The organism is Micromonospora sp. WMMD730 (genome assembly GCF_049178955.1).
GTDB lineage: Bacteria > Actinomycetota > Actinomycetes > Mycobacteriales > Micromonosporaceae > Micromonospora > Micromonospora wenchangensis.
On record NZ_JBMHML010000002.1, the window covers coordinates 5,153,680 to 5,211,350 of the forward strand.

General features: G+C 73.2%; 32 protein-coding genes (2 of these 32 only partly in view). 15 read left to right on the plus strand and 17 right to left on the minus strand.

Features of this window, described 5'->3' with window-relative positions; all coding sequences use genetic code 11:
• The 6 genes from ACN265_RS21965 to ACN265_RS21990 all read right to left on the minus strand — a co-directional run.
• Window positions 1–163 carry the 5' portion of an aminotransferase class I/II-fold pyridoxal phosphate-dependent enzyme gene (locus ACN265_RS21965; RefSeq protein WP_421409224.1) on the minus strand. 863 nt of this gene lie to the left of the window's left edge, so only the first 163 of its 1,026 coding nucleotides appear in the window; it begins with the start codon at window positions 161–163; its stop codon lies off the left edge, out of view.
• A 6-nt stretch (window positions 164–169) separates the two neighbouring features.
• The gene (locus ACN265_RS21970; protein WP_421409225.1) at window positions 170–1,441 is read right to left on the minus strand and encodes an FAD-dependent oxidoreductase; all 1,272 of its coding nucleotides are present in this window, start codon (window positions 1,439–1,441) and stop codon (window positions 170–172) included.
• Window positions 1,438–3,138 carry a prenyltransferase/squalene oxidase repeat-containing protein gene (locus ACN265_RS21975; RefSeq protein WP_421409227.1) on the minus strand — a complete coding sequence of 567 codons (1,701 nt, stop codon included), beginning with the start codon at window positions 3,136–3,138 and terminating at the stop codon, window positions 1,438–1,440. Before ACN265_RS21975 ends, ACN265_RS21970 begins: the two co-directional genes overlap by 4 nt.
• Complete coding sequence (locus ACN265_RS21980) at window positions 3,135–4,172, minus strand: UbiA family prenyltransferase (protein WP_420119792.1); 1,038 nt, start codon at window positions 4,170–4,172, stop codon at window positions 3,135–3,137. The genes ACN265_RS21975 and ACN265_RS21980 overlap by 4 nt, the downstream gene beginning before the upstream one ends.
• A complete protein-coding gene (locus ACN265_RS21985) occupies window positions 4,169–5,188 on the minus strand; it encodes a polyprenyl synthetase family protein (RefSeq protein WP_420119793.1) in 1,020 nt (339 codons plus the stop codon). Before ACN265_RS21985 ends, ACN265_RS21980 begins: the two co-directional genes overlap by 4 nt.
• A 230-nt stretch (window positions 5,189–5,418) precedes the next feature.
• Window positions 5,419–6,444, minus strand: coding sequence for a methyltransferase (locus ACN265_RS21990; RefSeq protein ID WP_204928188.1), 1,026 nt, complete (start codon window positions 6,442–6,444; stop codon window positions 5,419–5,421).
• Between the two features lie 167 nt (window positions 6,445–6,611).
• Between ACN265_RS21990 and ACN265_RS21995 the strand changes: the two genes are divergently transcribed.
• Entirely contained in the window at window positions 6,612–7,475 is an 864-nt protein-coding gene (locus ACN265_RS21995; protein WP_204928189.1) for a TauD/TfdA dioxygenase family protein, read from the plus strand.
• 48 nt (window positions 7,476–7,523) lie between these two features.
• Here the strand turns inward: ACN265_RS21995 and ACN265_RS22000 are convergent, their stop codons facing one another.
• Complete coding sequence (locus ACN265_RS22000) at window positions 7,524–8,696, minus strand: cytochrome P450 (protein WP_421409231.1); 1,173 nt, start codon at window positions 8,694–8,696, stop codon at window positions 7,524–7,526.
• Between the two features lie 187 nt (window positions 8,697–8,883).
• Between ACN265_RS22000 and ACN265_RS22005 the strand changes: the two genes are divergently transcribed.
• A complete protein-coding gene (locus tag ACN265_RS22005) occupies window positions 8,884–10,077 on the plus strand; it encodes a nucleotide disphospho-sugar-binding domain-containing protein (protein ID WP_421409233.1) in 1,194 nt (397 codons plus the stop codon).
• A gap of 30 nt (window positions 10,078–10,107) precedes the next feature.
• Window positions 10,108–11,313: a cytochrome P450 gene (locus ACN265_RS22010; protein ID WP_420119797.1), complete on the plus strand. Its 1,206-nt coding sequence runs from the start codon at window positions 10,108–10,110 to the stop codon at window positions 11,311–11,313.
• An 82-nt stretch (window positions 11,314–11,395) separates the two neighbouring features.
• Here ACN265_RS22010 and ACN265_RS22015 read toward each other — a convergent pair whose 3' ends face one another.
• The gene (locus tag ACN265_RS22015) at window positions 11,396–12,793 is read right to left on the minus strand and encodes a condensation domain-containing protein (RefSeq protein ID WP_421409235.1); all 1,398 of its coding nucleotides are present in this window, start codon (window positions 12,791–12,793) and stop codon (window positions 11,396–11,398) included.
• Window positions 12,794–12,883: 90 nt separating this feature from the next.
• On the opposite strand from ACN265_RS22015, the gene ACN265_RS22020 reads away from it, so the two are divergent.
• From ACN265_RS22020 to ACN265_RS22030, 3 genes are all read left to right on the plus strand, one after another.
• A complete protein-coding gene (locus ACN265_RS22020; RefSeq protein WP_421409237.1) occupies window positions 12,884–13,588 on the plus strand; it encodes a 4'-phosphopantetheinyl transferase family protein in 705 nt (234 codons plus the stop codon).
• A gap of 72 nt (window positions 13,589–13,660) precedes the next feature.
• On the plus strand, window positions 13,661–13,942 hold the full coding sequence (locus ACN265_RS22025) for a phosphopantetheine-binding protein (RefSeq protein WP_357933113.1): 282 nt from the start codon (window positions 13,661–13,663) through the stop codon (window positions 13,940–13,942).
• A 44-nt stretch (window positions 13,943–13,986) separates the two neighbouring features.
• Window positions 13,987–15,300: a glycosyltransferase family 2 protein gene (locus tag ACN265_RS22030; protein ID WP_421409238.1), complete on the plus strand. Its 1,314-nt coding sequence runs from the start codon at window positions 13,987–13,989 to the stop codon at window positions 15,298–15,300.
• A gap of 49 nt (window positions 15,301–15,349) precedes the next feature.
• Here the strand turns inward: ACN265_RS22030 and ACN265_RS22035 are convergent, their stop codons facing one another.
• From ACN265_RS22035 to ACN265_RS22045, 3 genes are all read right to left on the minus strand, one after another.
• A complete protein-coding gene (locus tag ACN265_RS22035; RefSeq protein WP_421409240.1) occupies window positions 15,350–16,585 on the minus strand; it encodes a beta-ketoacyl-[acyl-carrier-protein] synthase family protein in 1,236 nt (411 codons plus the stop codon).
• A 70-nt stretch (window positions 16,586–16,655) separates the two neighbouring features.
• A complete protein-coding gene (locus tag ACN265_RS22040) occupies window positions 16,656–16,916 on the minus strand; it encodes an acyl carrier protein (RefSeq protein WP_204928196.1) in 261 nt (86 codons plus the stop codon).
• Window positions 16,917–17,084: 168 nt separating this feature from the next.
• Complete coding sequence (locus ACN265_RS22045; RefSeq protein WP_421409242.1) at window positions 17,085–18,368, minus strand: cytochrome P450; 1,284 nt, start codon at window positions 18,366–18,368, stop codon at window positions 17,085–17,087.
• A gap of 153 nt (window positions 18,369–18,521) precedes the next feature.
• On the opposite strand from ACN265_RS22045, the gene ACN265_RS22050 reads away from it, so the two are divergent.
• The 7 genes from ACN265_RS22050 (at window position 18,522) to ACN265_RS22080 (ending at window position 25,637) form a co-directional block, all read left to right on the plus strand.
• On the plus strand, window positions 18,522–19,067 hold the full coding sequence (locus tag ACN265_RS22050; RefSeq protein WP_420119802.1) for an RNA polymerase sigma factor: 546 nt from the start codon (window positions 18,522–18,524) through the stop codon (window positions 19,065–19,067).
• Window positions 19,064–19,825, plus strand: coding sequence for a hypothetical protein (locus ACN265_RS22055; RefSeq protein ID WP_420119803.1), 762 nt, complete (start codon window positions 19,064–19,066; stop codon window positions 19,823–19,825). Before ACN265_RS22050 ends, ACN265_RS22055 begins: the two co-directional genes overlap by 4 nt.
• Before the next feature lie 121 nt (window positions 19,826–19,946).
• The gene (locus tag ACN265_RS22060) at window positions 19,947–20,423 is read left to right on the plus strand and encodes an iron chaperone (protein WP_421409244.1); all 477 of its coding nucleotides are present in this window, start codon (window positions 19,947–19,949) and stop codon (window positions 20,421–20,423) included.
• Between the two features lie 51 nt (window positions 20,424–20,474).
• Window positions 20,475–20,921: a hypothetical protein gene (locus ACN265_RS22065; RefSeq protein WP_421409246.1), complete on the plus strand. Its 447-nt coding sequence runs from the start codon at window positions 20,475–20,477 to the stop codon at window positions 20,919–20,921.
• Between the two features lie 100 nt (window positions 20,922–21,021).
• Window positions 21,022–23,280, plus strand: a complete 2,259-nt coding sequence (locus ACN265_RS22070) for a catalase (RefSeq protein ID WP_421409247.1) — start codon at window positions 21,022–21,024, stop codon at window positions 23,278–23,280.
• 96 nt (window positions 23,281–23,376) lie between these two features.
• Window positions 23,377–23,817 (plus strand): hypothetical protein, encoded by a 441-nt coding sequence (locus tag ACN265_RS22075; protein WP_208569097.1) that lies wholly within the window; start codon window positions 23,377–23,379, stop codon window positions 23,815–23,817.
• 161 nt (window positions 23,818–23,978) lie between these two features.
• The gene (locus ACN265_RS22080) at window positions 23,979–25,637 is read left to right on the plus strand and encodes a glycoside hydrolase family 27 protein (protein WP_421409249.1); all 1,659 of its coding nucleotides are present in this window, start codon (window positions 23,979–23,981) and stop codon (window positions 25,635–25,637) included.
• 62 nt (window positions 25,638–25,699) lie between these two features.
• On the opposite strand, the gene ACN265_RS22085 is transcribed toward ACN265_RS22080, so the two are convergent.
• The gene (locus ACN265_RS22085) at window positions 25,700–26,545 is read right to left on the minus strand and encodes an alpha/beta fold hydrolase (protein ID WP_204928204.1); all 846 of its coding nucleotides are present in this window, start codon (window positions 26,543–26,545) and stop codon (window positions 25,700–25,702) included.
• A gap of 102 nt (window positions 26,546–26,647) precedes the next feature.
• Between ACN265_RS22085 and ACN265_RS22090 the strand changes: the two genes are divergently transcribed.
• Together ACN265_RS22090 and purU are read left to right on the plus strand one after the other, a co-directional pair.
• Window positions 26,648–27,121, plus strand: a complete 474-nt coding sequence (locus tag ACN265_RS22090) for a MarR family transcriptional regulator (protein WP_420115637.1) — start codon at window positions 26,648–26,650, stop codon at window positions 27,119–27,121.
• A gap of 94 nt (window positions 27,122–27,215) precedes the next feature.
• Window positions 27,216–28,067, plus strand: coding sequence for a formyltetrahydrofolate deformylase (gene purU, locus ACN265_RS22095; protein WP_421409251.1), 852 nt, complete (start codon window positions 27,216–27,218; stop codon window positions 28,065–28,067).
• A gap of 78 nt (window positions 28,068–28,145) precedes the next feature.
• Here the strand turns inward: purU and ACN265_RS22100 are convergent, their stop codons facing one another.
• The 5 genes from ACN265_RS22100 to ACN265_RS22120 form a co-directional block, all read right to left on the minus strand.
• On the minus strand, window positions 28,146–29,789 hold the full coding sequence (locus ACN265_RS22100) for a DHA2 family efflux MFS transporter permease subunit (protein ID WP_421409253.1): 1,644 nt from the start codon (window positions 29,787–29,789) through the stop codon (window positions 28,146–28,148).
• Between the two features lie 62 nt (window positions 29,790–29,851).
• Entirely contained in the window at window positions 29,852–43,870 is a 14,019-nt protein-coding gene (locus tag ACN265_RS22105) for a type I polyketide synthase (RefSeq protein WP_421409255.1), read from the minus strand.
• Between the two features lie 44 nt (window positions 43,871–43,914).
• Window positions 43,915–44,772, minus strand: coding sequence for an alpha/beta fold hydrolase (locus ACN265_RS22110; RefSeq protein ID WP_204928621.1), 858 nt, complete (start codon window positions 44,770–44,772; stop codon window positions 43,915–43,917).
• Window positions 44,773–44,853: 81 nt separating this feature from the next.
• Window positions 44,854–45,891: a ketoacyl-ACP synthase III family protein gene (locus tag ACN265_RS22115; protein ID WP_204928620.1), complete on the minus strand. Its 1,038-nt coding sequence runs from the start codon at window positions 45,889–45,891 to the stop codon at window positions 44,854–44,856.
• A 47-nt stretch (window positions 45,892–45,938) separates the two neighbouring features.
• Window positions 45,939–57,671: the 3' portion of an SDR family NAD(P)-dependent oxidoreductase gene (locus tag ACN265_RS22120; protein WP_421409257.1), read on the minus strand. It continues 2,172 nt past the right edge of the window; only the last 11,733 of its 13,905 coding nucleotides appear in the window; its start codon lies off the right edge, out of view; its stop codon occupies window positions 45,939–45,941.

Sequence of the window (57,671 nt, forward strand, 5' to 3'; positions counted from 1 at the left end):
ACAGCGCGCCCCGCAACGCGGCGGCGGTCCGGTCCGGGTACCGCTGGAGGGCGGCGGCCCCGTCCTCGACGATCCGCCTGATGCTCGGCAGCGGCGGGTACGGCGTCTCGTTCATCGACAGGTCGGCCGGCGGCTGGGTGCCGACGGGGGTGGCAGTGGTCATCGTCGCTCACTTCGTCGCGGGGCCGGCGGAAACAGGTGGCTGGGCGTGCCGGTCGGTGAGCAGCCCGAGCTGGTACATCCGGTCGACCAGGGACAGCGGTCGGACGTTCGTGCCGGACAGGTTGCCGGCGGTGAGCCCGAGCAGCCGGGGGTTGGCCGCGGTGCGCCGCATCATCCGCGCCCCGAGCAGCCGGGGCAGCCCCGACACGCTGGTGATCATGCGGGCGGCGTTGTGGCTGACCGTGGCGACGTGGTCGAGCTGGGGCCGGCGGGCGGCGTCGAAGTCCCGCAGCGCCCGGTCCACGGCCGCATCGTCCAGGCCCCCACCGGCGGCGAGGCCGGACGCGAGGGTCTCGGCGTCGGCGAGGGAGCTGTTCACGCCCTGCGCCGCCATCGGGTGCACCGCGTGGGCGGCCTCCCCGAGCAGGGCCAGCCCGGGCACGGTCAACCGTGCCGCCCGCAGCCGGTAGACGGCGAGGAGCTGCCGCCGGTGCAGGTTCGCCCGCAGGGCCGCACCCAGCGGCCGGATGGCCGGCACCCCGGCGAGCAGCCGGTCGCACCAGTCGGCCAGGTCGGCGGCGCTGCGGCCCCGGAACTCGTCCGGGGTCACCTGGACGTAGACCCGGCACCGCCCGCCGGGCAGCGGGTAGACCAGGCACAGGCCCCGCTCGGTGCGGTAGGCCGACACCTCGTCGGCCACCTGGACCCCGGGCACGTCGAAGGCGACCAGGCCGTGCGGGTACTCCCGCCGCTCGACGTCGATGCCGACGGCCTTGCGCAGCGGCGAGGACATCCCGTCGGCGGCGACCACCAGCGCCGCCCGGATCTCCTGCTCGCCGTCGTCGCCGGTGACCCGGACCCCGGTTACCCGGCCGTCGGCGGCGCGCAGCGGGCCGGTGACCCGCTGCCCCCACCGGATCTCGACGCCGGCGGGCAGCCCGTCGGCGAGCACGGCACGCAGATCGCCGTAGTCGGCGCAGAGGATCTGCCGGTATCCGCCGGGCAGGGTGCCGTAGTCGAGGGCGAGCAGCGGACGGCCCTGCGGGTCACGGATGGCCAGCCGGTCGACCGGGCACGCGCCGGTGGCCCGCAGGGCGTCGAGCACGCCCCAGCCGTCCAGGATGCGTACCGTCTCGGGTTGCAGGATCTCGCCCTTGGCGATCGACGCGGGGGTGCGTTGCCGGTCGAGCACCAGCACCCGCAGCCCCCGCGCGCCGAGCGCGCGGGCGGCGGCGAGACCGCCGGCCCCGGCACCGACCACGACGACGTCGGCGCTCATCGGGCGACCGCACCGGGTGTGACGCCCGCCCGGCCGGCGACGGTACGCCGGTACTCACCGAGCGCCCGCAGCGCCACCGCCTGGGTGATCACCGCGTTGGGGTAGCGCAGGTGGTGGCGGATGTAGTTGCAGACCCGGGTGGCCGGCCAGCCACCGTCGGGCCCGGCGGCGGCGAGCAGCCAGGAGACCCCCCGGTCGACCGCGTCGGCGGCCTCCGGGTCACCGCTTGCCAGCAGCCCCTGCACGGCCCAGCCGGTCTCCTCGACCGACCCGGCGGTGCCGTCGCCCGGCCCCCACGACCCGTCGGGCAGTTGGGTGTCGCGCAGCCAGCGCACCGCCCGCCGGACCACGTCGTGCCGGGCGTGGCCGACCCGGGACAGCGCCGCCACCACCACCGCCGTGCCGGAGGTGTGGTCGCGGTACCAGAGGTTCTCGTAGCTGCCGTCGGGGCGCGCGGCGGTCAGCAGCCAGGCCGCCCCGGCGGCGACCGCCGGGTGGTCGTCGGGGTGCCCCGCGTCGTGCAGGGCGAGCACCGCCTGGCTGGTGATGGCGGGGCAGGGGCCGTCGTTGGCGAGCTTGGTGTCGCGCACCCACAGGCTCCACGAGCCCCGGCTGTCCTGCCGGCCGACGAGCCAGTCCACGCCGCCGCGCAGCACCGGGTCGGTGTCGGCGTCGGGATAGCCGGCGAGCGCCGACAGGATCTCGGCGGACTCCAGCGTCACCGGCCAGCCGCCCACGTTGGAGTAGCTCCACCCGCCCGGTGGCACGTCCAGCACCGTGAACGCGGTCGGCTTCTGGGTGGCGTGGAAGAACTCGCGGGTGGGGCGTAGCCGGGGGTCGGCGGCGTACCCGGCGGCGATCAGCCCGGTCACCGCGTACCCGGAGCGGGTCAGGTCGAGGTTGGCCACCGCGTCCCAGGCGCCGTCGGGACGCACCGCGCGGCGCAGCCAGCCCACCACGGCGGTGGCGATGTCGGGGGCCTCGCCTGCGCGGGCCAGGCCGAGCAGGACCAGGGCGGCGGGCCACGGGTCCTCGCTCAACGCGCCGGTGCGGCCCTCGTGGTCGTAGATCGCGCGCAGCAGCCGCAGCGCCGCCGGACGGGCCCGCCGCAGGGTGGCCCGGCGCAACCGGCCGGTGGGCAGCAGGTCGGCCTGCATCAGGGCCAACCCGATGAACGGCGCGGTACGGAACGACAGGCGCTGGCGGCGGACCCGGTCGAACAGGACGATCTCCAGCGGCAGCCGGCGCAGCGGGCCCGCCTCGGCGGTCAGCCCGGCCATGGTGAGCAGTTGCCGGCAGAGCAGTGAGATGGCCGGGTCGGTGACCGTGTCGACACCCCCCATCGCGGCCAGCCGGGCGCGGCCGGCCGTGATCGCCTCGGCGCTGGCCCCGGGTGCGGTCAGGGCCAGGGCGGCGACCGCGACGGCGGTGGCGACGACCTCGCTGTCGGCCCCCACCACGCCGCCCCAGCCGCCGTCGTCGTGCTGCTGCCGGCGCAGCCACGAGGTGCCGGCGTCGACCAGGTCGGCGCTGCCCACCGGGTCGGCGGCGTGCAGGGCGGCCACCGTACCGGCGGTGCCGAGCACCGAGGCCGGCGGGTCGTCGCCGAAGACCCCGTCGGGACGCTGCCGGCGCAGCAGCGCCTCCGCGCCGCGGGTGATGGCCCGGTCGAGGGCCTCGGTGGGCACAGCGGTCATGACACGTCCTCCATGGCGGCTCGACGGGGGGTGGCCAGCGCCAGCTCGGGTCGTCCGGTGCCGAGTTCGTGCCCGGCGCGCATCATCCGCTGCGCCCACCAGGTCAGGGCGACCATCGGCACCGCCAGCAGCAGTTGCGGGCCGATCCCGAGCCCCAGCCCGACCAGGGCCGAGGCCAGCACCACCCGCTCGACCACCAGGACGGCGTGCGCCCGCAACGCCACCAGCACGGGCATGTCGGCGCGGTGCGCGACGAGCGGGGCCAGGGCGACGCCCCCCAGTGCCACCACGACGGCAAGCGTCGCCAGGTAGCCGGCCCGCCGGGCCGGGTCGGCCAGCAGCCCGGCGACCAGCGCGGCGGTGACGGTGCCGGCGTAGAGGGCCAGCACCGTACGCACCGCGAACGGGGCGCCCCGGCGGACCGGCAGGGTGCGGTAGCCGCCGGCCCGGTCACCGTCCATGTCGCGCAGCGCACCGACCAGGTTGGACATGGTGTCGTGGGCCCAGAACGCGAGCATCGAGGCGAGCAGCACCGGCACCGCCGACGGCCGTTGCGGGGACAGCCCGACGGTCAGCGTGCCGTAGAGCAGCGCGATCGCGCCCAGCGCGCCCCGGACCAGGTTGCCGGCGATGCCGCGCGCCTTGCACCAGCGGCTGTAGGCGACGATGCCGAACGCGGCGAGCACGGCCGCCGAGGTGGTGCCCCAGCCCCCGAGCACCGCCAGCAACGCGAGGACGGCGAAGCAGGCGCAGCCGCACCACAGCGCCGTACGGGCGGCCAGCCGGCCGGACGGGATCGGGCGGTGCGGTTTGCTGCCGGCGTCGAGGTCCCGGTCGAAGTAGTCGCCGAGGTAGTGGCCGCCGAGCCAGCCGGCGGTCGGGGCGGCCCAGGCCGACAGCAGCAGCCACGGGTGGTGCGGCCCGTCGGCCAGGGCCGCACCGGCGAGGCCGACCAGCCCGACGTACCACAGGGTGTAGGGCCGCCAGGTCTCGACGTGGGCCCGCAGCGCCCGTACCGCGCCGGCGGCGCTCACGCCGTCTCGCTCGTCATCCAGTGCGCGATGCCGGCGAGCACGGTGGCGCTGGGGGACGGGGCGAGCCCGGCCAGCTCGGCCAGTGCCCGCTCGGCGTGCTCCACCATCTGCCGGCGGGCGTTGCGTACCGCGTCGACCTCGGCGAGCAGGCCGGCGACCCACTCGACGTCCCCGGGGCCGGCCCCGCGCCGGTGCAGCACCGCCATCAGTTCCACCCGGCCGGCGTCGGTGGCGGCGTCGTAGGCGAGCAGCAGCGGCAGGGTGGGCCGGCCGTTGTTGAGGTCGCTGGTGGCCGGCTTGCCGGTCTGTTCCGGGGTGGCCACGTAGGACAGCAGGTCGTCGCGGATCTGGAAGGCGACGCCGAGGTGCTCGCCGTAGCGGGCCAGTGCGGCGGCGACCTGCGGTTCGGCCCCGCCGAGCAGCGCGCCGACGTGGCACACGGCGCGGAACAGCGCGCCGGTCTTGAGCCGGATCATCTCGGCGTAGCTGCGGGCGCCCTCGTCGAGGTCGCCGACGAGCTGCGTCTCGAGCATCTGCCCCCGGCACAGGTCCCGGCCGGCCTCGGCCAGGGCCGCGACGGCGGCGGCGACGTGCCCGGCCGGCACGGCGGCCCCGGACTCCACAATGGACTGGAAGGCCGTGAAGATGAGGTGGTCGCCCACCACGATGGCGTTGGGGATACCGAAGGCGACAGGCACCGCCGGGCGACCCCGACGCAGCGTGTCGGCGTCGATGATGTCGTCGTGCACGAGCGTCGCGACGTGCAGGTACTCCATCCCCAGCGCGGCCGGCAGGACGTCGGCCGGCGAACCGCCCACCGCCTCCGCCGCGTGCAGCGTCATCATCGGACGGAGCAGTTTGCCCGCCGGCAGAAGGGCGTAGCGGGCGATGCCGACCAACGGGTCGGTCGACTCCGGCCACCGGCGTCCGAGTTCCGCGTGCAGCAGCCGCCCCGATTCGCTGCGGGCAAGGTCGTCGATGAAGGGCGGATATCGCGTGAAACCAGTAACCGTCATAGCGTGTCGACCCTTTCGCAAAGGCTCGGCCCAGCCGGCACGCGAGACGTTACCTGCCGGTCCGTCCATGAACAACCTTCGGAAAACTGCGCTCGCTATGGAGAAACACGAATGTCACGAACCTATTCACCGGCAAATCGGTCGATGCCAGAGAAATCCGCTGAACTGCTTACCGTGCGTCACACGGCACCGCGAAAACAGGTACGAACGTCGGATCACCCGTCGGCGGATCAGGCGTCCACAGCGAACTCCAACAGCGTCAGTCCCCCGGTGCCGCGGTAGGTCCCGACCGGTTTCAGACCCGCCGCCGCCGCGAGCGCCACGTGCTCGGCCACCCCCCGCTCGCGGCCGCCCACCAGCACCAGCATCTGCAGGTCGTACGGCGAGCGGTGCGGCACGTACGGGTCGGTCGGCAGCACCTCCACCACCAGCACCCGACCGGTGCGCCCGGCCGCCTCGGCGCACCGGCGCAGGATCGCCGTCGCGTGCCTGTCGCTCCAGTCGGTCAACGCCCGGGACACCACGTACACGTCGGCCCCGGCCGGCAGCTCGGCGAAGAAGTCCCCGACCACGGCGTCGACCCGGTCGGTCAGCCCGTGCGCGGCGAACGTCGCGGTCGCCGTCGCCACCGGCTCGTCGCGGTCGACCAGGGTGCCCCGCAGGTGCGGGTGGGTCGTCAGCAGCTCCCGCAGCAGCCCGCCGGCACCCCCGGCGACGTCGGTCACGTGGCCCACCCGCTGCCACGGGTAGAGCGCCGCCACCTGCGGCGCGGTGAACCGCTGCTGGCTGAGCATCAGCGCGTCGAAGTAGGCCCGGTAGGACGGGTGCGCGTCGAGGTCGGCCCAGAAGTCCCGCCCGTGCACCGCCTGGTAGCCCGGTCCGCCGGTGCGCACCGCGTGCGGCAGCCCCGTGTAGGCGAGGTCCATCCGCGCCCCGAGACCGTCGAGGTCGAGGTAGCCGCCGTGGCCGCCGCCGTCGCGCTCACAGAGCAGCTCGCCGACGTCGGTCAGCGCGAACACGTCGGGCGCGGTCTCCACGAACACACCCCGGTGGACCAGGTAGCGCAGCAGCCGGCCGAGCGCGTCCGGGTCGGCGTCGCAGGCGGCGGCCAGCTTGTCCAGACCGGTCACGCCGGCCGCGATCCGCTCCGGCACCCGCAGGGTGACCGCCGTGCGTACGGCGAACGGGGTGGCCAGGTCGGTCAGCCGGCCGAGCCGGGCCGCCGGATCGTCATCGGTCGAGGTCTCGATCGTCACCGGGACAGCCCCCCGTCGCGCCGCGCGTCCACGATGGCCGTGGCCTCCGCCGGCCCGAATGCTCCCAGGGACGGCGCGACGGCGTCAATATCAACGGTGGAGATCCCATTCACCGGCGTGGAACAATGCGCCGACGGGCCCGGGTGCCCAGACCGGAGGAAGCACCGATGACCACGTCCCTCGTGCCGCAGGTACGGCTCGTCGCGGGCGCCCTGGGCGCCGAGGTCCACGGCATCGACCTGAACACCCTGACCGACGAGGGATTCGCCCACCTGCACCGGCTGCTGCTCGCGCACCAGGTGGTCTTCGTCGCCGGGCAGACCGCGCTGACGCCGCAGGCGCACATCGCCTTCGGCCGGCGTTTCGGCGAGGTCGAGCTGCACCCGTACCTGCCCCGGCTGGCGGGGCACCCGGAGATCGTCCTGATCGACTCCGAGGACGGCGGCAAGGTGGACGTCTGGCACACCGACATGACCTTCCACCAGAGCCCGCCGATCGCCTCGATCCTGCACCTGGTGCAGCTGCCCGAGACCGGCGGCGACACCATGTGGACCAACCAGTGCAAGGTGTACGAGGCGCTCTCCGCCCCGATGCGGGACCTGCTCGACGGGTTGACCGCCATCCACGTCATCCGGATCGGCACCGAGTTCACCAGCCGGGCCGAACACCCGGTGGTCCGGGTGCACCCCGAGACCGGCCGCCGCTCGCTGTACGTCAACCGGCTGTTCACCTCGCACATCCCGCAGTTGAGCCGCAACGAGAGCGACGCGCTGCTGGAGTACCTGTTCGCCTTCTCCGAGGGCCCCCAGTTCACCTGCCGGTACCGCTGGCGGGTGGGTGACGTCGCGATCTGGGACAACCGGGTCACCCAGCACTACGCGATCAACGACTACGCGGGCGTGCGGCGCGGGCAGCGGATCACCGTGCTCGGCGACCACCCGACCGGCGACGCGCCCCGGTGGGAGCACTACGTCGCCGCGCCCGGCCAGCGCTACTGGCCCGACCGGGTCAACGCGGTGGAGAGCTACTGACCGCCGGCGCCTGCGGGGTGGCCGCGCCGGCCGGTGACCGGGGCGGCCTCACCAGGTGACCGGGAACGACGCGATGCCGCCGTTCATCCGGTCGTGCCGCCAGGGGATCCCGTCGAGCGGCACGGCGGGGGCCAGTCCCGGCAGCCGCCGCAGCAGCTCGCCGATGGACAGCTCCACCTGCATCCGGCCGAGCGCGGTGCCCAGGCAGAAGTGCGGCCCGAAGCCGAAGGTGAGGTGCGGTGCGGCCGGCACCCGGTCGATGTCGAACACGTTGGGGTCGGGGAAGACGCGCGGGTCGCGGTTGCCGGCCCACGGGATCGCCATCACGCAGTCCCCGGCGCGCATCGCCACCCCGCCCAGGGTGAGGTCCTCGCGGACCACCTGGACCCGGAACATGCTGCTCACCGACGTGTACCGGAGGATCTCGTCGGTGGCCGAGGAGAGCTTGGCCGGGTCGGCCCGCAGCTTCGCCAACTGCTCGGGGTGCTGGAACAGCGCGCGCAGCCCGGCGCTCGTGGAGTTGATCTCCAGCCCGCCGAGCAGCACCCCCATCGCCAGCTCCACCAGTTCCGCGTCGTCGAGTTCGTGCGCGTCGCGGCCCAGCACCCAGGCCGAGAGCAGGTCGTCGCCGGGGTTCGCCCGCTTGCCCGCCAGCTGCCCGGCCAGGTACGCCCGCAGCTCCGCCTGCGCGGCGGCGGCGTCGGCGGACCCGTACGCGGTGACCGAGTTCAGGCCCTCGATCCAGCCGTAGAACCGGGGCCGGTCGGCCACCGGCACCCCCAGCACGTCGCAGACCACGTGGACCGGCAGCGGCGCCACCAGCGCGGCGACCAGGTCGGCGGGGCGGGGACCGGCCAGCAGGTCGTCGATCAACGCGTCGACCAGCCGGCGTACCCGGGGGCGGAAGGTGTCGATGCGGCGGGCGGTGAAGGCCCGGCTGGCCACCCGGCGGACGACCGCGTGCGCCGGACCGTCCATGTTCAACTCGCGGGGTCCGCCGCCGTCGGGGGTCCCGGTCGCGCCCAGCGGCAGCCGGGAGAACCGGGGGTCGGCCAGTACCGTGCAGCAGTCGTGGTAGCCGAGCACCAGCCAGGCGGGCCGCCCGTCGGGCAGCCGCACCCGGCTGACCGGCTCGGCCACCACCATGTCCAGCAGTTCGGTGGGCAGGTCGCCGGTGAACGGCGCGAAGGGGTAGTCCCGCAGCTCCGAGACGACGGTCATGGCGAGCTACCCACCTGTCGGTCGGCGGTCCACATCGGGCACCGGTAAGACTCGGTCATCGGTACGGCCGGCGTCAATATCCATTGGTCGCCGCGACGATCTTCCGGGTGCGGACACCCATCGCCTAGCATCGGTGCACCAGGACTGCCGGGTGGTACGCGCGGATGGGTCGGACTTGACTGCGGCTTTGCGGATTCTGTTGTCGACGTGGGGCTGGCGGTCGCATTTCTACGGCCTGGTGCCGCTCGGTTGGGCCCTGCAGGCCGCCGGCCACGAGGTGCGGGTGGCCAGCCATCCGGCGCTGGTGCCGGCGATCACCTCGGCCGGGCTGGCGGCGGTGCCGTTGGGTGCGGACGTCGACTTCGCCACCGCGTTCGCGGGCCGGATCGGCGCGGTGGGCGCCCTGGACCGGGCCACCGACGAGCCGGACGACACCCCCGACGACACGGTCGAACCGGCGATCACCGCCGACGGCGGCGTGGTCCGGTTCGCCGACGCCCTCCTCGACGACCTGGTCGGTTTCGGCCGCTCCTGGCGGCCGGACCTGATGGTCTGGGAGCCGTTCAACCTCGCCGCCGCGGTGGCCGCCGCCGCGCTGGGCGTGCCCGGTGTGCGGCACCTGTGGGGGCCGGACTCCTCGGTCACCCTCCGGCTCGACCCGGAGCCGGTGCTCGGCCCGCTGGCCGGCCGGTTCGGGCTGGCCGCCGCCGACGTGGACCTGGCCGGGGCGCTGACCCTCGACCCGGTGCCGCCCCCGATGCAGGTGCCGGCGACCGGCCCGACCCGGCCGGTCCGGTACGTGCCGTACAACGGCCCGGCCGTGCTGCCGCCCTGGCTGCACCGCCCGGCGGACCGGCCCCGGGTCTGCGTGACGGCGGGCACCATGATGGCCGGCGCCGGGCTCGACGACCGGCTGGACCTCCCCCGGGTCGTGCGGGCGGTGGCCGGGCTGGACGTGGAGGTCGTCGTGCTGGTCGAGCCGGCCCAGCAGGCGGCGCTGCACCCGCTGCCGGGCAACGTCCGGCTGGTCGACAGCCCGCTGGCCCTGCGGCTGGTGTTGCCGACCTGCGCCGCGCTGGTGCAGCAGGGCGGCGCGGGGACCACGATGACGGCGCTCGGCCTCGGGGTGCCGCAGCTCGTCCTGCCGCAGGTCAGCGATCAGCACTTCAACGCCGAGCGGCTGGCCGTCACCGGGGCCGGCACCTGGTTGCCCGGCGGCCGGGCCGACGACGACACGCTGCGCGGGCTGGTCGGCGAGCTGATCGCCGACGGCCCCTGGCGCGCCGCCGCCGCGCTGATGCGCGACCGGGTCCACGCGATGCCCGCCCCCGCCGAGGTGGTGCCGGCGCTGGTGGCCCTCGCCGCGGGCACCCGGAGCTGATCCACCGTCAGACCACCCTAGGAGTCGCAGATGACGCAAGAGCCCATTCCGTACCCGCTCGCTCCGGCTCCGACGATCTACCACCCGTCACCTGACTACACCCGGCTGCGGGAGACCTGCCCGGTGGCGCCGATCGCGCTGCCCGACGGCGGCAGGGCCTACCTGGCCACCCGGCACGCGGACGTCCGCCGGGTCTTCACCGACCAGCGGTTCAGCCGGGCCGCCGCGGCCGGGCCGGACCGGCCGACCCGGGAGCTGGGTTCGCTGGCCGAGGACTCGCTGATCGGAATGGACCCGCCCCGGCACACCACGATGCGCCGGGCGGTGTCGCACGCGTTCACCGTCCGCCGGGTGGAGGCGCTGCGCCCGACGGTGGCCGGGCTCGTCGACCGGATGATCGACGACCTGGTGGCGGCGGGCCCACCGGCGGACCTGATCCCCCACCTGTCCGCGCCGCTGCCGATCTACGTGATCAGCAAGCTGTTCGGCATCGCGGAGCAGGACCAGGACCGGGTACGCGAGTGGTCCGACGCGCTCGTCGGCGACTGGGACGCCGACCCGGCGGCCCCGCAGGCCGCCCTCGACGCGTTCGGCGAGATGATCGTCGCGCGTCGCCGCGAGCCGGGCGACGACCTGATGAGCGCCCTGATCAAGGCCTGGGACGAGCACGACGACCTCACCGAACGGGAACTCGTCTCGGTGACCGCCGGCATCTTCGTCGGCGGCCACGAGACCACCACCAACCAGCTCAACCTGTTCCTGCTCGTGCTGGCCCGGCACCCCGAGCAGCTCGCCGGCCTGCGCGGTGACGATCCGGTCGCGGTGGCCCGCGCGGTGGAGGAGCTGTCCCGCTTCATCCAGCTCGGCGACAACGGGGTGCTGCTGCCCCGGGTCACCACCGAGGAGGTGGAACTGGGCGGGGTGTGCCTGCCGGCGGGCACCCCGGTGCTGCCGGCGATCGCCTCGGCCAACCGGGACGCGTCGGTGTTCGCCGGGGCGGACACCCTCGACCTGACCCGGGCCGACAATCCGCACCTGGCGTTCGGGGCCGGCCCGCACCACTGCCTCGGCGCGGCGCTGGCCCGGATGGAGTTGCAGGAGGCCCTCGGTGCGCTGCTGCGCCGGCTGCCCGGCCTGCGGCTGGCCGTGCCCGAGGAGGAGCTGCGGTTCAAGCCCGGCCTGGTGGTACGCAGCCTGGAGGCCCTGCCGGTGACCTGGGACCGGGTCGAGCGGTGACCCTCCCCCGGGCCGTGGACCGGTGACCGTCGCGGCGGCGGTCACCGGGTGGTACGACGCCCGGTGACCGTCACGCAACGGGTCAGCCGGCGACCCGGGTCGGTGCCGTCGGGTCGAACGCCGCCTCGACGGCCACCTCCTCCACCCCGCGCAGCAGCGCCTCGGCCTGGGCCTCGGTGAAGCAGCCCAGGTCGAAGATCACCTGGAGGAAGATCGTGTCCGGCTGGTCCTCCACGGTGATGAACGCCTGCTCGGGCAGGTGGTCGAGGGTGCCGTCCCAGACCAGGAACGTCTCGCCCGCCCGGCGGCGGATCTGCTCCGGGGTCACCTCGGCGGCGCGGGCCGCGTCCTCCGCTGCCTGCCGGGTCACCACCCGCCGGTCGTTGATCCGGAGGGTCACCCGGGCCGGGTAGCCGCGCTCCTCGTCGAGCCGGGCGCCGGCCTCGGCGAGCTGCACCGGGTCGTAGTAGGCGTACATGCCGGCGGCGACGGAGGCGCGACGGGCCCGGGTCACCACCTCGTCCACCGTGGTGTCGGTGGCGTCGACGGTGAGCACCCCGTTCTGACTCAGCGGGGCGATCGCCTCGGCGAACCCCGGCCGGAACCGGTTGCCGACGATGAGTTTGGCGGTCAACGGGCTGACCCCGGTGGCCCGGCCCACCGCCACGGCGATCACCGCCAGCAGCACCCGGGAGGTGTCCGTCCGGGTGCGTCGGGCGATGGCCTGCACCGCCAGGAAGGCCGCCGGTGAGCTGAACCGGCCGTGCCAGAACCGCCGGCCGTGCCGCCCGGCCGGGTTGGTGACCTCGCCGAAGGTCGAGGGCGGCAGGTCGCGCAGGTGTGCCTCCCAGTGGCGGACCGCCCGGTCGCTCACCCGGCGCAGCGGCGGGGTGCGCTCGCGCCGGCCGAGGTCGAGTAGCTGCACCGTACGCGGGTCGGGCGCGCGCCGGGCCGTCAGGTCGACCAGCCCGAGGTCGGCCATCACCAGGGCGGTCGCGGTGCCGTCGACGACCAGGTGGTCGAGGGTCAGCACCCGGTGCACCAGCGCGCCCCGGTGCCGGATCACCGCCATCCGCACCGACCAGTCCCGGTAGAGGTCGTAGGGGGCCAGCAGCCGGGCGTGGCCCAGCTCGTAGGCGAACTTCGCCACGTCGGCCGGGTCGGCGTCGTCGGGGACGTCCAGCACGTCCAGGGCGATCTCCCCGTCGGCGGAGACCACCTGGCAGGGCTCGCCGCGGTCGTCGGTGCCCAACCGCATCCGCAGCGCCGGGTGCCGGCTCATCAGGTCACCGAGCTGCGCCGCGACCTGCTCCACGGTGACCCCGGCCGGCACCGGGTGCGCGCCGCTGACGTTGTGCGTCCACCCGGTCTCCCGCATGTCCTGCATGATCGCCAGTTGACCCCAGGTCAGCGGCGCGGTCCCGGCCCCCGGGCCGGCGAACGGGACGAGCACCTGCGCCTCGGCGGTCTGCGCGAACATCGGTCAATCAGAGCAACGGAGATCGGCACGTGTCAACGCCGCGGATCGTGCCGCCCGCCGGGCGGTGCCGGCAGGGCTAGGGTACGGCCCATGCGGGACACCGTCCGGATCTGGATCCTGCCGGCCCGACCCGGTCCGGCCGAGCTGGCCCGGTACGACGCGGTGCTCACCGCCGACGAACGCAGCCGGGCGGCGGCGCTCGGCCCGGCCGCCGCCCGGGACCGGTTCACCGTGGCGCACGGGGCGCTGCGTCTGCTGGTGGGCGCGGCCCTGGGCGTCGCACCCGGACGGCTCACCTGGCAGCGGGGCCGGTACGGCAAGCCGACGTTGACCGAGCCCCGGGGCGGGCCGCAGACCAGCCTGTCGTACTCCGCCGACCTGGTCGCGGTGGCGGTGGGCGGCGGGCGGCCGGTGGGGGTCGACATCCAGCACGTGACGCCGCAACGGGATCCGGTCGCGCTGGCCGCCCGGTTCTTCACCACCGGGGAGGCCCGGCACGTCGCCTCGGGGTCGGACGTCGCCGGCCGGGCCGAGCGGTTCGCCCGGCTGTGGGCCCGCAAGGAGGCGGTGGTCAAGGCGGCCGGGGAACGGCTCTGGCCGCACCTGGCGCTGCCGGTGCACCGGGGGGACGTGGTGGCGTGCGGCGACCCGCCGGGCGTACACCGGGTCACCGACGTCGCGACCCCGGCCGGCTACCGGGTCGCGGTGGCCCTGACCGGCGAGGCGCCCTACGACACGGCGTCGTTCCACGGCCTCGACGGGCCGTCCGGAGCGGTTCCGCGACCGGTCGGCTGAAGATCGCGACAGCCGTTGACACCCGCCGATCACGTTTGCTCTGATGGGCTCCATGTTGGAGCGTGGGGTCCAGTGACAGAGCCCGACACGACCACCGCGCCGCAGCTGCGCGCGCAGGTCGTCGACACGATGGTCGCGCTGCTGACCCGGATGCTCCGACCGGAGGCCCCGGTCACCGTCGGCACGCAGCTGATGGACGAGCTGGGCCTCAGCTCCTCCCTCGCGCTGGAGCTGCTGCTCGAGATCGAGGACGAGCTGGAGATCCAGATCGACGTCGAGGATCTCGACGAGGACCGGATGACCACGGTCGGCGACCTGGCCGACTACATCACCCAGCACTGCACCCCCCGCTGACGGCCCGCGACGGGGGCCCGGCCGGTATCTTCCGAAGGAGTTCCATGGACCGGCCCCGCCTGAGCGTGGTGATCCCCGCCCACAACAACGCCGTCGCGCTCGACACGACTGTCGCGTCGCTGACCCGGCAGACCCTCCCGGCGCAGGAGTTCGAGGTCATCGTCGGCGACGACGGGTCGGCCGTCCCGTTGACCCCGGTCGTCGAACGCTACGCCGACCGGCTGCGGATCACCTGCGTGCGCAGCGAGACCAACCGGGGCCGCAGCGCCAACCGCAACGCGGCGGCGGCCCGTGCCCAGGCCGACGTCCTGCTGTTCCTGGACGCCGACACGGTCGCCCACCCCACCCTGCTCGCCCGGCACCGCGATCATCACGACGCGCGCGGTGGTCGGCCCGGGGTCCTGCTCGGTCAGCGCTACGACCTCGACTGGGCCGGTGCGGACGCGGTGCGCCGGGGCGAACCCGTCGACCCGGAGCTGCTGGACGCCGAGCGCGGCGACCCACGGCTGGAGGACATCGCCCATCCGCAGCGCATCCGCGACTTCCCCAGCGCGCCCTGGGTGCTCGGCCTGACCCACAACGCCTCGGTCGACCGGGAGTCGTTCCTGCGGGTGGCCGGCTTCGACGAGGCGATGGTCAAGTGGGGGTTCGAGGACCTGGAGTTCTTCTACCGGATCTTCCACCTGCACGGGGGCCGGCCCGACGTGTTCGAGCTGGACGTCGAGGCGACGTCCTACCACCTGCCGCACTTCCGCAAGACGTCCAACGGGCTCGCCTCGATGGACAACATGAAGTACCTGCTGCGCAAGCACCTGCGCTACGACGTCGAGGTGCTGTACGCGATCAACACGTTCGGCCGGCACCTGGGCCGCATCCGCCTCTACGGTCAGGCCATCGAGGCGTACCGGCGGGCGGGGCTGGGGCGGCCGGAGGCGCTGCCCGACACGTTGCGCACGGAACTGGCCACCCGCACCGCGTTGGTGATCGGCAACGGGGTGTCCACCCTGGAGCTGGGCCCCGACTCGCAGACGTTCGACCACGACGCGCCGGCCGGGCCGACCAACGCGCACCTGCTCGGCACGGTGCTCCAGCAGTTCAAGGCCGGCGCGCTCGACGTGATCGTCAACGTCGACCTGTGGCGGTTCCTGCTGCCCGAGGACCTGCCGGCGTTCCTGACCCGGGGGCTGCTCAAGGCCGACCGGATCGAGCTGGTCTGCACCCACGCCCCGGTCGACCAGCGGGCGATGCTGCCGGTGCCCCTCGTGGCCGACCTCGACTACGTGACCGACATGCTGGACCAGCACTTCGCCGTCACCGTCGCCCGGCACGACGGGGCGACCCTGCTCACCGTCCGCTGAGCACGCCCCGGCCCCGGCCGGCCGGGCGCAGCCGCGACCGGGGTGCCGGTCAGCCGCCGGGCGGGCCGAACAGCAGGCTGACGTTGTGGCCGCCGAAGCCGAACGAGTTGGACATCACCGTGGTCACGGCGGCCTCGCGCGGCTGCTTGCGGATGTGGTCGAGATCGTCACCCGGGTCGGGGTCGTCGAGGTTGTGGGTCGGCGGGAGCAGGCCGCGACGCAGCGCCTCGACGCCGATCGCCGCCTCGATCACCCCGGAGACGCCGAGCACGTGCCCGGTGACCCCCTTGGTGGAGCTGACCGGCGGACCCGCCGCGCCGAAGACGTCCCGCAGGGCGGCCACCTCGGCCGCGTCACCGGCCTTGGTGCTGGTGCCGTGGGCGTTGAGGTAGTCGACGTCGTCGGGGCCCAGGCCGGCGTCGCGCAGCGCCGTACGCATGCAGTGCGCCGCACCGGACCCGTCGGGGCGGGGGGTGGTCGGGTGGTAGGCGTCGTTGTTCGCGCCCCACCCGAGCAGGTCGGCGTACCGCCGGGCGCCGCGCGCCACCGCGTGCGCGGTGCGTTCCAGGACGAACACCCCGGCCCCCTCGCCGAGGACGAGGCCGTTGCGCCTCCTGTCGAACGGGCGGCTCGCCTCCGTCGGGTCCGACCAGCCGTGGGCGAGCGCGCGGGCGTTGCCGAACGCGTCGGCGAAGGTCGGGAAGAGCGGCGCCTCGCTGGACCCGCAGAGCACCAGGTCGGCCTCGTCGGCGCGCAGGATGCGCAGCGCCTCCCCGATCGACTGGGCCCCGGACGCGCAGGCGGTGCCGATCGACGAGGTGTAGCCCCGGATGCCGTGCCTGATGGCGATCCGCGCCGCGCCCATGTTGGGCAGGGTGCCGGGCAGCATGTACGGGCTGACCCCGAACCGGCCCCGCTCGGCCCGCGCGAGGACCTGGCTCGCCAGGGTGGACAGGCCACCGACGCCGGAGACGATCACGGCCACCCGGTACGGGTCGACGTCCCGGCCCACCTCGACTCCGGCGTCGGTCAACGCGTCACCGGCCGCCCGCAGCGCCATCACGACCGCGCGGTCCACCACCCGGGACTCGGGGCCGGGCAGCACGCTGGCCGGGTCGATGTCCGGGCTGAACGCGGCGACGTCGACGACGCCGTGCACCGGGTGTCCCTCGGGGGGCCGGGTCAGGCCGGACCGGCCCGCGCAGACCGCGTCGAACACCTCGGCGGCGGTACTGCCGACCGGGCTGACCAGCCCGATCCCGGTCACCGTCACGCCGGCACGCATGCGCGTCCCCCCTCGCGCCGCTGCCCCGAACGCTTCACAGACCGCCTCCGGGGCGGCGCGGCGGGCACGGTCAGTGTGCCGAGGCGGGCTCGACGCGGGCGGCCACCGTGCGGCAGAACTCGCCGACGGTCATCATCGCCAGCGCCTCGGCCTCGTCGTCGTCGAAGGTCACCCCGAACCGGTCCTCCACCCGTACGGCCAGTTCGGCGAGGCCGAGCGAGTCGACGTCGAGACCGGCCGGACCGAACACCGTGTCGTCGTCGGCGCCCTCGATGTCGTACTTCATCTCGGTCAACGCGGCGAAGAGGAACGCGCGGATCTCGTCGGTCATGGTCGTGGTTTCCTTTCCGGAGGTCGGCGTCGGCGGACCCGGCCGCCGGTGGGACACGGGAGGCGTGGCAGTGGCCGGGGACGCGGCCGGGACCAGGTGCGACGTCGGCGGGGCCGTCGCCGCGCTGGTCACCGGAGCAGCCGCTCCGTTTTGATCGACCTTACTCAATCAAGCCCGTTGCGCAAGGTCCACCCGGGCGGTGCCGTCCGGCCGATCGGCCGCCGGCTCGCCGACCCGCACCGCGAGTTGGTCGTGCCCCCGCAACATGAGCTGCCGTGGCTCGCCGGGGGTCGCGGCGAGCGCCAGCGCCGGGAACCGGTCGAGTAGCCGGGGCAGCGCGATCCGCCCCTCCGTCCGACCCAGCGCCGCACCGACGCAGTAGTGCGGCCCGGCGCTGAACGCCAGGTGCCGGTTGTCCGCCCGGGACGGGTCGAACGTGTCCGGATCGGGAAACCGTCGCGGGTCCCGGTTGGCCGCACCGGTCAGCACCAGCGCCGTCCGTCCACGGGGGACGTCGACCCCGGCGACCTCGGTGTCCTCGGCGGCGTAGCGCACCGCGAAGTGCACCGGCGGCTCGTACCGCAGGATCTCCTCGACGTACGCCGGGGCGAGGGACGGGTCGGCGCGCAACGCGGCCAGCGCGGCGGGCCGCGCCAGGAGCAGGATCAGCCCGCTGCCGAACAGGTTGGCGGTGGTCCGGAACCCCGCGTTGTACGTGACGATCAGGTTGGCCAGCAGCTCGGCCTCCGAGAGCTGGTCGGGGCGGTCGGCGCGCAGGCTGGCCAACGCCGAGACGAGGTCGTCGCGGGGTTCGGCCCGACGGGCGGCGAGCAGCGTGGTGAAGTACCCGGTCAGCTCCTCGGCGGCCCGGTTGGCGGCCCGGATCTCCCGGAACGAACGCGGCCCGATCTCCAGCACCGCGTCGAACGCCCGCACCCGCGACGGGAACCAGGCCCGGTCGGAGGGCGGCACCCCGAGCAGCTCGCCGACGACGGCGCTGGGCAGCGGCAGGGCGAACGCCGCCATGAAGTCCACCGGACGGCCGTCCGCGCCCGCCTCGGCGAGCCCGTCGAGCAGGTCGTCGGTGATCCGCGCGATCGCCGGTTCCAGGGCGGCGACCCGGCGGGCGGTCAACGCCTGGCCGAACAGGTGACGCACCCGCGCGTGGTCCTCGGCCGGGGCGTTGAACATGCTGGCCTGCAGGGTCCGCAGCACCGCGTGGTCGCGCCAGCGGACGCCGGCGCGGTCCAGGTACCGCGCGTCGAGCACCCGGAAGACCGGATCACGCAGCACCCGCTGGGCGGCGGCGTACCCGTGGACCACCACGGCGTGCGGTGCCGTCGGGGCGAGTGCGACCGCCTCCCCCAGCTCGTGCAGCCGGGCGTAGTACGGGTAGGGGTCGCGTCGTACCTCGTCGCCGAGCAGCTCGTCGAGGGATACCGGGAAACCCATGGCGCTCCTCGTCGGGGTGCACGGGCGGAGGATGCCGTGACCTTAGACGCATCGACGGCGGCCTGTCCACGGCCGGTTCGGTGCCGGACCGGGTGTGACAGTGGGGGTGCCGCCGGACAGGTAGGGGGTGCAACGACCGACCGAAAGGCGCACATGAGCAGTGCTGATGACGGCGTACGGGAGCGACGCTTCCGCTCCCTGCACGCCGCGACGTACCCGGACCTGCTGCGGTTCGTGCAGCGGCGGGTCCCGCCCAGCGAGGCGGAGGACGTCGTCTCGACGGTCTTCCTCACCGCCTGGCGACGATTCGACGACCTCCCCGACGACGCCCGTCCGTGGCTGTTCGCGGTGGCCCGCCGCACGATGGCGAACCACACCCGGGGCTGGCTGCGCCGACGGGCCCTGGACGTCCGGCTGGTGGCGGCGGACGGGCCGGCGTACGGGGACGACATGGTCGACGCCGCCGCCCGGATCGACCTCGACCGGGCCTGGCGCGGCCTGCGACCGGCCGACCGGGAGGTGCTGGCGCTGGTGGCGTTCGACGGGCTGACCGCCGCACAGGCCGCCACCGTGCTGGGCTGCCGCCGGTCGACGTTCGCCATGCGGTTGGGCCGGGCCCGGGAACGCCTCCGGGCCGCGCTGGAACCGCCCGCCGCCCGCCCACACACCCTCACCGTCTTCAAGGAGCAGCAGTCATGACGGATCTGGAACGCCTCTCCGTGTTGGACCCGGCACGTGGGGTGCAGCCGACCCCGGCCGAGTGGGAACGGGCCACCTCGGTCGTCGACCGGATCGTCGCGGACCGGGCAGCCGACCGCCCCGCGCCGGCACGACGCAGGGTGACCAGGCGTGGGGTGGTCGGTCTGGTCGCCGCCGGGGCGGTCGCGGTGGTGGGCGCGGTCACCGTGCCCGCGCTGCTGCCGGGGCCGATGGACCGGGCCTTCGCCTCGTGGACCCCGGTGCCCGGCGCGCTCACCGGCGAGCAGGTCCTGCCGCAGGCCCGCCGGTGCGCCGGGAGCGGGGTGGGCAGCGAGCCGGCGGCACCGGTCGGCCCCTCCGACGTGCTCCTGGCCGAGCGGCGGGGGGTGGCCACCCTGCTCATCCAGCGGCGCGGCTCGGGCGTGATCGAGTGCATGAGCGTGGACGACGGCCAGCCGACCGCGATGACGTTGGCGGACGGCCCTCTGCCGCCCCCCGCCGCCGGCACCGTCAACCTCGAGACGCGCAGTTCGGTCGGTTCCGGCCACGACCAGTACTCCAACGCCGTGGGTCTGGTCGGCCCGTCGGTCACCGGCGTCGACCTGGTGCTCGCCGACGGCAGGACCATCCGGACCAGCACCGGGGGCGGATGGTGGGCGGCGTGGTGGCCGGGGCCGGAGGGCGGCGAGATCGGCAGCATCACGGTGGTCGTGCACCGCCCCGACGGCTCCACCACCCACCGGATCGAGGACCTGTGACCGGTGGCCCCGCCGGGCCCGACCGGTCAGGAATCGAGAAGCCGGCGACCCGGCGGGGCCATAGCCTTTACCCAGGTGGCCGGCAGGATGCCGCGCCCGAACGGCGAGAGAGGGAGCCCGCGTGTCCACGAAGAAAGCGACCACCGCGTCCGACGGCGACACCACCGGGGAGGCCGGCGACGGTTTCACCGCCGAGGAGCGCGCCGCCATGCGGGAACGCGCCGCCGAGTTGCGGGCCGAGGGGCGCAAGGGCGCCAAGAAGGCTGACGGCATGCAGGCGGTGCTGGACCGGATCGCCCAGATGGCCCCGGCGGACCGGACGCTCGCCGAACGGGTGCACCTGACGGTCACCACGGCGGCCCCGCAGCTGTCGCCGAAGACCTGGTACGGGATGCCGGCGTACGCGAACGAGGACGGCAAGATCGTCGTGTTCTTCCAGGACGCCGGCAAGTTCAACTACCGGTACTGCACCCTCGGCTTCCAGGAGTCGGCCAACCTCGACGACGGTGACCTGTGGCCGGTGTCGTACGCCCTGCGGACGTGGACCCCGGAGGTGGAGAAGCGGATCCGGGACCTGGTGACCACGGCGGTTTCCTGACGGTCACCGGTCGGTGGGTGTCAGCGTCCCGCAGGCGGGTAGGCGGGGCGGATGACGCCCACCAGCAGAGCCCTGATCGCCGGTGCGGCCGGCGCGTCCGCCCTCAACGCCGTCACCTACCTCGACATGGCGCTGCGGGCCCGGCCGGCCAGCAGCGCCGCCGAGGACAGCGCCGGCCGGCTGGCCGATCTGGCCCACGTCGACCTCGGTGACCAGCGCACGGCCGCCAACCGCCGGTCCGGGCTCGGGCCGCTGCTCGGCTATGCCACCTCGGTGGCCGCCGCGGCGGGTTACGCGGCGGCGGGTGGCCGCCGGCTGCCGCTGGGCGTGTCCGTCCTGGCGCTGACCGGTCTGGCGATGATCGGCTCCAACGGCCCGCTGACCGTGCTGCGGCTCACCGATCCCCGGACCTGGTCGGCCACCGACTGGATCACCGACGTGGTGCCGCACCTGGCGTACGGCGCGGTCACCGCCGTCACCCTGCGCACGCTGCGTTGAACCGTCGCGGGCGACCGACCGACATCGGTGTGTTTTGCGGAGGGATGCCCGGGTAGGGGAGGAACACCCGTTCCCCGCTCCACGAAGAGGTGCCGCCCAGATGGAATCCCGCAAGCCGACCGAGGTCGTCAAGGACGTGGTGGACGCCGCGGCCGAGAAGGTGTCGCACCTGATGACCCCCGAGGTCCCCGGAGCGCCGGGCAGCGCCCCGCCGACCGTCGAGGAACCCACCAACCCGCACGATCCGCTGCCACCCAAGAAGGAGCAGGGCGCGCCGGAGACCCGTACCCCGACCGGCGCGGCCACCGGCGCGCCGGCCGTCGCCAACGGCCAGCAGGGCGCGTTCCTCACCACCGCGCAGGGGGCCCGGCTGCGCGACACCGACCACTCCCTGAAGGCCGGCCCGCGCGGCCCGACGCTGCTCCAGGACCACCACCTCCGCGAGAAGATCACCCACTTCGACCACGAACGCATCCCCGAGCGGGTGGTGCACGCCCGGGGCGCCGGCGCGCACGGCGTCTTCACCGGGTACGGCGCGCAGGAGGTGACCCGGGCCGGCTTCCTGAGCAAGGGTAAGGAGACGCCGGTCTTCGTCCGGTTCTCCACCGTCCTGGGGTCCCGGGGCTCGGCCGACACGGTGCGGGACACCCGGGGGTTCGCGACCAAGTTCTACACCGACGAGGGCACCTTCGACCTGGTCGGCAACAACATGCCGGTCTTCTTCATCCAGGACGCGATCAAGTTCCCGGACATCATCCACGCCGGCAAGCCGCACCCGGACCGGGAGATCCCGCAGGCGCAGAGCGCCCACGACACCTTCTGGGACTTCGTCTCGCTGCACACCGAGGCGCAGCACCACACCATGTGGAACATGTCCGACCGGGGTATCCCGCGCTCGTACCGGACCATGGAGGGCTTCGGGGTGCACACGTTCCGGCTGGTCAACTCCGCCGGGGCGACGGTGCTGGCGAAGTTCCACTGGAAGCCGAAGCTGGGCGTGCACTCGCTGGACTGGGAGGAGGCGCAGCTGCTCAGCGGCATCGACCCCGACTTCCACCGGCGTGACCTCTACGACGCCATCGAGGCCGGCGCGTACCCGGAGTGGGAACTCGGCCTCCAGGTGTTCCCGGACACCCCGGAGGAGACCTTCGCCGGCATCGACCTGCTCGACCCCACCAAGATCGTGCCGGAGGAGCTGGCGCCGGTGCAGCCGGTCGGGAAGCTGGTGCTCAACCGGACGCCGACGAACTTCTTCGCCGAGACCGAGCAGGTCGCCTTCCACCTCGGCCACCTGGTGCCGGGCATCGACGTCACCAACGACCCGCTGTTGCAGGGCCGGCTCTTCTCGTACGTCGACACGCAGCTCACCCGGCTGGGCGGGCCGAACTTCTCGCAGATCCCGATCAACCGGCCGCACGCGCCGGTGAACGACATGCTCCGCGACGGGTTCCACCAGCACGCCGTGCACGCCGGGGTCGCGCCGTACCGGCCGAACTCGCTCGACGGGGGCAACCCGTTCCCGGCCGGGGACGCCGAGAACGCGTTCGTCGACGTGCCGGTGACCGTGGCCGAGGCCCCGAAGGTCCGGGCCAACCCGGCCTCCTTCGACGACCACTTCAGCCAGGCCCGGCTGTTCTGGCTGAGCATGTCGCCGGTGGAGCGGGAGCACATCGTCCGGGCGTACACCTTCGAGTTGGGCAAGTGCTACCACCAGGCGATCCGGGAACGGCAGCTGCAGTGCCTGGCCAACATCGACCCGGTGCTCTGCGCGCAGGTGGCCACCGGTCTGGGCCTGCCGACGCCGGAGCCGACCGTGCCGCTGGCCGACGTCGCGCCCAGCCCGGCGCTGTCCCAGCTCGGCCGCACCTGGCCGGCCGACGGCCGTACGGTCGGCATCGTGGTCGACGCCGACGCCGGCACCGACGACGTCGAGCAGGTACGCCGGGAGGTGTTCGCCGCCGGCATGGTGCCGCTGGTGATCGCCGCGCACGGCGGCACGGTGGGCGACCTGACGGTGCAGCGGACCTTCGCCACCGGCCGCTCGGTCGAGTTGGACGCGCTGCTGCTGGCCGGAGCCCCAGCGCCGGCCCCCGACGCGCTGCCGGCCCGCGACGCCAAGGCGGGTGCGGCGGACGCCAGCGTCGTCGATCCCCGGGTGCTGCTGCTGGTGCAGGAGTGCTGGCGGCACGCCAAGGTGATCGGCGGCTGGGGCGCGGGCGTGCGGGTGCTGGAGCTGGCCGGGGTGGCCGGCGCGGCGGGCGTGGTGGCCGGTGACTCGCCGAGCGGCGTGCTCGCCGACGCGCAGGCCCTGCTGGCCGCGCACCGGGTCTGGGAACGCTTCCCCGCCTCGATCTCCTGACGAGGGCTGTCGACGGGTGTCCGCCGTGGTGCACGGTGGACACCCGTCGCGACCGGGCCGGCTGGCACCTTGCCGCCGGCCCGTACCGTCGGTGCGGTGGCCGCCGAGAAAGACCTCTCCGACCGGGGTTTCGTCATCGCCATCGTCGGCATCGGTGTGCTGCTCTGCTGTGGCACGCCCATCGCCGGCTTCTACCTGTCCCACAAGGACGCGAGGGAGGAGCCCGGCATCCGCGCCGCCGCCGACGCCTACCTGTCCGCCGTGGTCAGGCATGACGACAACGGCGCGTACGACATGTTGTGTGCGGCCGACCGACGCCGCGAGTCGCGGGCGGACTGGCTGGACCGTCCTGCGGGCGGGTACGGGGTGACCGGGTTCCGGATCACCGACGTGACGGTCGAGCGCCTGAGCGAGGGACCGACCCTGCGGTGGGTGACCGCCGAGGTCACCTATTCGGATCAAGCACCCCGGACGGTGGGGCTGAACGTCGAGCGGCAGGACGGCGACTGGAAGGTGTGCAGCCCGGACGTCCGGTGACCGGACCCCGGACGGCGGGCGGTGCGGCCCGGCGAGGGCGTCGCAGGCCGGCCCCGGGTACGGCGGGCGGGCGCGTATTGACGGCACATGTCAGACGAATTACGTTGGCGAGCGTCGATGTATTACGAATCGTGGCCTGCACCCCGGCAAGGAGCGTGCGCATGTTCAGACGACGAGTCGCCCTGCTGTCCCCCGTACTGTTGGCGGCGACCCTGGGCACGGCGGTGGTCACCGGCGCGGCGGTGCTCGGCAGCGCCCCGCCCGCGCAGGCGCTGGAGAACGGCCTGGCCCGCACCCCGCAGATGGGCTGGAACGACTGGAACTCCTTCGGGTGCAACGTCAACGAGACGCTCATCCGGCAGACCGCCGACACGCTGGTCTCAAGCGGCATGGCGGCGGCCGGCTACGAGTACGTCAACATCGACGACTGCTGGTCGACCAAACAGCGCAACACCAGCGGCGACCTGGTCGCCGACCCGGCGAAGTTCCCCAGCGGCATGAAGGCGCTCGCCGACTACGTCCACGGCAAGGGGCTGAAGCTCGGCATCTACTCCTCGGCCGGGACGACCACCTGCGCCGGCTACCCGGCGAGCATCAACTACGAGCAGCGCGACGCCAACCTCTGGGCGTCCTGGGGCGTCGACTACCTCAAGTACGACAACTGCGGCGACCATCTCGGTCGCAGTGGGCAGCAGCGCTACACCGCGATGCGGGACGCGCTGGCGGCCACCGGCCGGAAGATCCTCTACAGCCTGTGCAACTGGGGCCAGGAGAGCGTCTGGACCTGGGGCGCGTCGGTGGGCAACTCCTGGCGCAACACCGGCGACATCGGCGGCAACTGGAACTCCATCATGGGCATCCTCGACCAGCAGGTCGGCAAGGACTCCTACGCCCGGCCCGGCGCGTGGAACGACCCGGACATGCTGGAGGTCGGCAACGGCCCCACCGACACCGAGTCACGGGCGCACTTCAGCCTCTGGGCGCTGCTGAACGCGCCGCTGCTGGCCGGCAACGACCTGCGCTCCATGTCGGCGGCCACCCGGACCATCCTGACCAACACCGAGGTCATCGCGGTCGACCAGGACTGGGGCGGCCGGCAGGGCTACAAGATCAGCGACAGTGGCGACCTGGAGGTCTGGCGCAAGCCGATGTCCACCGGAGCGGTGGCCACGGTGCTGCTCAACCGGGGTGGCAGCACGGCCACGGTCACCACCACGGCCAGCGCGCTGGGTCTCGGCAGCGCCTCGTCGTACACGGTGCGGGACCTCTGGGCGCACAGCAGCTCGACGTCGGGCGGCACGATCAGCGCCTCGGTGCCGGCACACGGCGCGGCGATGTTCCTGGTGACCGGCGGCGGCACTCCCCCGCCCACCACGCCGCCGCCGACCACCCCGCCCCCGACCACTCCCCCGCCGACGACACCTCCGCCGGGCACGACGTCCGCCGTCCGCAGCGTCTCCGCCGGCCGGTGCCTGGACGTCAACGGCGCGGCGCAGACCAACGGGGCCACCACCATCGTCTGGGACTGTCACGGCCAGACCAACCAGGCGTGGACCTCGACCGGCAGCCAGGAGCTGCGGGTCTACGGCACCAAGTGCCTGGACGTCAACAACGCCGGCACCGCCAACGGCACGTCGGTGATCATCTGGGACTGCAACGGCCAGTCGAACCAGAAGTGGCGCTTCAACGCCGACGGCACCGTCACGGCGGTCGGCTCGGGCCGGTGCCTGGACCTGGTGGGCAACGGCACGGCCAACGGCACCCGTACCCAGATCTGGGACTGCAACGGCGCGACCAGCCAGCGGTGGAGTCGCGGCTGAGCCGGTAGCCGGGCACCGGTCGACGACGCGCCGCCGCGGGCACCGCCCCGCGCGGCGCGTGGTCATTCCCGCGCGGCGAGGACCTCGCGCAGCGTGGCAGCGTACCCCCGGGGGTGGGTGGTGTTGCCGTTGTGCCCGCCGGGAAAGACCACCGGCGTGGTCCCGAGCAGCTCGGCCAGCCGGTCTGCGCACCGGCGGTCGAAGACCTCCGGCGCGGTGCGGGCGCCGACCGCCGGGACGATCCGGGTGCCGCAGCCGGGCAGGTCCTCCGGGCGCAGGTCGTCGCCGACGATCGCGGTGAAGTCCCGGCGGATGAACGTGTCGAAGTTGGCGATGCGGCGCGGCGTCATCGGCTGCGGGGTGAGGTCGGGCTCGGCCTCCTGGCAGGTCGGGTCGATGCCGAGCACCCGGGCGATCTCCCGCATCGCCTCGGTCAGCCCCCGGGCCGCGTAGCGTCGCTGGACGTCGAGTAGTTCGCGTTCGTGGCGGGCCCGCTCGGCGGCGGGCAATAGCCGGGGTGAGACCGGCTCGTGGGCGACGAGGGTGTGCAGCAGACCGGGGTGGCGGACGGCCAGCCGCAGTCCGATCGAGGCGCCGAGGCTGCACCCGAGCATCGCGGCCGGTCGGTCGGTGAGGCTGGTCAGCAGGAGGTGGACGTCGTCCGCGTGGTCGGCCAGGGTCACCGGCCGGTCGGGGTCGGTGAGCGCGCTGCGGGACAGCCCGCGCCGGTCGTAGGTCACCACGGTGTACGCGTCGGCGAGCTGCGCGACCAGGTCGGTGGTCCGGCGGGCGTCACCCTCCCCGCTCTGGCCGATCAGCAGGAGCGGGCCGCTGCCCCGGACCTCGTGGTAGAGCCGGGCGCCGGGAACGGCGAGCGTGCCGGTCCGGAGGGTGTCGGTGACGGACATCTGCATCTCCATGCGCTGGACGGGCGGGTGGGCCCCGCCGACAAAAAGCATCGTATCAGATGCATCTCGAATGATGGATCGTTTCTGATGTACCCTGAACGGGTGAACGGCATCGAGTTGTTCCTCCTGGGGCGCACCCTCATGAAGCTCGGCGAGGAGGCGATCCCCACCGAGGGGGTCGACTCCCACCCGGCGCTGCACCGCTCCGTGCTCATCGTCGCCAGCGACATCCGGGCCCACCCGGGCACCTCGGTCAGCGAGATCGCCGACCGGACGGGCTTCCCGCAGAGCAAGGTGTCGGTCTGCGCCGCCCGCCTGCGCAAGGCCGGCGCCATCGAGGCCACCCCCGACCCCGACGACCGGCGACGGCTGCTGCTGCACACCGCGCAGCAGGTCTCCGACCGGGTCGTCCAGATCAGGTCCGCCTCGGTCGACGGCGCGCTCGCCGCCGCCCTCGGCACCGACGACCCGGCCCGGATCGCCGAGATCACCGCCGCCCTGGAGACCCTCGCCCGCAGCCTCACCCCGCAGACGCTGCTGCGGCTCCGCGGCGGCACCGAGCCGACCGACGAGTGAACGGCGCGACGCAGGATCGGCGTTAGACCGCGTCGGCAGACTCGGCGTCGGGGTGCCACCGTCCAGGGTGCCCCGGAATCGTCGAGGAGAGCGGATGTCGGTCGACACCCTTCGTCTAGTCGTGTCCAGCCCCGACCGGCCGGGCATCATCGCCGCCGTGGCCCAGTTCCTGCACGAGCGGGGAGCCAGCATCGTGGAGCTGGACCAGTACACCAGCGAACCCAGCGGCGGCCAGTTCTACCTGCGTACCGAGTTCACCATCGCGCCCGCGCGGCGGGCCGGCCTGGCCGGTGAGTTCGCGACCGCCATCGGCGAGCCGTTCGGCATGCACTGGCGGTTCACCGACGCCCGGCAGGTCAAACGGATCGCCATCCTGGCCTCGCGGGCCGACCACTGCCTGGTGGACCTGCTCTGGCGGTGGCGACGCGGAGAGTTGGCCGCGGACATCACCCTGGTCGCCTCGAACCACCCCGTCCTGCGCGACACGGTGACCGGATTCGACGTGCCCTTCCACGAGGTGCCGGTCCGGCCCGGTGCCCGCGACGCCGCCGAGGGCACCCTCGCCGACCTGCTGGCCGGGCAGTGCGACCTGATCGTGCTGGCCCGCTACATGCAGATCCTCAGCGGGGGGTTCCTGGACAAGGTCGGCGTCCCGGTGATCAACATCCACCACTCGTTCCTGCCCGCGTTCCCCGGCGCCGGCCCGTACGAGCGGGCCCGGCAGCGCGGGGTGAAGCTGATCGGCGCCACCGCGCACTACGTCACCGCCGCGCTCGACGAGGGGCCGATCATCGAACAGGACGTGATCCGCACCTCGCACCGGGACACCACCGCGACCCTGGTCCGGCTCGGCGCGGACGTGGAACGCACCGTCCTGGCCCGGGCCGTCGCATGGCACTGCGCCGACCGGCTGCTCCAGTACGACAACCGGGTGCTGGTCTTCTGAGCACCGCCCGACGCGAACGAGGTGTCCCCGGCCCGCGACTGCGGACCGGGGACACCTCGTTCGCGGGTGTCAGCCGTCCTACGAACGGCTTCCCTCGGTCGAGGCCGCCACCGCGGCGGCTGCGGCCGGTGCCGGCGCCGGCACCGCGGTGCCCGGCGGGGTCGGGGCCGGGGCCGGGGGACGCCGCCTGACGAACGTGGTGAGCACCGCCGCGACCACGACGATGGCGATCGGGAACAGGAAGTTGGTCTTCAACATGGACAGGAAGGCGTGGTCGTACACGTTGGTGAAGACCGTCGCGATCTGCGCCCGGAGCTGGTCCGGCAGGTCACCCGGCAGGTGACCGAAGATGCCACCGGGCCCGCCGGCCCCGGCCTGCACCCCGGCGTCGACGAACCGGTCGCGCACGTCCGCCGGCAACTGCCCGGCCTGCGCGGTCGCCTCCTCCCGGACCGTGGTGGCGAGCCGGCTCTGGATCAGCGCACCGACGATCGCCAGGCCGAGCACCGAACCGAGCTGACGCACCGTGTTGTTGAGCCCGGACGCCGCCCCGGCCAGGCGCGGGTTGACCCCGCGCATCGCCTCGGTCGCCATCGGCGCGAGCAGCGACCCGGTGCCGAGGCCGGCGACGAGCAGACCGGGCACGAAGGTGTACCACTTGCTGTCCAACTGGGCCAGGCTGACCAGGATCACCATGCCGATGGCGTACATGGTGAGGCCGAACAGCAGGACGAACTTGCCGCCGATGCGGTCCGACAGCCGCCCCGCGAACGGGGACACGATGATCGCGACCAGCGGCGAGGGCGCCAGCGTGAGACCGGCGTGCAGCGCGTCCATCCCCAGGACCTGCTGGAGGTAGAGGTTCATCGGCAGGACCAGCCCGAGCATCGCCATCGAGACGACGGCCGCGTTGATGCTCATGATCGTGTAGTTGCGGTCCCGGAACAACGCGAACGGCACCAGCGGCTCGTCGTCCTGCTTGGTGCGCTGGTGGGCGATGAAGACGCCGATCAGCACCACGCCGGCGGCGAGCAACGCCCAGATCTGCACGCTCCAGTCGTAGCGCTCGCCCTCGTTGAGGGCGAACACCACGCAGAACAGTGCCGCGGTGGCGATCAGCACGCCGACGACGTCGAAGCTGTGCCTGCGGTCCGGCTTCATGTTGGGGATGAGCAGCGGGGTCAGCACCAGCACGGCGATGCCCAGCGGCACGTTGACGAAGAAGATCGACCGCCAGCCGAAGGTCGACACCAGCAGGCCGCCGAGGGTCGGGCCGGAGATGGTGGCGACACCGGCGACGGCACCCCACACGCCCATGGCCGTGCCCCGCCGCTGCGGCGGGAAGATGCCGATGATCATCGCGAGGGTCTGCGGCACCATCATCGCCGCGCCGATGCCCTGCACGGCCCGCGCGCCGATGAGCTGGCCGGGGCTCTGCGCCGCGCCGCAGACGATGCTCGCCACGGTGAAGACCGCCGTGCCGGTGAGGAACAGCAGCCGTGGCCCCTTGAGGTCACCGAGCCGCCCGGTCGTGATCAACAGGACGGCGAGGACCAGCGAGTACGCGCTGATCACCCAGAGCACCTGGTTGAACGAGGCGCCCAGGTCGGACATCACGTCCGGAATGGCGATGTTGACGATGGTGAGGTCCAACAGGGTCATGAAGAAACCGATCGACAGTGTCGCCAGCACCGCCCACGGGTTCCCGCGCAGCCTACTCAAGATATTTCCCTTCCATGCCGAATGATGCCGATCCAGGTGCTGACCACACGGTCCCGTGCAGGTCAGGAGAGCCGATCCGGTTGCGGACCGCTGAGCTCTCGGTCGAGGGTGTGGAACAGGTCGTCGTCGTCGATCGCGTCGAGTTCGTCGGCGCCCCCGGCGGCTTCGTCGCCGCCCTGCCGGCCCTGCCAGCTCCACAGCAGATTCCTCAGTCGCTCACCGATGTCGTCCTCCTCCCCGTCGGGGATGTCGCGGGTGGCCAGCAGAGCGTCCAACCGGTCCAGCACGGCCAGCACCGCTCCGGCGGGTTCACCGGTCTCCGGCACCAGACGGGTGCCGATCTGCTCCGACAGCGCCGCTGCGGTCGGAAAGTCGAAGACGAGCGTGGTCGGCAACCGCAGCCCCGTGGCGCTGTTGAGCCGGTTACGCAACTCCACCGCCGTCAGTGAGTCGAAGCCCATGTCGCGCAGGCTGCGGGCGTCCTCCACGACCTCCGCGTCGGAGTAGCCCAGGACGCCGCGGATCTCCGTACGCACCAGGTCCAGCAGCCGTTCGCCGCGCTGCTGCGCCGGCAGGGCGGCCAGGCTGTCGGCGAGCCCCTCCGGCCCGCCGCCGGGGGCGACGCCGGCGGCCACCGACCGGCGGGCCGGCACGGGCGTCACCGGGGCCAGCGCGGTGAGGACGTCCGGCAGCCCGCCGACGCCGGCCGCCGCCCGCAGCGCCGCCGGCGCGAACGCCGCCGCGACCACGACCGGCGGGAGGTACCCGCCGGCACCGGCCACGGCGGACCCCGGGTACGCGAGCGCCTCGTCGAGCAGTCCCAACGCGTCCGGCGCGGCCATCGGGGTGATGCCGATCCGGGCCAGCCGAGCCCGGTCCGCCGCGCCCAGCTCGCCGGCCATGCCGCCGGTGCCCCACAGTCCCCAGCCGACGGCCAGGCCGGGCAGCCCCTCGGCACGACGCTGCCCGGCCAGCGCCTCCAGGAAGCCGTTGGCCGCCGCGTAGTTGGCCTGCCCGGCGGTCCCGACGGTGGCCGCCACCGACGAGAACAGCACGAACGCGGACAGGCGTCGGCCCCGGGTGAGTTCGTGCAGGTTCCACGCACCCTGGGCCTTCGGGCGGAGCACGGCGGCACAGCGCTGCGCGGTCAGCCCGGTCAGCACCCCGTCGTCGAGCACACCGGCGGCGTGGAAGACCGCACCCGGCCGGTACGTGTCGAGCACCTCGGCCAGCCGCTGCCGGTCGGCGACGTCGCAGGCGACGACGGTGGCGGTGGCTCCGGCGGCGGTCAGGTCGGCGAGCAGTTCCTCCGCGCCGGGAGCCGCGGCCCCCCGCCGGGCGGTCAGCACCAGCCGGCGGACGCCCCGTGCGACGAGGTGGCGGGCGAGCACGCCGCCCACCGCGCCCGTCGCGCCCGTGATCAGCACGGGGCCGTCCGCGTCGAGCCGGTCGCCCGTGGTGGTTCCCGGGTCCGGCGGGCTAACGGCGGGGTCCACCCCGTCCGGCGCGGTCCGCGACGGACGGGGAAGCGGGGTGAGCCGGGGCGCGAGGGCGACGCCGTCGCGCAGGGCCAGCCGGGGGTCCCGGGCGGCCAGTGCCATCGGCAGGGCGGTGATCGAGGCCGGCGTGCCGTCCACGTCGATCACCGTGATCCGGCCGGGGTTCTCGCTCTGCGCGCTGCCGAGCATCGCCCACACCGCGGCCATGGCCGGGTCGGGCGTCTCTCCCGGCCGCGCGGCGACCGCCAGCTCGGTGAGCACGACCAGACCAACGTCGGCCAGCAGGTCGTCGGCCAACCACTGCTGCAACAGCTCCAGCGTGTCGGCGACCGCCCGCTCGGCGGCCACCGGCGGCGGCAGCTCGGCCATCGCCCGGCTCGTGGCGATCGAGGAGACGGCGTCGACCACGATCACCGACGGCGGCGGGGTCCCGGTCGACACCGCCTCGTGCACGGCCGTCATGTCGACGAAGAGGGCGGCCGGGCCGAGCAGCTCCGCCGCCGAATCGGCCAGCACCCGGCCGTCGTCGAGCACCGCCCACCGGGGGTGCGGGCTCGGGTCGACCGCCGGCAGCGTCACCGGGTGCCAGTCGACCCGGTACAGGTCACCGGCCGGCCCGTCCTCCGGCAGGTACGGCCGCAGGGCCAGCTCCGCGATGTCGGCGATCGGCGCACCCGCCGGATCGACCAACGACACGGAGACGGTGCCGGCCTCGGGCCCCGGGGCGAGCCGCACCCGGGCGCTGGTCGCGCCGCTGGCGTGCAGGGCGAAACCGGCGACGGTGAACGGCAGGTGCAGCCGGTCGGTCGTGGGGACGCCGAACGCGACGGCGCGCAGCGCCGCGTCGAGCAGCGCCGGGTGCAGACCGAAGCCGGCCGCGTCGGACGGCACCGGGTCGGGCAGGGTCACCTCGGCGTAGTGGACGTCACCGACCCGCCAGAGCGCCCGTACGCCGTCGAAGGCCGGACCGATCGCCAGGCCGGCGGCGGCCAGGTCGACGTGCAGAGCGGCCGGATCCACCGGTGACGCCCCGCGCGGCGGCCACGGCTCGCCCCCGGGCCAGCCAGCGGGCACCGACACCTCGGCGCTGAGCAGGCCGTCGGCGTTGAGCCGCCACGGCAGCGACCGGTCCTGCGGCTGGGTGTGCACGGTGAAGGCGCGGCGACCCGACCCGTCGGCCGGCCGGACGGTGACCTGGAGCCGGACGGCCTCCTGCGCCGCCAGCACGATCGGCGCCCGGAAGGTGAGTTCGTCGACCCGTCCGCAGCCGACCTGGTCACCCGCGCGCACGGCCAGATCGGCGATCGCCGCGCCGGGCAGCGTGACCACCCCGCCGACCGCGTGGTCGGCCAGCCACGGCTGGTCGGCCACCGAGAGTCGACCGGTGAGCAGCTCCCCCGCGCCGTCGGCCAACTCGACCACGGCACCGAGCAGGGGGTGGCCCGCCGCGTCCTGGCCGGCGGCGCGGGTGTCCCCGGCCGGGGCGGGGGCGTCGAGCCAGTGCCGGGTGGCCTGGAACGGGTAGGTGGGCAGGGCGACCAGCCGGCCGGCCGGGTTGCGGGCGGCCAGCACCGCCGCCGGGTCGGGGTGCTCGGCGTTGGCCAGCACGGTCGCCACGGTCGTCGCGAAGGTGTCCTGCTCCGGCTGGCCGGTCCGCAACGCGGCCACCGTCACCGGTGCCGGTTCCGCGCCGCCGATGCTGCCCTGCACCATGGCGGCGAGCACCGGGTCCGGTCCCAGCTCGACGAAGAGCCGGACCCCGTCGGCGTGCAGGGTACGGACCCCCTCGTGGAACCGGACCGTGCCCCGCAGGTGACGCGCCCAGTAGTCGGGGGAGGTCAGTTCCTCGGTGGTGGCCGTCCGACCGGTGACGTTGGAGACGATCGGGATCTCCGGCTCGTGGAAGGTCAACGCGCCGGCGAGGTCCACGAACTCCGCCAGCACACCGTCCATGTGCGCTGAGTGGAAGGCGTGGCTGACGCGCAGCCGCCGGGTGCCGATCCCGTCGGCCCGGCACCGCTCGACGACCCGCTGCGCCGCGTCGGCGTCACCGGAGACGACCACCGACTCCGGGCCGTTGATCCCGGCGATGCTCAACCGGTCGGCGTCCGGCCCGAGCAGGGCGGTCACGGTGGGTTCGTCGGCCCGGATCGAGACCATCGCCCCACCCTCGGGGGCCGACTCCATCAGCCGGCCACGGGCGGCCACCAGCCGGCAGGCGTCGGCCAGGGTGAGCACCCCGGCCACGTGCGCGGCGACGACCTCGCCGATCGAGTGGCCGATCAGCCGGTCGGCGACGACGCCGGCCCGCTCGACCAGCCGGTAGAGCGCGGTCTGCACGGCGAACAGGGCGGCCTGGGTGTAGCGGGTCCGGTCGAGCAGCGTGGCGTCGGCCGAGCCGGGCGCGGCGAAGACGACCTCCCGCAGGGGACGGTCCAGGTGCGGGTCCAGGTGGGCGCAGACCTCGTCGAAGGCCGCCGCGAAGACGGGTTCGGTGGCGTACAGCTCGGCACCCATGCCGGGACGCTGGCTGCCCTGCCCGGTGAACATCAGGGCCAGCCCGCCGGGCGCGCCGCGCCCGGTGACGACGCCACCGGCCACGCCCCCGTCGGCGAGCGCCGACAGGCCGGCCAGCAGGCCGTCGCGGTCCCGGCAGACCAGCACCGCGCGGTGCGCGAACACCGCCCGCCGACCCAGGGTGTACGCCGTGTCGGCGAGCGCCCGCCGGCCGTCCGGGCCGGTCTCCCCGGCCGGCGGTCCGGCCAGGGCGTCGGCGAGTCGGCGGGCCTGCCCGCGCAGCGCCTCGACGGTACGCGCCGAGAGGGGGACGACGACCGGGGTGGCCCCGGCGACGCCGTCGTCCGTACCCGGGTCGCCGCCGGAACGCCCCTGCGCCGGGTCGGGGGACGACGGGGTGCCCGGGTCGTCGCCGCCGGGGCGTCCGGCCGGGGCGGGAGCTTCGACGATGACGTGGGCGTTGGTGCCGCTGATGCCGAACGACGAGACGCCCGCCCGGCGGGGACGGTCGGCCGCCCCGACCCATTCCCGGGCCTCGTCGAGCAGGCGGACCGCACCGGCCGACCAGTCGACGTGCGGCGTCGGCTCCTGCACGTGCAGGGTGCGCGGGAGGATGCCGTGGCGCATCGCGAGCACCATCTTGATCACACCGCCCACCCCGGCGGCGGCCTGCGCGTGGCCGATGTTGGACTTCAGCGAGCCGAGCCACAGCGGGGTCTGCGGGGAGCGTCCGGCGCCGTAGGTGGCGATGAGGGCCTCGGCCTCGATCGGGTCGCCGAGCCGGGTGCCGGTGCCGTGGGCCTCCACCGCGTCGACGTCGACGCCGGTGAGCCCGGCCGAGGCGAGCGCCTGCCTGATCACCGCGCGCTGGGCCGTCCCGTTCGGCGCGGTCATCCCGTTGCTGGCCCCGTCCTGGTTGACGGCGGAACCGCTGAGCACCGCGAGCACCTCGTGCCCGTTGCGTTCGGCGTCGGAGAGCCGTTCGAGCAGCAGCAGACCGACCCCCTCGGCCCAGCCGGTGCCCGTCGCCGACGACGAGAAGGCCCGGCACCGGCCGTCGGCGGAGAGCGCGCCCTGCCTGCTGAACTCGATGAACGTCTTCGGGGTGGCCATCACGGTGACGCCACCGGCGAGGGCCATCGTGCACTCGCCCCGGCGCAGGGCCTGCGCGGCCAGGTGCACCGACACCAGCGACGAGGAGCAGGCCGTGTCGACGGTGACCGCCGGTCCCTCCAGCCCGAAGGTGTACGCGATGCGTCCGGAGGCGACACTGCCGGCGCTGCCGTTGTAGAGGTAGCCCTCGGCGGATTCGGGGGCGGCGGCCAGCCGGGCACCGTAGTCGCCGTACATCACCCCGACGAACACGCCGGTACGGCTGCCACGCAGGGTGGCCGACGGCAGGCCGGCCCGTTCGAACGTCTCCCAGGCGGTCTGGAGCAGCAGCCGTTGCTGGGGGTCCATCGCGGCGGCCTCGCGGGGGTTGATGCCGAAGAAGTCGGCGTCGAACCGGTCGGCGTCGTAGAGGAAGCCGCCCTGGTCGGCGTGGCTGGTGCCGGGCCCGTCCGAGCCGGTGTCGACCAGGCCGGACATGTCCCAGCCCCGGTTGCGGGGGAACCCGCCCACCGCGTCCACGCCGTCGGCGACGAGCCGCCACAACTGCTCCGGGGACTCGACACCGCCCGGGTAGCGGCAGCCCATCGCCACGATCGCGATCGGTTCGTCGGCCGGCCCGACCGTCGGGGCGGCCGGCGTCGGGGCGGGACCGGTGCCGCCGGAGACCCGCTGCTCGAGGTGCTCGGCGAGGGCGGCCGGGGTGGGGTGGTCGAAGACGAGGGTGACCGGCAGGGTGATCCCGGTGGCGGCCCCGATCCGGTTGCGCAGCTCGACCGCGCTCAGCGAGTCGAAGCCGAAGTCCTTGAAGGTACGGTCGGCCTCCATCGCCCCGGCCGGGTCGTGCCCGAGGACGGTGAGGACCGCGCCGCGCAGGAGTTCGGTGACCGCCTCCCGACGCCGGGCCGCGGGGAGCGCCGCCATCCGCCGCTCCCAGGACTGCCCGGTGTCGACGCCGGCAGTCGCCCGCACCCGACGTGGGGCGACCCGGACCAGGTCCCCGAACAGGGCGGGCAACAGCCCGGCGGTGGCCTTCGCGCGGAGCGCGGCCTTATCCAGCAGGGCCGCGACCACCGTCGCCGGGCGCGGCTGCGCTGCGGTGGGGTCGTCGGCCCGGACCGCCTCGAACAGCGCCAGGCCGGCCGCCTCGTCCAGCGCGCCGATCCCGTCGCGGCCCAGCCGGCTCAGGTCGGCCCGGCTGAGGTGGGCGGTCATGCCGGACGCCGTGGCCCACAGGCCCCAGGCGATGCTGGTGGCGGGCAGGCCGTGGGCGCGTCGGTGCGCGGCCAGACCGTCCAGGAAGCCGTTGGCCGCGGTGTAGTTGGCCTGCCCGGCGTTGCCCAGCGTGGCGGTCACCGACGAGAAGAGCACGAACTCGGCCAGGTCGAGGTCGCGGGTCAACTCGTGCAGGTGCCACGCCGCGGTCTTCGGCCGCAGGACGGCGTCGAGCTGCTCGGGGCGCAGCGAGGTGAACAGGCCGTCGTCGAGCACCCCGGCGGCGTGCAGCACGGCGGTGAGCGGGTGCGCGGCGGGAATCGCGTCAAGCAGCCGGGCGAGCTGCGACCTGTCGATCACGTCGCAGGCCGCCACCTCCACCCGGGCGTCGAGGTCGCCCAGCGCGGCGGTCAGTTCGGCCATCCCGGGCGCGTCGGCACCGCGCCGGGCGACGAGCAGCAGCCGCTGGGTGGGATACCGGGCGGCCAGGTGGCGGGCGAAGACCCCGCCGAGCACCCCGGAGGCGCCGGTGATCAGAACGGTGCCGTCGGTGCGCGTCGCCACGGTCGGCGTCGTGCCGCCGGGCGGGGCGACCGGGGTCAGCCGGGGCCGGTGGTCGACGCCCGCCCGGATGGCGACCTGCGGCTCGGTGCCGCGCGTCGCGACGTCGACGGCGGCCCGGGAGCGCCCGTCGTCGTCCAGGTCGATCAGCACGATCCGGTCCGGGTGCTCGAGCTGGGCGGTACGCAGCAGTCCCCACACGGCGGCGGCGGCCGGGTCGACGTCCTCGCCGGGCCGGACCGCAACCCCGCCCCGGGTCAGCACGACCAGCTTCGACGGGTGGGTCCGGTCCGGCGACCCGCCGGCGTCGGCCCCGGTCAGCCAGTGGGTGACCTCGGCGTGGACCCCGTGCACGACCGACCGGGTGGCCTCGGCGACGTCACCGTCGGTGGGGTCGACGCCCCGGCCGGTCAGGTCCAGCACCTGCTGGTCGGACGCGTCCGCCGGGTCTGCATCGGCGACGCCCCGCCCGCCCGCGGGGGACCAGGTGATGGCGTACAGGCCGCCGTCGGTGGCGGGGCCGCGCAGGTCGCCGGAGAGGGGCCGCATCGCGAGGCTGTCCACGGTGGCCAGTGCGGCGCCGGTCGGGTCGGTGACGACCAGGTGCAGGACACCGGGCGCGGTCCGGGTGAGCTGGACCCGGGCCGACGTGGCAGCCGTCCGGTGCAACGCGACGCCGGACCAGGCGAAGGGCAGTTCGACGGGTGCGTCGGGGGCCTGCGGGTCGGTCAGGCCGGCGTGCAGGGCGGCGTCGAGCAGTGCCGGGTGGATGGCGAAGGCGGTGACCCCGGCGTGCTGGTCGGCAGCGAGCGCCACCTCGGCGAAGACCTGGTTCCCCCGACGCCAGGCGGCCTGCACGCCCTGGAAGGCCGGGCCGTAGTGGTAGCCCCGCGCGGCCAGGTCGGGGTAGAGGTCGGCGCAGTCGATGGGCTCCGCGTCGGCCGGCGGCCAGGTGTCGGCCAGGCCCTCGGCCGGCGCGCGGTCGGCGCTGTCGGAGAGGACACCGACGGCGCAGGTCGTCCAGGCCGTCCCGGCGGGGCCGCTGCGGGCGAAGAGGGAGACGGGCCGGCGACCGGCGTCGTCCGCGGCGTCGACCACGGCACGCAGTTGCGTGGACCCGGTGGTCAGGACGAGCGGCTGGTGCAGGGTCAGCTCGTCGACGTGGTCGCAGCCGACCTCGTCGCCGGCGCGCAGCGCCATGTCGAGGAAGGCCGTGCCGGGCAGGACGACCGTGTCGCCGACGGCGTGGTCACGCAGCCACGGCTGGCCGGTCAGGGACACCCGGCCGGTCAGCACCACCCCGCCCGAGCCGGGCAGCTCCGTCGCGGCGTCCAGCAGCGCGTGGCCGGTGCGGGTCGCGTCGTCGCCGGTGTTGCGGGGTGCCTCCAACCAGTACCGCTCCCCCTGGAACGCATACGTCGGCACCTCCACCAACCGACCCGCACCCACCACCCCACGCCAATCAACCCCCACCCCCGACACAAACGCCTCACCCAACGACAACAACACCCGACCCACACCACCCTCACCCCGACGCAACGTCGGCACCACCACACCACCCGAACCCAACACCTCCAACGACTCCCGCAAACCCACCGACAACACCGGATGCGGAGAACACTCCACAAACCGCGAAAACCCATCACCCACCAACACCCCCACCACCTCCTCAAACCGCACCGCCGACCGCAAATTCTCAAACCAATAACCACCCCCCAACTCCACACCCGACACCACACCACCCCGCACCGACGAATACACCACCACATCCCCCACCCCACCAACCACATCCCCCACCAAACCCAACAACTCCTCCCGCACCACATCCACCACCGGATGATGCGACGCATAATCCACCGGCACCCACCGACACCACACCCCCACCCCCTCCAACAACCCCACCAAATCACCCAACAAACCCACCGGACCCGCCACCACACACGACCCCGGCCCATTCACCACACCCACAACCAGGTCACCACCAAAACCCACCAACCACGACTCCACCTCCCCCACCGACAACCCCACCGACACCATCCCCCCCAACCCCGCCAACCGCTCCCCCACCAACCGCGAACGACCCACCACCACCCGCAACGCATCCTCCAACGACAACACCCCCGCCACACACGCCGCCGCCACCTCACCCTGCGAATGACCCACCACCGCATCCGGCACCACACCCGCAGCCCGCCACACCTCCGCCAAACACACCATCAACACAAACAACGCCGGCTGCACCACATCAACCCGCCCCAACCACTCCTCCCCACCCTCCAACAACACCCCACGAACATCCCAATCCACCAACCCACCCAACACCCCAACACACTCCTCAAACCGCCCCCGAAAAACAGCATCACACCCCCACAACTCCCGACCCATACCCCACCACTGCGACCCCTGACCCGGAAACACAAACACCGTCCCACCCGACACCACCCCACCCGACACCACACCCGAACAAACCGACGACGAAACAGACGAAGACGAAACAAGCGGCGACGAAACAGCCGAAGAAACCGACGGCGGAACAGCCGAGGAAACCGACGGCGGAACATAATCCGAACCCGAACCCAACGCCGTCAAACCCGCCACCAACTCCGCCCGCGAACCACCCACCACCACCGCACGATGACCAAAAACCGCACGACCCGCCAACGTCCACGCCACATCCGACAACGACACCCCACCACCACCCACAAACCCCGCCAACCGCAACGCCTGCGCCCGCAACGACCCCACCGACCGTGCCGACAGCACCAACGACACCGGACCATCCGGCTCACCGTCCACCGACGGTTCCACCGTCAGCTCCGGCTCGAATTCCGGTGCCGACTCCAGGACGACATGCGCGTTGGTGCCGCTGATCCCGAAGGACGACACCCCCGCCCGACGCGGCCCCACACCACCCCACGGCCGCGCCTCGGTCAGCAACTCCACCGTGCCCGACGACCAATCCACATGCGACGTCGGCTCCACCACATGCAACGTCTTCGGCATCACCCCAGCACGCATCGCCAACACCATCTTGATCACACCAGCAACACCCGCCGCCGCCATCGTATGACCAATATTCGACTTCAACGAACCCAGATACAACGGACGCTCCACCGAATGCTCACGACCATACGTCGCCAACAACGCCCCCGCCTCAACCGGATCACCCAACCGCGTCCCCGTACCATGCGCCTCCACCACATCCACATCACCCGCCGACAAACCACCACTCGCCAACGCCTGACGAATCACCCGCTCCTGCGACGGACCATGCGGCGCCGTCAACCCATTCGACGCACCATCCTGATTAACCGCACTACCCCGCACCACCGCCAACACCCGATGACCATTACGCCGCGCATCCGACAACCGCTCCAACACCACCACACCCACACCCTCACCCCACCCCGTACCATCCGCCGACGACGAGAACGCCTTACACCGACCATCAGCAGACAACCCACCCTGACGCGCAAACTCCACAAACATCCCCGGCGAACCCATCACCGCCACCCCACCCGCCACCGCCAACGACACCTCACCCGACCGCAACGCCCCCACCGCCTGATGCAACGCCACCAACGACGACGAACACGCCGTATCCACCGACACCGCCGGACCACCCAAACCCAACACATACGCCACCCGACCCGACACCACACTCCCCGCCGAACCCGTCAACACATACCCACCAACACCCTCCCCCGCCTCACACAACCGCGGCCCATACTCCAAACCCATCACCCCCAAAAACACCCCCACACCCACACCACCAACACCACCAACAACCCCACCCAAACCCGCACCCTCCAACGCCTCCCACACCACCTCCAACACCACCCGCTGCTGCGGATCCATCACCACAGCCTCACGCGGAGAAACACCAAAAAACTCCGCATCAAAAACCCCCGCACCCTCCAAAAACCCACCAAACCCCGGCACCCCACCACCCACCAAACCCTCCACATCCCACCCACGATCCACCGGCCACCCACCCACCACATCAACCCCACCCGACACCACATCCCACAAATCCCCCGGCGAACCCACCCCACCACCAAAACGACAACCCATCCCCACAATCGCCACCGCCTCACCCACACCCACACCCGAAACACCCACACCCACAACCGAACCCGACACCAAACCCACCAACCGCTCCGCCACCAACACCGGACTCGGAAAGTCGAAGACCATGGAGGAGGAGAACGACTGGCCGGTTTCGGCGGTCACCAGGTTGCGCAGTTCCACCGCGGTGAGCGACGAGATGCCGAGTTCCTTGAAGGTGAGCGCACCGTCCACCTCTGCCGGGTCGGCGTACCCGAGCGTCTCGGCGACCAGGCGACGGACGAGCAGCTCGGCGGCGGGCCGGCGCTTGTCCTCGGGCATCGCCAGCAGACGCCCCGCCCAGCTCGCCGGGTCGACGTCCGCCGTCCCGGTCGCGGTGTCCTGCGGGGCGGCCGGTACCGACGCACGGGCGTACCCGGCGGCGGTGTCGGTGGCCGTGGCGGTGTCGATCCAGTACGGCCGCCGCTGGAACGCGTATGTCGGCAGGTCGGTACGGTCGGCGGCCGGCCACAGTGGTGACCAGTCCACCGGTACGCCGTGGGTGTGCAGCCGGGCCAGCGCGGTCAACGCCGTCGTCGGCTCGTCGCGGTCCCGGCGTAGCAGGGCGGCGTACGCCGAGTCCTCGGCGTCGTGCTCCGCCTCGGCGAGCCCGGTCAGCACCGGGTCCGGCCCGAGTTCCAGGAACCCGGTGACCCCGGCGGACCGCAGCGTGCGGAGGCCGTCGAGGAAGCGCACCGGTCGACGGATCTGCGCCGCCCAGTACGCCGGGTCGGTGTAGTCGGCCCGTACCAGCTCCCCGGACACGTTCGACACCACCGGCACCAGGGGCGTCCGGGTGGGCACGCCGGCGACGATGCGGGTGAACTCGTCGAGCGCCGGGTCCATGTGGGCGGAGTGGAACGCGTGGCTGACCCGCAGCCGTCGGGTCTTGACGTCGAGCTGGTCGAAGTGGGCGGCGAGGTCGGTGACGGCGTCGGCGTCACCGGAGACGACGACGGCGTTGCGCCCGTTCACGGCGGCCAGGTCCAGCCGCCCGGCGACGTCGGCGAGGTGGGCGGACACGACCTCCTCCGGTGCGGCGATCGCCAGCATCGCGCCCCCGGCCGGGGCGGCCTGCATGAGCCGGCCACGGGCGGCGACGAGCAGGCAGGCGTCGGGCAGGGACCAGACCCCGGCGGCGTACGCGGCGGACAGTTCACCGATCGAGTGGCCGAGCAGGTGGTCGGGGCGTACGCCGAAGGAGACGGTGAGCCGGAACAGTGCCGTCTGGAGGGCGAAGAGCGCGGGCTGCGTGTAGCCGGTCTGGTCGAGCGTGTCCGGGTCGTCCCAGACGACCTCGCGCAGCGGCCGGTCCAGGTGCCTGTCGAGTTCCGCGCAGACCTCGTCGAACGCGTCGGCGAAGACCGGCGAGGCGGCGTACAGGTCACGTCCCATCCCGGGGCGCTGCGCGCCCTGGCCGGTGAACAGGAAGGCCAGCCCGCCGCCGCCGGCCCGGCCGGTGACCAGCCCGGCCCGGCGACGACCGTCGGCGACGGCGGCCAGGCCGGCGAGCAGGTCGTCGCGGTCCCGGCCGACGATCGCGGCCCGGTGGTCGAAGCCGCTGCGGGCGGCCAGCGAACGGCCGACGTCGCCGACCGGCACCGTGGGCCGGTCGACGAGGTGGTCGTGCAGACGCTGCGCCTGGGCGCGCAGCGCCGCCGGGGTACGACCGGACAGCGGCCAGACGACGCGGTCAACGGCGGGTACGGCGGCCGGGGTGCCGGACGGTTCGGTGGCGGGCGGTTCCGGGGCGGGCAATGCGGTGGCGGGCAATGCGGTGGCGGGCAATGCGGCGGCGGGCGGTGCGGGCCAGGGGCCGAGGACCAGGTGGCAGTTGGTGCCGCCCATGCCGAAGGAGGAGACGCCGGCCAGGGGCCGGGTGGCGGGCCACGCGGCGAGGGTGGTCTGCACGGTCAGCCTGGTGGCCGCGAAGTCGATCGCCGGGTTGGGCGTCTCGTGGTGCAGGGAGGCGGGGACCAGCCCGTGCCGCAGGGCGAGCACCGTCTTGATCAGCCCCACCACCCCGGCGGCGCCCTCCAGGTGACCGACGTTGGTCTTGGCCGAGCCGACCAGCAGCCGGTCACCGGCGGGCAGGGCCGCGCCGACCACCGCGCCGAGCGCGGCGGCCTCGATCGGATCGCCCACCGGGGTTCCGGTGCCGTGCAGCTCCACGTACCCGGTGGCGGCCGGGTCGGTGCCGGCGCGGGTGTGCGCGAGCCGGACCACCTGTTCCTGGCCGGCCCGGCTGGGGGTGGTGAGGCCGTCGCCGCCCCCGTCGTTGTTGACGGCGCCGCCGTGGACGACACAGACGATCCGGTCGCCGTCGGCGACGGCGTCGGCGAGCCGCTTCAGGACGACCAGGCCACCGCCCTCGCCCCGGACGTAACCGTCGGCGCGCGCGTCGAACAGGTGGGTACGCCCGGTGGGCGACAGGCCGCCGAAACCGCGTACGGCGTCGGTGCTCTCCCCGGTGAGGATCAGGTTGACGCCACCGGCGAGCACCATCGTGCACTCGCCGGCGTGCAGCGACTCGATCGCCCGGTGCACCGCCACCAGGGCCGACGACTGGCCGGTGTCGACCACCATGCTCGGCCCGGCCAGGCCCAGCCGGTAGGAGACCCGGTTGGCGATGACGCTGCGGTGCAGCCCGGTGAGGGTGTGCGGGCCGGGGTCGCCACCACCGCGACGGGTCAGGGTGGCGTAGTCGTCCTGGATCGTGCCGATGAACACCCCGGTCGACGAGCCGCGCAGCGGCGTCGGGTCGGCACCGGCATTCTCCAGCGCCTCCCAGGCCAGTTCCAGCATCAGCCGCTGCTGCGGGTCCATCGCGGCGGCCTCGCGGGGCGACACCCCGAAGAACGGGGCGTCGAAGCCGGCCACGTCGTCGAGGAAACCGCCGCGACGGACCGTACCCGGGTCACCGGACCAGCGGTCGGCCGGTGCCTCGCGGATCGCCTCCTCCCCGCGTACCAACAGGTCCCAGAACTCCGCCGGGGAGGCTGCGCCGGGGAACCGGCAGGACATTCCGATGACCGCGATGGCGTCCTGGTACGCGGGGGCGATGCTTCCCATGGGTGGCCGTCCCTGTTCGGTGGTGGGATGTCGGAGCGCGGAACTCAGGCGACGGCGGCGAGCACCTGGTGCAGGCGCGCCGAGAAGGCGCGGGGGTGCGTGGTGTGGCCGTTGCGGCCACCGGGGAACTCCACCACCGCCGTACCGAGTTCGTCGGCGAGCGCCTCCGCGCAGACGTACGCCCAGATGTCCTGCGAGATGCAGCCGCCGGCCGGGACCACCCGGATCCCGGTCTGCTTGAGCCGGGCGATGTCGTCGGCGTCGAGCTGGCAGTTGCGGAAGGCCGGGCCGTCGTACTTGACGAAGAACTCGATGTTCGCGGCCCGGTCGACCGTCATCGGCTGGAAGTCGACGCCCGGTTCCATCTCCAGGGTGGTCAGGTCGATGCCGCTGAGCGCCGCCATCTGTTTCATGGCGGGGCCCCAGCCGTCGTTGTGGTAGGCCCGTTCGGCCGCGGCCACGCCCCGCACGACCCGTTCCCGGGTGGCCGCCGGCAGCAGCCGCAGGGTGGGCGCCTCGTGCGCGACCAGGGTGCGGACCTGCTGCGGGTGCCGCAGCGAGAGGTAGAGCCCGATCGCCGCACCGTAGCCGGAGCCGAGCACGTGGGCGGGCTGGTCGGTGAGGTGGGTGAGCAGGGCACTCGCGTCGTCGGCGTGGGTCTCCATGGTGAGCGGACCGGGTGGCCCGTCGAGCTTGCTGCGGGACAGGCCACGCCGGTCGTAGGTCACCACCGTGTACCGGTCGGCGAGTTGCTGTACGAGGTAGCTGGTCCGTCCGGCGTCACCCTCACCGGCCTGCAGGACCAGCAGCACCGGTCCCTGCCCCTGGACCTCGTAATAGAGGCGTGCTCCGGGTACGCCAAAGGTCCCGGTATCGACATCGTCGGCCACGATCGCGTCCACTGAATCCCCTCCGTTGCGCACTCGGAACGTGTGACGGTTCGACGCTAGACAGAGGGCCTAGAACGCATCTAAAACGGCAGTTCACTCCAGCCAGGACGGCCTTTCCCGCAGGGTGAGCACGGCCGCGGAGCAGAGCCAGCCCGGCCCCTGGGAGACCAGCAGGAGGTGGTCGCCGGGCTGGACCTGCCCGGTGACGAGCAGGTGTTCCAGCGAGATGACCAGGTCGGCCGCCCCGACGTGCCCGACCGAGCGGCCGTAGTCCCAGACCGACCGGGACAGGTCGACGCCGAGCGGGCCGAGGGTGGTGAACTCGGTCATCCGGGCGTCCTCGTTGATGGTGATCACCCGGGCCAGGTCGGCGACGTTGAGATCCGCGTCGACCAGGGCCCGCCGGATGATGCCGACGTCGAACTCGCTGAGGCTCTCCACGGCCCGCGCCAGCGGCATCTCGTCGTCGGTGAAGGCGGCCGCCCGGGCGGCCATCGACACCGGTTCGACGGTCTGTCCGGCCGGTGGGGTCAGCGGGCCGTCGCCGCGGTGCCACCGTTCCAGCTCGGGCAGGGTGCCGGAGCAGATCGACCGCACCTCGGCGAATCCCGGTTCGGTGGTGACGACGGCCGCCGCGGCGCCGTCGGCGAGGATGTACGAGTCACCGAAGCCGTGCCACCTGTCGATCAGCGGCGTCTCGAAGTTCTGGGCGGTGGTCAGCAGGGCCACGGCGAGTTCCGCCACGCCGGTGAGCTGCCCGACGGCGATCTCCAGGGCGGCGAGCAGCCCGTTGCACCCCTGCCGGATCTCCAGGGAGCCGACGCCGGTCACCCCCAGCTCGCGCAGGACGTACCCGGGTGGGTAGGAGCCCTCGGGGCCCTGGTGGTAGACGCTGGCGTGGATGTGTGACTCGACGTCGGCGGTCGCCACCGAGGACCGCTCCAGCGCGGCCCGGGCGGCCAGCACCGCCATGTCGAGGGCGGGTAGTTTCGTCGAGACGTGCGTGCCGGTCAGGCCGCTGGCCTCGAAGACCTCCGCCCGGTACCGGCCGTCCGCGACCGCGTCCTCGGCGCTGACCCAGTCGGGCAGGTACTGGCCGATCCCGTCGAGATAGACACCATCGACTCGCACGGGGTCCCTCCATTCTTCAGCTGTGTCCGCCGCGGGCCGGCGGGTCGTCAGTAGCCGAGCAGTTCCTGCCTGAGGTGACGCACCAGGGCGTCGGGCGTGGAGTGGTCGAAGACCACCGTGGGCGCGAGCCGCAGGTCGGTCTCCGTGCTGATCAGGTTGCGGACCGTCAGGGCGGACAGCGAGTCGAACCCGGCGTCCCGGAACCGTCGGTCCCGTTCGACGGTCTCCGCCGACGCCAGGCCGAGCACCGCCGCGACGTTGCGGCGTACCAGTTCCAGCAGGATCTGGTCCCGGTCGCCCTCGGGCGCGAGCACCAGTCGTTGCTTGAGGCCGGCCGGAGCGTCGACGGCGGCCCGTACGGTGCGGCGGGTGGCGGCCGGGGCCAGCGACCGCAGCAGCGCCGGGGCCTCGGGGGAACGGGACCAGGTGCCGGCTCCGGCCGCGACGACCAGCGACCCACCGAGGCGGCAGGCCGCCTCGACGAGGGCGAGTTCGTCAGGCGACGGCTCACCGGCGGGCCGTTCCCGCAGCAGCGTGACGGTCGGGGTGGCGCTGTCGGTGACCGCCGCCGCGTCGGGGGCGTCCACCCGGACGACGGTGGTGGCGGCGTCGTCCCCGCTGCCGTCGCCGGCCTCGATCCCGCATCCGCGCAGGAAGGCCACGGTCGCTCCGCGCGCCGCCGACGCGCCGCCGGTGACCAGCACCGGGCCGGCGACGTCGAGCGGCGTCGCGTCGTGCACCGGGACGGCGACCCGGGTCAGCCGGGGCGTCAGCACGGTGCCCCGACGCACGACCAGGTGCGGTTCGGCCAGGGTGAGCGCCGTCGCCAGGGCCCGCCAGGACGCCTTGGCACCGTCGACCACGACGGTGTCGCCGGGTGCGGGCGGCGCGGCGGCCGGCACCGCAGGGGCCGGGACCGGGTCGGCTGTGGTGCCGCCCGCCCGGCCACGGCGGCGCACGGCGGTGGCGGTCGGGTCCCGGTGCAGGGTGACGAGGCGGCTGGTCTCCCAGGGGCTGCCGCCTGCCGGGGCGGGGTCGGTGTCGCTGAGCAGGATGACGTCCGGGCGGGACGCACCGGCTTCGACCGCGGCGGTGAGCGCGGCCAGGTCGGGGTACGCCTCGGCGTAGGTGTCCGCCGACATCAGCCCGGCGCGCGCCCGCAGCGGGTCGGCACCGACGACGACCAGGGTCGGCGGCGACGGCGGGACGGGCGTCGGCACCGCGACCCACTCCACCCGGAACAGGCCGTCCTGGGCGGCGGCGCTCGCGGTCCGGGCCTCGCCGGCCGGGCAGGGGCGGGTGGTGACGGCGGCGATCGTGGCCACCGGGGAGCCGGTCGCGTCGGCGACGGTCACCTGGCCCGATCCGGCGCGGTGCACGCGCAGCACGGTCGCGCCCACGGCCCGCAGGGTGACGCCGTGCATCCCGACCAGCCGGGACGGTGTGCCGGCCGGATCGCCGACGGCCCGCAACGCGGCGTCGAGCAGGGCCGGGTGCAGTCCGAAGTGGTCCGCCTCGGCGTGCTGCCGGTCGGGCAGCCGGACCTCGGCGAAGACCTCGTCGCCCCGCCGCCACCGCGCGACACCGTCGGCGGTGGGCTCGGCGGTCGCGTCGGGCGCCGGCCAGACCGTCAGGTCCGCCCCGGGCAGCGGTACGCCGACGGCGAGCGTGCCTGCGGCGTGGCACCGCCACGGGGCGCCGGCCGGGGTGTCGGCCCGTCGGGAGTGGATGCTCAGCGCCCGGCGGGCGTCGTCACCCGGTGCGCCGATCTCCACCCGCAGGTGGACGGCGGTCCGGGCCGGCACGGTCAGCGGCTCGTGCAGGGTGAGGACGTCGACGTGGTCGAGCCCGACGTCGTCGCCGGCCTTCAGCGCCAGGTCGAGCAGTGCGGTGCCGGGCAGCACGACGGTGTCGCCGACGGTGTGGCCGGCCAGCCAGGGCAGGCCGGCCTGGGACACGGTGCCGGTCAGCACCATCCCGCCCGAGCCGGGGAGTTCCACCGCGGCACCGAGCAGCGCGTGGTCGCCCCGGTCGTTGGTGCCGGTGGACGGGGCGTACCTGAGCCAGTAGTGCTCGTGTTGGAAGGGGTAGGTGGGTAGGTCGACCCGGGCAGCCTCCGGCACCACCCGCTCCCAATCCACCCCCACCCCCGACACAAACGCCTCACCCAACGACAACAACACCCGACCCACACCACCCTCACCCCGACGCAACGTCGGCACCACCACACCACCCGAACCCAACACCTCCAACGACTCCCGCAAACCCACCGACAACACCGGATGCGGAGAACACTCCACAAACCGCGAAAACCCATCACCCACCAACACCCCCACCACCTCCTCAAACCGCACCGCCGACCGCAAATTCTCAAACCAATAACCACCCCCCAACTCCACACCCGACACCACACCACCCCGCACCGACGAATACACCACCACATCCCCCACCCCACCAACCACATCCCCCACCAAACCCAACAACTCCTCCCGCACCACATCCACCACCGGATGATGCGACGCATAATCCACCGGCACCCACCGACACCACACCCCCACCCCCTCCAACAACCCCACCAAATCACCCAACAAACCCACCGGACCCGCCACCACACACGACCCCGGCCCATTCACCACACCCACAACCAGGTCACCACCAAAACCCACCAACCACGACTCCACCTCCCCCACCGACAACCCCACCGACACCATCCCCCCCAACCCCGCCAACCGCTCCCCCACCAACCGCGAACGACCCACCACCACCCGCAACGCATCCTCCAACGACAACACCCCCGCCACACACGCCGCCGCCACCTCACCCTGCGAATGACCCACCACCGCATCCGGCACCACACCCGCAGCCCGCCACACCTCCGCCAAACACACCATCAACACAAACAACGCCGGCTGCACCACATCAACCCGCCCCAACCACTCCTCCCCACCCTCCAACAACACCCCACGAACATCCCAATCCACCAACCCACCCAACACCCCAACACACTCCTCAAACCGCCCCCGAAAAACAGCATCACACCCCCACAACTCCCGACCCATACCCCACCACTGCGACCCCTGACCCGGAAACACAAACACCGTCCCACCCGACACCACCCGACCGGAGGCGGAATTGCCGTCGGCGGCGACCGCGGCGTCGGAACCCGATCCGAGTGCCGCCAGGCCGGAGACCAGTTCGGCGCGTGAACTGCCGACGACCACGGCCCGGTGATCCCACCGGGAACGGTCGCGGATGAGGCCGGAAGCAATTCCGACGAGCGATTCTCCGCTTTCCACGACCCCGGCCAACCGCACCGCCTGGGCCCGCAGGGCCTCCGCCGACCGGGCCGACAGCACCAGCGGCACCGGCCCGGCGGCGTCGGCCGGCGACTCCCCGGCCGGCTCCGGCCCGGGTGCCGACTCCAGGACGACGTGCGCGTTGGTGCCGCTGATCCCGAACGACGACACCCCCGCCCGACGCGGTCCGTCACCGTCCCAGACCCGTGCCTCGGTGAGCAGCTCCACCGTGCCGGACGACCAGTCCACGTGCGTGGTCGGCTCGTCCACGTGCAACGTCTTCGGCATCACCCCGGCGCGCATCGCCAGGACGGTCTTGATGACGCCGGTGATCCCCGCCGCCGCCATCGTGTGGCCGATGTTCGACTTCAGTGAGCCGAGGAACAACGGACGCTCCGCCGAGTGCTCACGACCGTACGTCGCCAACAACGCCTGCGCCTCGATCGGATCACCCAACCGCGTCCCCGTACCATGCGCCTCCACCACATCCACATCACCCGCCGACAAACCACCACTCGCCAACGCCTGACGAATCACCCGCTCCTGCGACGGACCATGCGGCGCCGTCAACCCATTCGACGCACCATCCTGATTAACCGCACTACCCCGCACCACCGCCAACACCCGATGACCATTACGCCGCGCATCCGACAACCGCTCCAAAATGATCACGCCGACGCCCTCACCCCAGCCCGTACCGTCGGCAGAGGACGAGAACGCCTTGCACCGGCCGTCGGGGGACAGGCCCCGTTGGCGGGAGAACTCGACGAACATGCCGGGCGTCGCCATCACCGACACCCCGCCCGCCAGTGCCAGCGACACCTCACCCGCGCGCAGCGCCCCCACCGCCTGGTGCAACGCCACGAGCGACGACGAGCACGCCGTGTCCACCGTCACCGCCGGGCCCTGCAACCCCAGCGCGTAGGCCACCCGACCGGAGATGACGCTGGTGGAGCGGCCGGTGAGCCGCAGCCCGTCCAGCCCCTCGGACACCTGGTGCAACGGGGAGCCGTAGTCCTGGGCGAGCGCGCCGACGAAGACGCCCGTCGCCGATCCGTTCAGTGCCGCCGGCACGATGCCGGCCCGCTCCAGCGCCTCCCACGAGGTCTCCAGCAGCAGCCGCTGCTGCGGGTCCATCGCCAGCGCCTCGCGGGGGGAGATGCCGAAGAATCCGGCGTCGAACTCCCCCGCCTCGTGCAGGAACCCGCCGTCGAGCACGTAGCTCTTGCCGGGCCGGTCCGGGTCGGGGTCGAAGAGGTCGGCGAGGTCCCAGCCACGGTCGTTGGGGGGTTCGCCGATCGCGTCGCCGTCGGTGGTCAGCAACTCCCACAGCTCGTCCGGTGAGCCGACGCCGCCGGGCAGCCGGCAGGCCATGCCGACGATCGCGATGTGGTCGTCGTCGGTCGCGGTCCGCGTGGGTGGCGGGGCGTCCGTCACCGCCGGCCGGGCACCGAGCAGTTCGTCCCTGAGGTACGCCGCCACGGCGGTCGGTGTGGGGTGGTCGAACACCATCGTGGCGGAGAGCCGGACACCGGTCGCCGCGTTCAGCCGGTTGCGCAGCTCCACCGAGGACAGCGAGTCGAAGCCGAGATCCTTGAACTTCGCCTGGGCCGGGACCTGGGCGGCCGAGGTGTGGCCGAGCACCGCGGCGGCGGTCTGCCGGACCAGCTCGATCAGCAGCTGGTCGCCTTCCGCGGCCGGCAGCGCGACGAGTTGCTCGGCCAGGGCGTTGCCGGTGACGCGGGCCGCCGCGACCCGGCGCTCGCGCCGGCCCACCAGAGCGGTGAGCAGCTCCGGGACGGCACCGGCCGCCGGCGAGCGCAGGGCGTCGAGGGCGAGCCGGGCCGGGACGGTCATCGGCCGGTCGGCGGTGATCGCGGCGTCGAACAGGGCGAGGCCGTCCTCGACGGTCAGCGGGGCCAGCCCGAGCCGGCCGATCCGGGCGACGTCGACGTCACTGAGCTGACCGGTCATCTCACTGCGCTGGTCCCAGAAGCCCCAGGCCAGGGCGGTCGCCGGTAGTCCCTCGGCGCGCCGGGCGTGGGCCAGTTCGTCCAGGAACACGTTCGCCGCCGCGTAGTTGGCCTGGCTGGCGTTCCCGAGCAGACCCATGATCGAGGAGAAGAGGACGAAGCCGGCCAGGTCGCGGTGGCGGGTGGACTCGTGCAGGTGCCACGCGGCGTCGGCCTTGGCCCGCAGCACCGTCTCGACGCGCGCGTCGGTCAGCGCGGGCAGCAGCGCGTCGTCGAGGACCCCGGCGGTGTGCACCACGGCCGTCAGCGGGTGCGCCGTCGGGACGCCGTCCAGCAGGGCGTCCAGGGCGGCCCGGTCGGCGACGTCGACGGCGGCGACCTCGACCGTCGCGCCGAGGCCGGTCAGTTCGCCGACCAACTCGGGTACGCCGGGGGCCGCCGGCCCCCGCCGGCTGGCCAGCAGCAGGTGCCGCATCCCGTGCCGGGTGACCAGGTGCCGGGCGAGCAGGCCGCCGAGCGTGCCGGTGCCGCCGGTGATCAGGACGGTCCCGTCGGGGTCCCATCCGGCCGGTACGGTCAGCACCGCCTTGCCGATCTGGCGGGCCTGGCTGAGCTGGCGGAACGCGTCGGCGGCGGAGCGGACGTCCCAGCATCTCGTCGGCAGGTGGGTCAGCGCGCCCCGGGCGAAGAGCGCGACGATCTCGGTGAGGATGCGCCGGATCAGTTCCGGGTCCCGGCGACCGACCTCGATCAGGTCGAACGCCTGGTAGTGGCGACCGGGGTGGTCCACGGCGACCCGGTCGGGGTCACGCAGGTCGGTCTTGCCCATCTCGACGAACCGGCCGCCGTCGGCGAGCAGCCGCAGCGACGCGTCGAGCAGGTCACCGGCCAGGCTGTTCAACACGACGTCGACGCCACCCGGGGTGGCGACCCGGAAGGTCTCCTCGAACCCGTCGGTACGCGAGGAGGCGATCCGGTCGGCGGGCACGCCGAGGGCCCGTACCGCCTCCCACTTGGCGGGGCTGGCCGTGGCGTACACCGTTGCGCCGAGGTGGTGGGCGAGCTGCACGGCGGCCATGCCGACGCCACCGGCGGCGGCGTGGATCAGCACCGACTCACCGGCGCGCAGGCCGGCCTGGTGGACGAGCCCGTAGTAGGCGGTGGCGAAGACGATCGGCACCGCGGCGGCCTGGGCGTACGACCAACCGGCCGGGATCGGCACGAGCAGCCGGTGGTCCACGGTGGCGGTGCCGGCGAACGACTCGGCCACCATGCCCATCACCCGGTCCCCGGGCCGCAGGTCGGTGACCGCCGCACCGGTCTCGGTCACCACGCCGGCACCCTCGATGCCCATCCGGGCCTCGCCGGGGTAGACGCCGAGGGCGATGAGGACGTCGCGGAAGTTCAGGCCGGCGGCCCGTACCGCGATCCGGACCTCGTGCGGGGCGAGGGCGGCCGGCCCGGTGGCCGGGGTCTGCCCGGCGACGACGGCGAGACCGTCCACGCTGCCCGATCCGGTGCCGTCCAGTCGCCAGTCGCCACCGGACACCGGCGCGACGCCGGGGGTCACCGGGGCGAGCCGGGGCACCCTCAGCTCACCGTCGCGGACGGCCAGCTCGGAGCGGTCGGCGGCGAGGGCGGCCGGCAGCACGGTCAGCGAGCGGGGGTCGTCGTCCAGGTCGAGCAGGAGGAACCGGCCCGGGTTCTCGGTCCGCGCCGAGCGCAGCAGCCCCCATGCGGTGGCGTGGGCCGGCGAGGACGCGGTGGTGCCCGCGTCGGTGGTGATCGCGATCCGGCTCACCACGGCGAGCCGGGCGTCGGCCAGCTGCTCGGTGGCGAGCCAGTCCTGGGCCAGGGTGAGCGCCCACCGGGCGGCGGCGTGCGCCCCCGTGATCGCCGGGCCGTGCGGGGCGTCGGGCAGGGTCACCACGACGACGTCGACCTGCCGTCCGGCGGCTGCCAGGGCGGACAGGTCGGGGTGACGCTCGACGTCGGGCAGGACGCTGCCGAGATCGAGCGGGTCCGGCCCGAGCAGCGCATACCGCAGGCTGGGCGGCGCGGCGGTGACCCCGGCGGGCTCGGCGACCCAGTCGAGGCCGTAGAGCGGGGGCGTGTCCTGTCGGGCGGCACCGAGCCGGGCCGGGTCGACCTCACGGAAGGTCAACGACTCGACGGTGAGCACCGGCTGGCCGGCGCCGTCGACGGCGGTCAGGGTGATCGCGCCGGTGGCCGTCGGCCGCAGCGACAGCCGCAGCATCGACGCCCCGGCGGCGGCGAGCGTGACGCCCTGCCAGGCGAACGGCAGCCGCAGGTCGTGCCGGCCGGCCAGCCGGTCACGGACGAGCATCGCGTGCAGCGCCGCGTCCAGCAGTGCCGGGTGCAGGCCGAAGCGGGCGGCGTCGGTGTGGGCCGCTTCCGGGAGCGACACGTCGGCGAAGACCTCGTCGCCGGACTGCCACATCGCGGTCAGTCCCCGGAAGGTGGGGCCGTAGCGGTATCCGCCGTCGGCCAGTTCGTCGTACGCGTCGCGGACGTCCACGGGGGTGGCACCCCGGGGCGGCCACTGCGCGGAGGGGGCCGGCAGGTCGGGGTCGGTCACGGTGGGGGACAGCGTGCCGGTGGCGTGGCAGGTCCAGGCGGTGCCGAAGTCGACGTCGGCGGCCCGGGAGTGGATGCTCACCTCGCGGCGACCGTCCCCGGCCGGCTCGTCGATCTCCACCCGGACGTGCACCGGCGCGCGGTCCGTCAGCACCAGGGGCGCCTGGAGGGTCAGTTCGTCGACGTGGTCGCAGCCGACCTCGTCGCCGGCGCGCAGCGCCATCTCGACGAACGCGGTGCCGGGCAGCAGCACGGTGTCGCCGACGGCGTGGTCGGCCAGCCAGGGTTGGGCGGCGAGGGAGAGCGTGCCGGTGAGGCCGGTGACGGCGCTGCCGGCGAGTTCGACGACCGCGCCGAGCAGGGGGTGGGTGACGGCGGTCAGGCCGGCGTGCGAGACGTCGGCCCCGCCGGGTGCGGTCGGGTTCAGCCAGTAGTGGCGGCCCTGGAAGGGGTAGGTGGGTAGGTCGACCCGGGCAGCCTCCGGCACCACCCGCTCCCAATCCACCCCCACCCCCGACACAAACGCCTCACCCAACGACAACAACACCCGACCCACACCACCCTCACCCCGACGCAACGTCGGCACCACCACACCACCCGAACCCAACACCTCCAACGACTCCCGCAAACCCACCGACAACACCGGATGCGGAGAACACTCCACAAACCGCGAAAACCCATCACCCACCAACACCCCCACCACCTCCTCAAACCGCACCGCCGACCGCAAATTCTCAAACCAATAACCACCCCCCAACTCCACACCCGACACCACACCACCCCGCACCGACGAATACACCACCACATCCCCCACCCCACCAACCACATCCCCCACCAAACCCAACAACTCCTCCCGCACCACATCCACCACCGGATGATGCGACGCATAATCCACCGGCACCCACCGACACCACACCCCCACCCCCTCCAACAACCCCACCAAATCACCCAACAAACCCACCGGACCCGCCACCACACACGACCCCGGCCCATTCACCACACCCACCACCAACTCACCACCAAAACCCACCAACCACGACTCCACCTCCCCCACCGACAACCCCACCGACACCATCCCCCCCAACCCCGCCAACCGCTCCCCCACCAACCGCGAACGACCCACCACCACCCGCAACGCATCCTCCAACGACAACACCCCCGCCACACACGCCGCCGCCACCTCACCCTGCGAATGACCCACCACCGCATCCGGCACCACACCCGCAGCCCGCCACACCTCCGCCAAACACACCATCAACACAAACAACGCCGGCTGCACCACATCAACCCGCCCCAACCACTCCTCCCCACCCTCCAACAACACCCCACGAACATCCCAATCCACCAACCCACCCAACACCCCAACACACTCCTCAAACCGCCCCCGAAAAACAGCATCACACCCCCACAACTCCCGACCCATACCCCACCACTGCGACCCCTGACCCGGAAACACAAACACCGTCCCACCCGACACCACCCCACCCGACACCACACCCGAAGAAACAGAAACCGGAACCGAGCCGGTATCCGACACCACGGTCGCGGTCGCCACATTGTCCGAACCCGATCCCAGTGCGGTCAGACCCGTGAGCAGTTCCGCCCGCGAATTGCCCACGATGACGGCCCGGTGCTCCCACAGCGTCCGCTCGCGCACCAGGGTCGAGGCGATTCCCGCCAGCGACCCGCCACTCTCGACGACCCCGGCCAGTCGTACCGCGTGTGCCCGCAGCGCTTCCACCGACCGTGCCGACAGCACCAGCGGCACCGGGCCGTCCGGCTCGCCGTCCTCCGTGACAGTCAGCTCCGGCTCGAATTCCGGTGCCGACTCCAGGACGACGTGCGCGTTCGTCCCACTGATCCCGAACGACGACACCCCCGCCCGACGCGGCCCCACACCACCCCACGGCCGCGCCTCGGTCAGCAACTCCACCGTGCCCGACGACCAATCCACATGCGACGTCGGCTCCACCACATGCAACGTCTTCGGCATCACCCCAGCACGCATCGCCAACACCATCTTGATCACACCAGCAACACCCGCCGCCGCCATCGTATGACCAATATTCGACTTCAACGAACCCAGATACAACGGACGCTCCACCGAATGCTCACGACCATACGTCGCCAACAACGCCCCCGCCTCAACCGGATCACCCAACCGCGTCCCCGTACCATGCGCCTCCACCACATCCACATCACCCGCCGACAAACCACCACTCGCCAACGCCTGACGAATCACCCGCTCCTGCGACGGACCATGCGGCGCCGTCAACCCATTCGACGCACCATCCTGATTAACCGCACTACCCCGCACCACCGCCAACACGCGGTGCCCGTTACGCCGCGCATCCGACAACCGCTCCAACACCACCACACCCACACCCTCACCCCACCCCGTACCATCCGCCGACGACGAGAACGCCTTACACCGACCATCAGCAGACAACCCACCCTGACGCGCAAACTCCACAAACATCCCCGGCGAACCCATCACCGCCACCCCACCCGCCACCGCCAACGACACCTCACCCGACCGCAACGCCCCCACCGCCTGATGCAACGCCACCAACGACGACGAACACGCCGTATCCACCGACACCGCCGGACCACCCAAACCCAACACATACGCCACCCGACCCGACACCACACTCCCCGCCGAACCCGTCAACACATACCCACCAACACCCTCCCCCGCCTCACACAACCGCGGCCCATACTCCAAACCCATCACCCCCAAAAACACCCCCACACCCACACCACCAACAACCCCACCCAAACCCGCACCCTCCAACGCCTCCCACACCACCTCCAACACCACCCGCTGCTGCGGATCCATCACCACAGCCTCACGCGGAGAAACACCAAAAAACTCCGCATCAAAAACCCCCGCACCCTCCAAAAACCCACCAAACCCCGGCACCCCACCACCCACCAAACCCTCCACATCCCACCCACGATCCACCGGCCACCCACCCACCACATCAACCCCACCCGACACCACATCCCACAAATCCCCCGGCGAACCCACCCCACCACCAAAACGACAACCCATCCCCACAATCGCCACCGCCTCACCCACACCCACACCCGAAACACCCACACCCACAACCGAACCCGACACCAAACCCACCAACCGCTCCGCCACCAACACCGGACTCGGAAAGTCGTAGGCGAGCGAGGACGGCAGCGGCAGGGCGGTGTCGTCGGCCAGCCGGTCGCGCAGCTCCACGACGGTGAGTGACGAGAAGCCGAGTTCCTTGAAGGTCGTTGTCGGGTCCACGTCGGTGGCGGCCGGGTGGCCGAGAATGCCGGCGGCCCGCCGCCGGACCAGCTCCAGGGCGACGTCGAGGCGACGCTCCGCCGGCAGCTCCCGCAGCGCGTTCGCCCAGGCCCCGTCGCCGACGGGCTCCTCGGCCACCGGAGCGTCGTCGCCCCCGGGCCGTACGGTCGCCTCGACCGGGGTCGCTGCGGGCGCGTCGATCCAGAAGGGCCGGCGCTGGAACTCGTAGGTGGGCAGGGAGATCCGCCGCGCCCCGGGGAAGGACGTCGTCCAGTCGACCGGAGCGCCCACGACGTACGCGTGGCCGACGGCGTGCCGGAAGCGGTCGAGGCCCCCGTCGTCGCGGCGCAGGGTGGGCACCACGGACGCCGGCTGCCCGGTCGCGGCGAAGGTCTCCCGCAGGCCGACCGCCAGCACCGGGTGCGGGCTGCACTCGATGAACGTGGTGTACCCGTCGTCGAGCAACGCCCGGGCCGCCGGCTCGAACCGCACGGTCTGCCGCAGGTTGCGGTACCAGTAGGCGGCGTCCAGCCCGGCCGTGTCGACGGGCGTTCCGGTCACCGCCGAGTAGAAGGTGACCGGGGCGTCGGTAGGCGTGATCGGGGCGAGCTGGTCGAGCACGTCGTCGCG

Excerpts from the sequence above, each read along its gene's own strand:
- ACN265_RS21970 (WP_421409225.1), bottom strand. The coding sequence starts at position 1,441 with ATGAGCGCCGACGTCGTCGTGGTCGGTGCCGGGGCCGGCGGTCTCGCC.
- ACN265_RS21975 (WP_421409227.1), bottom strand. The coding sequence starts at position 3,138 with ATGACCGCTGTGCCCACCGAGGCCCTCGACCGGGCCATCACCCGCGGC.
- ACN265_RS21985 (WP_420119793.1), bottom strand. The coding sequence starts at position 5,188 with ATGACGGTTACTGGTTTCACGCGATATCCGCCCTTCATCGACGACCTT.
- ACN265_RS21995 (WP_204928189.1), top strand. The coding sequence starts at position 6,612 with ATGACCACGTCCCTCGTGCCGCAGGTACGGCTCGTCGCGGGCGCCCTG.
- ACN265_RS22000 (WP_421409231.1), bottom strand. The coding sequence starts at position 8,696 with ATGACCGTCGTCTCGGAGCTGCGGGACTACCCCTTCGCGCCGTTCACC.
- ACN265_RS22010 (WP_420119797.1), top strand. The coding sequence starts at position 10,108 with ATGACGCAAGAGCCCATTCCGTACCCGCTCGCTCCGGCTCCGACGATC.
- ACN265_RS22015 (WP_421409235.1), bottom strand. The coding sequence starts at position 12,793 with ATGTTCGCGCAGACCGCCGAGGCGCAGGTGCTCGTCCCGTTCGCCGGC.
- ACN265_RS22020 (WP_421409237.1), top strand. The coding sequence starts at position 12,884 with ATGCGGGACACCGTCCGGATCTGGATCCTGCCGGCCCGACCCGGTCCG.
- ACN265_RS22030 (WP_421409238.1), top strand. The coding sequence starts at position 13,987 with ATGGACCGGCCCCGCCTGAGCGTGGTGATCCCCGCCCACAACAACGCC.
- ACN265_RS22035 (WP_421409240.1), bottom strand. The coding sequence starts at position 16,585 with ATGCGTGCCGGCGTGACGGTGACCGGGATCGGGCTGGTCAGCCCGGTC.
- ACN265_RS22040 (WP_204928196.1), bottom strand. The coding sequence starts at position 16,916 with ATGACCGACGAGATCCGCGCGTTCCTCTTCGCCGCGTTGACCGAGATG.
- ACN265_RS22045 (WP_421409242.1), bottom strand. The coding sequence starts at position 18,368 with ATGGGTTTCCCGGTATCCCTCGACGAGCTGCTCGGCGACGAGGTACGA.
- ACN265_RS22050 (WP_420119802.1), top strand. The coding sequence starts at position 18,522 with ATGAGCAGTGCTGATGACGGCGTACGGGAGCGACGCTTCCGCTCCCTG.
- ACN265_RS22055 (WP_420119803.1), top strand. The coding sequence starts at position 19,064 with ATGACGGATCTGGAACGCCTCTCCGTGTTGGACCCGGCACGTGGGGTG.
- ACN265_RS22065 (WP_421409246.1), top strand. The coding sequence starts at position 20,475 with ATGACGCCCACCAGCAGAGCCCTGATCGCCGGTGCGGCCGGCGCGTCC.
- ACN265_RS22070 (WP_421409247.1), top strand. The coding sequence starts at position 21,022 with ATGGAATCCCGCAAGCCGACCGAGGTCGTCAAGGACGTGGTGGACGCC.
- ACN265_RS22080 (WP_421409249.1), top strand. The coding sequence starts at position 23,979 with ATGTTCAGACGACGAGTCGCCCTGCTGTCCCCCGTACTGTTGGCGGCG.
- ACN265_RS22085 (WP_204928204.1), bottom strand. The coding sequence starts at position 26,545 with ATGTCCGTCACCGACACCCTCCGGACCGGCACGCTCGCCGTTCCCGGC.
- purU (WP_421409251.1), top strand. The coding sequence starts at position 27,216 with ATGTCGGTCGACACCCTTCGTCTAGTCGTGTCCAGCCCCGACCGGCCG.
- ACN265_RS22105 (WP_421409255.1), bottom strand. The coding sequence starts at position 43,870 with ATGGGAAGCATCGCCCCCGCGTACCAGGACGCCATCGCGGTCATCGGA.